This window comes from Streptomyces sp. NRRL F-5755 (assembly GCF_001279365.1).
Classification (GTDB): domain Bacteria; phylum Actinomycetota; class Actinomycetes; order Streptomycetales; family Streptomycetaceae; genus Streptomyces; species Streptomyces rimosus.
Genome location: NZ_LGCW01000301.1, coordinates 1 through 44187 on the forward strand (window position 1 = coordinate 1; position 44187 = coordinate 44187).

Sequence of the window (44187 nt, forward strand, 5' to 3'; positions counted from 1 at the left end):
CCCCCACCCCACCACCTGGTCCGAACCGCTCCCCGCGCCCGGTAGGCTGGTCACATGTCCGAACCGACCGGTGCCGCCCGCCGTCGCGGGCCCTTCAAGGTCGGGGACCAGGTCCAGCTCACCGACCCCAAGGGACGCCACTACACGTTCACGCTCGAAGAGGGCAAGAGCTTCCACACCCACAAGGGAGCCTTCCCCCACGACGAGCTGATCGGTGCTCCCGAGGGCAGTGTTGTCCGTACCACCGGGAACGTCGCCTACCTCGCGCTGCGCCCGCTGCTCCCCGACTACGTCCTGTCCATGCCCCGCGGTGCCGCCGTGGTCTACCCCAAGGACGCGGGGCAGATCCTGGCGATGGCCGACATCTTCCCCGGCGCGCGCGTCGTCGAGGCGGGGGTGGGGTCCGGGTCGCTCAGCAGCTTCCTGCTGCGCGCCATCGGCGACCAGGGCATGCTGCACAGCTACGAGCGGCGCGCCGATTTCGCCGAGATCGCGACGCAGAACGTCGAGCGGTACTTCGGCGGTCCGCACCCGGCGTGGACGCTCACCGTCGGTGATCTTCAGGACAACCTCTCGGACACGGACGTGGACCGGGTCATCCTGGACATGCTCGCCCCCTGGGAGTGCCTGGAGGCCGTCTCCAAGGCGCTCGTCCCCGGCGGCATCCTGTGCGCGTACGTGGCCACCACGACGCAGCTGGCCCGTACGGTCGAGGCCATCCGCGAGCACGGCACCTTCAACGAGCCGTCGGCCTGGGAGACCATGGTCCGCACCTGGCACGTCGAGGGTCTGGCCGTCCGCCCCGACCATCGCATGATCGGCCACACCGGCTTCCTGCTCACCGCCCGCCGTCTCGCGGACGGCGTCGAGCCGCCGCTGCGCCGGCGCCGCCCGGCGAAGGGCGCGTACGGCGAGGACTACACCGGCCCCGGCAGCTCCAGCGGGGGCGCGGAGCGCGGCTGACGCGCCCCGTACGCACCACCCGAACCATCCGGCGCCGCCGACGAGTTCCCGCCCCACGGGAACCGTCGGCGGCGCCGCGTCGTTCAGGGGGGCGGAAGCCCTGCCCGGGTGTTCCCCGGCGGCCCGCCCTGTGGAACGATGCTGGGCACTCCCACCGCCACAGCTCTTCACAGGAGTTACCCCGCGTGCAGCCCACGGCAGGCCAGGACCTCCCGCACACCCGCACCCGCGCCCTGCACTGGCTCGCCACCGCCGCCGCCCTCGCGGCGGCCGTCGCGACCGCTTCCTTCGTCCAGCCGCCCGACGCCACGGCCACCACCGACGCCGCCTCCGGCGCCCGCGCGGCCGCCGTCGGCCCGGCCCCCGATCCGCACGCCGCCAGGTACCCGGTCGACTGCGGCCCCAACCGCCTCGACGTGGTCGACAGCGCCACCGGCGACCTCGACGGCGACGGCAGCGCCGAGACCGTCGCCGTGGTCCGCTGCCACACCGAGACGGGCACCCCTCCCAGCGGCGTGTACGTCCTGGCCCGCCCCGCGACGGGCAAGGGCGCCCCGCGGGTCGCCGCGACCCTCCTCGCGCCCGCACAGCAGCGCAGCGTCGAGGGCTTCGCCGTACGCGGCGGTGAGGTCACCGCGACCCTGCTGGGCTACTCCACGACCGATGTGCCGCGCTGCTGCCCGGACGTCCGCGCGCGGACCAAGTGGCAATGGAAAGGCGGGAAGTTCGTCCAGAGCGAACTTCCCGCCCCCTCCGACACCGCCGGTGTGTGATCGGTCACACTGCGTCTACTCCGCGTCCGGCCCGTAGACCTCCACCCGGTCCGAGACGCGGCGTACGTGGATACAGTCGCCCGGGCACTCCTTCGCGGAGTCCCGTACGTCATTGAGCAGCGGCAGGGGTACGGGGGTGGTGGCCCCCTTCTCCTGGAGCAGCTCGTCGTCGGCGCTCTTCACATACGCCAGACCGTCGATGTCGAGTTCGAAGACCTCCGGCGCGTACTGCGCACAGATGCCGTCGCCGGTGCAGAGGTCCTGGTCGATCCAGACCTCCAGTGCTTCGTCCTGCGCCGTCATCTCGCCTGCCGTTCCTGCGTACGTGAATCAAATGGGGCCCACCCTGACGGGTGTTGACCGTCTCGACGATACAACCGTCCGCTTTCTGATGTTGTTGGGTGGGTATCCCCCTGAGGTGAGGACGTGCGCAAGGGTGAAGATCGGACACGCCCCGACAGTCTTTTCGATCTAGGGGTTTCAACCTGCACCGGCCCAGGTAGGGTCAGGAAGCGTCCAGCTCCCCTTGGAGGAGGTGAGGACCGTGGCAGCCCACGACGACGACATCAACCGCGGCATCCGGCCGGGGCGGGGGTCTGACGACCCTGCCGGCCAGGTTGCCTATCTCGAGCAGGAGATCGCCGTCCTGCGACGCAAGCTCGCCGACTCTCCGCGTCACACGAGGATTCTCGAAGAGCGGATCGTCGAGCTGCAGACCAACCTGGCCGGCGTTTCGGCACAGAACGAGCGACTCGCCAACACGCTGCGCGAGGCGCGCGACCAGATCGTCGCCCTCAAGGAGGAGGTCGACCGGCTGGCGCAGCCGCCGGCCGGCTTCGGCGTCTTCCTGCAGGCGAACGAGGACGGCACGGCCGACATCTTCACCGGAGGCCGAAAACTCCGCGTGAACGTCAGCCCGAGCGTAGACCTCGACGAGCTGCGGCGTGGCCAGGAGGTCATGCTCAACGAGGCGCTCAACGTGGTCGAGGCCATGGAGTACGAGAACGCCGGGGACATCGTCACCCTCAAGGAGATCCTGGAGGACGGCGAGCGCGCCCTGGTGATCGGGCACACCGACGAGGAGAGGGTGGTGAGGCTCGCCGAGCCGCTGCTGGACATCACCATCCGCCCCGGCGACGCCCTGCTCCTGGAACCGCGCTCCGGCTACGTCTACGAGGTCATCCCGAAGAGCGAGGTCGAGGAGCTCGTCCTCGAAGAGGTCCCGGACATCGACTACACGAAGATCGGCGGTCTGGGCGGCCAGATCGAGATGATCCGTGACGCGGTCGAGCTCCCGTACCTCTACCCGGACCTGTTCAAGGAGCATGAACTGCGCCCGCCCAAGGGCGTGTTGCTCTACGGGCCGCCCGGCTGCGGCAAGACGCTGATCGCCAAGGCGGTCGCGAACTCGCTCGCCAAGAAGGTCGCCGAGGTGACCGGCAAGCCCGCGGGGAAGAGCTTCTTCCTCAACATCAAGGGCCCCGAGCTGCTGAACAAGTACGTCGGCGAGACGGAGCGGCACATCCGCCTGGTCTTCCAGCGGGCCCGGGAGAAGGCGAGCGAGGGCACCCCCGTCATCGTCTTCTTCGACGAGATGGACTCCCTCTTCCGCACCCGCGGATCCGGGGTCAGCTCGGACGTGGAGAACACCATCGTCCCGCAGCTGCTCTCCGAGATCGACGGTGTGGAGGGCCTGGAGAACGTCATCGTCATCGGCGCCTCCAACCGCGAGGACATGATCGACCCGGCGATCCTGCGCCCCGGCCGCCTGGACGTCAAGATCAAGATCGAGCGTCCGGACGCCGAGGCCGCCAAGGACATCTTCTCGAAGTACCTCACCGAGCGCCTGCCGCTGCACGCCGACGACCTCGGCGAGCACGGCGGAGTCCGCTCGGCCGCGGTCAGCGCGATGATCCAGTCGGTCGTCGAGCAGATGTACGCGGAGTCCGAGGAGAACCGCTTCCTTGAGGTCACCTACGCCAACGGCGACAAGGAAGTTCTCTATTTCAAGGACTTCAACTCCGGTGCGATGATCGAAAACATCGTCGGCCGCGCGAAGAAGATGGCCATCAAGGCATTCCTCGAACACAACCAGAAGGGTCTGCGCGTCTCCCACCTGCTCCAGGCGTGCGTGGACGAGTTCAAGGAGAACGAGGACCTGCCCAACACCACCAACCCGGACGACTGGGCCCGCATCTCCGGCAAGAAGGGCGAGCGGATCGTCTACATCCGCACCCTGGTCACCGGCAAGCAGGGCGCGGACACCGGCCGCTCCATCGACACGGTGGCGAATACCGGCCAATACCTGTAACACCGCCGACCGGCTGCGGATGTCCTGCACGGGGCGTCCGCAGCCGGACGCATTTCCGGGGCCGCGGGGGTGATCCCCGGAAGGCGGCGACGGAGCAGGTGAAAACCGGACTGGAGCAATGACTGTAATGATCTCCCCACCGCCGCAAAGGCGTTCTAGGCTCTTCGGTACCGCCGCGTCGCGCACTGCGGAAGCGGGGGCCGCACACGGACCGGAAGCGCAGCGGTACTTGAGCGCCGACCCCATCCGGGGGCGCCGCCGGGCAAGGAGGGCCGCATGACCGTACGGCGAGTAATGGGAATCGAGACGGAGTACGGGATCTCCGTCCCCGGCCACCCGAACGCCAATGCCATGCTCACCTCGTCCCAGGTCGTCAACGCCTACGCGGCGGCGATGCACCGGGCGCGACGCGCCCGCTGGGACTTCGAGGAGGAGAACCCGCTGCGGGACGCCCGAGGCTTCGACCTCGCCCGCGAGAACGCCGACGCCAGCCAGCTCACCGACGAGGACATCGGGCTGGCCAACGTGATCCTGACCAACGGGGCACGTCTGTACGTCGACCACGCGCATCCGGAGTACAGCTCGCCGGAGGTCACCAACCCGCGCGACGCGGTGCTCTGGGACAAGGCCGGCGAGCGCATCATGGCCGAGGCCGCCGAGCGCGCGGCCCAGGTCCCCGGCGCCCAGCCCATCCACCTGTACAAGAACAACACCGACAACAAGGGCGCCTCCTATGGCACGCACGAGAACTACCTGATGAAGCGGGAGACGCCGTTCTCGGACATCGTGCGCCACCTGACGCCCTTCTTCGTCTCCCGCCAGGTCTTCACCGGCGCCGGCCGGGTCGGCATCGGCCAGGACGGCCACGAGCACGGCTTCCAGATCAGCCAGCGCGCCGACTACTTCGAGGTCGAGGTCGGCCTGGAGACCACGCTCAAGCGCCCCATCATCAACACCCGCGACGAGCCGCACTCGGACGCGGAGAAGTACCGCCGGCTGCACGTGATCATCGGGGACGCGAACCTCTCCGAGATCTCCACCTATCTCAAGCTGGGCACCACGGCGCTGGTCCTGTCCATGATCGAGGACGGCTTCATCGCCGTGGACCTCGCCGTCGACCAGCCCGTACGCACCCTCCACCAGGTCTCCCACGACCCGACGCTGCGCCACCTGATCACGCTGCGCAGCGGCCGCACGCTGACCGCCGTACAACTCCAGATGGAGTACTTCGAGCTGGCGCGCAAGTACGTGGAGGACCGGCTCGGCGCGGACGCCGACGAGCAGACCAAGGACGTCCTGGCCCGCTGGGAGGACGTGCTGGGGCGCCTGGAGCACGACCCGATGAGCCTGTCCGGCGAGCTGGACTGGGTGGCCAAGCGGGAGTTGATGGAGGGCTACCGGCGCCGGGACGGCGTGGAGTGGGACGCGCCCCGGCTGCACCTGGTGGACCTGCAGTACGCCGACGTACGGCCCGACAAGGGCCTGTACAACCGGCTGGCGGCCCGCGGCAAGATGAAGCGGCTGCTGACCGACGCCGAGGTCGCGCGGGCGGCACAGGCGCCCCCGGAGGACACCAGGGCGTACTTCCGCGGCCGCTGCCTGGAGCAGTACGCCGACGACGTGGCGGCGGCCTCCTGGGACTCGGTGATCTTCGATCTGCCCGGCCGTGACTCTCTGCAACGGGTACCGACGCTGGAACCGCTGCGCGGCACCCGTAATCACGTCAAGGAGCTGCTCGACCGGTGCCGTACCGCCGAGGACCTGGTGCGGGTCCTTTCCGGAGGGTGACCGGAGCCCCGATCGGGCACCCGATCCGGGGCTAAAGGTTGCCCTGGCGGGAATCATCGGGGTGACTCCCGGACGTTGCACGAAGACGACGAAGAGCAGGGCCGATGTCAGACCTTGCTTGTAGGGTCTGATCTTGACAGTCACATCGAGCGGGGCGAACCGAGCGGGGTGAGGGACATGGCGACCAAGGACACCGGCGGCGGACAGCAGAAGGCGACGCGCTCGACCGAAGAGGTCGAGGAGCAGTCGCAGGACGCGCAGGCCGCGGACGATCTCAAGGAACGGCAGGAAAAGCTGTCGGACGACGTCGACTCCGTCCTGGACGAGATCGACGACGTGCTGGAGGAGAACGCCGAGGACTTCGTGCGGAGCTTCGTGCAAAAGGGCGGACAGTAAGGCACGTGCCGGTTTCCGTCGGCGGCGGGTGCGGGACCCGCGGGCGCGGTGGCACACCGCCCGCGTACGCCCCGTACGACAACCGCTCCGACGGGCTCCGGCCCCGGCTCCGGGAGTGTGTGGCCGCGCAGGCTGCCGCGCGCTCCCGGCGCCGTTCGAGCGCGCTCGGTGGGCGCGTGTGCACAGTCCGCGCCGGGCGCGGGCCGCACGCGCGGGGGACCCGGGAGGCGAGGGCTGCCGCAGCCGTCGTCCCGTCCGTTCCCGCGTGCATGTGGATCACGGCCCCAGGACAGGTAAGGTCCGGGACGTACTGTGCTTCAGCTGCAACGCAGCGCTGGGCCAATTCAAGGATCGGCCGGACGTCTTGGGGCGGGCGGCCGATATATCCGGAAGGAAACGTGTGGAAGCCAACACTCGTAGCACCGGGCGTCTACCAGCGGCCTTCCTGACGCCCGGGTCCTCGTCGTTCATGGATTTCCTCGGGGAGCACTCGCCGGAGCTGCTGCCGGGCCGCCGCCAGCCGCTGCCCGTGCAGGGTGCCGTCGAGGCGCCGCACGGCACGACGATCGTGGCGGCGTCCTTCCCCGGCGGCGTGGTGCTCGCCGGTGACCGCCGCGCGACGATGGGCAACGTCATCGCGCAGCGCGACATCGAGAAGGTCTTCCCCGCCGACGAGTACTCGGCCGTCGGCATCGCCGGCACGGCCGGTCTCGCCGTCGAGATGGTCAAGCTCTTCCAGCTGGAACTGGAGCACTTCGAGAAGGTCGAGGGCGCCCAACTCTCCCTGGAGGGCAAGGCGAACCGCCTGTCGACGATGATCCGCAGCAACCTCGGCATGGCCATGCAGGGCCTGGCCGTGGTGCCGCTGTTCGCCGGCTGGGACATGGACCGCGCGAAGGGCCGCATCTTCTCGTACGACGTGACCGGCGGGCGCTCGGAGGAGCACGGCTTCGCGGCGACGGGCTCCGGCTCGCTCTTCGCGCGCGGCGCCCTGAAGAAGCTCTACCGCGACGACCTCACGGAGAACCAGGCCGCCACGGCCGTCGTGCAGGCGCTGTACGACGCCGCCGACGACGACTCGGCGACCGGCGGCCCCGACCTGGCGCGCCGGATCTACCCGATCGTCACGGTCATCACCGAGGAGGGGTTCAAGCGGTTCACCGAGGCCGAGGTGTCGGAGATCGCCCGCGCCGTCCACGAGCGCCGGATGGACGAGCCCGACGGCCCGCGCGCCGCGCTGCTCTGAGGACGGGAAGTCCGCCATGCATGCGCCACTGAGAGAGTCATTGACAGAAAGGGACGGATAGCCGGTGTCGACGCCGTTCTATGTCTCACCCCAGCAGGCCATGGCCGACCGCGCCGAGTACGCCCGCAAGGGCATCGCGCGCGGCCGCAGCGTCGTGGTGCTGCAGTATGCCGACGGCGTGGTCTTCGTCGCCGAGAACCCGTCCCGCGCCCTGCACAAGGTCAGCGAGATCTACGACCGGATCGCCTTCGCCGCGGTCGGCAAGTACAACGAGTTCGAGAACCTGCGCATCGGCGGCGTGCGCTATGCCGACCTGCGCGGCTATACCTACGACCGCGCGGACGTGACCGCGCGCGGCCTCGCCAATGTCTACGCCCAGACCCTCGGCACGATCTTCTCCAGCGCCGCCGAGAAGCCGTACGAGGTCGAGCTGATCGTCGCGGAGGTGGGCAACGCCCCCGAGGACGACCAGATCTACCGGCTGCCGCACGACGGATCGATCGTGGACGAGCACGGCTCGGTCGCGGTCGGTGGCAACGCCGATCAGATCAGCAGCTATCTCGATCAGCGGCACCGCGACGGCATGACGCTGGGCGAGGCGCTGAAGCTGGCCGTCGAGTCGCTCTCGCGCGACAACAACGGCGGTGAACGCACCCTGACCGCCGAGCAGTTGGAGGTCGCCACCCTCGACCGCACGCGTCCGCAGCAGCGCAAGTTCAAGCGCATCCTGGGCCGTCAGCTCTCCCGGCTGCTGGAGGAGAACGGTGCCGCGGTGTCCGGAGAGGGCTCCGAGGGGGCCGCGGACGAGGCGTCGGACTCCGAGGGCACGTCCGGTTCCGAGAGCTCGTAAGCGGACGGACACGGGCGAGTACGCGCCCCGGCGGGACGACCCGCCGGGGCGCGCCGCGTTGTGCGGGCCGAGACGTACCGGGGCGAAGCCGTACCGGCCCGTTTACGGCACCGGCCCGCTACGGCACCGGCCCCGTGGACCCCCGTACGACCAGCTCCACCGGCAGGCTGACCGGCGCGGGCGGGCGGCCCTCCAGCGCGGCCATCAGAGCGTGCATGCCGGCGGCGCCGACCTCTTCGGCGGGCAGCCGGACGGTGGTCAGTTCCGGTTCCACGGCCCTGGACAGGGCCAGGTCGTCGAGTCCGGTGACGGAGAGGTCCTCGGGCACCCGCAGGCCCAGCCGGCGCGCCGCCTTGCAGGCCCCGGCCGCCACGAGGTCGTCGTCGCACAGCAGGGCGGTCGGGCGCGGGCCGGGGCCGGTCAGCGCGGTGTGGGCGGCGCGCAGGCCGCCGTCGACGCTGAGCGCGGCGGGCTCCGTACGCACCTCCGCGTCCGGAACGCCCCGCAACGCCTCGGCGAGTGTCGCGGACCGTACGCGGAAGGTCCAGGAGTCGACGGCGGCGGCGAGGTGGGTGATGCGGCGATGGCCGAGCCCGAGCAGATGGGCCGCGAGGCGCCGGACGCCGTCGGCGATGTCGAGGTTGACGGTCGCGGTGGCGCCGGGGTCGTCCGGGTCGCTGTCGAGCATCACCAGCGGCAGTTCCTCGCCGCGCAGCGCGGCCAGCGCGTCGGTGGCCATGGCGGCGGCGATCACGCCGTCCAGTGAGGAGCGCGCCGAGGCGAAGGGGTCGCGCGCCGGGCCGATGCCTTCGGGGGAGGGGTAGAGGACGACGCCGAAGTCGTGGTCGGCGGCGACGCGGGCCGCCCCGGTGTACACGCGGGCGAAGTACTCGGTGGTCAGGGCGGGTACCACGAGGAGCGCGGTGCGGGTGCGGCCCATCCGGAGGCTGCGCGCCGCGAGATTGGGGCGGTAGCCGAGGTCGCGCGCGGCGGCGCGGACGGATTCGGCCTTGTGCGGCGAGACCCGGCCGCGCCATTTGTCGCCGAGGACGAGCGAGACGGCGGCCTGCGAGACCCCGGCGGCGCGGGCGACGTCCCGGCTGGTGACCCGGGGCCCGGCGGTGCGGGGGCGGGCGGATGTCGGCTGCTCGTGGGCGGTCACCGGGGTCGGGCTCCTCGCGTCGGGCGGCGTCGCGGTATGGACCCGCGAGACTAGGACATGATACGTATGACGCCGCACGTTATACGTATCACTAGCTGCCGGCTGCGCGCCGGACGGAAAGGGGCGGGCATGAGCGCCGGATACGCGCAGCTGCTCCGCACACGGCACGCGGCCCGGCTGCTGGCCGGGACGCTGGTCGGCAGGCTGCCGAACGCGACCGGGCCGCTGGCCGTGGTGCTCTTCACCCGTGCGGAGGGCGGTGGCTACGTCCTGGCGGGCGTGCTGTCCGCCGTGTACGGGGTGGGCAACGCGATCGGGCAGCCGCTGCTGGGGCGGGCGGTGGACGTGTACGGGCAGCCGCGCGTGATGCTGCCGGCGGCGGTGCTCTCCGCCCTGGCCATGGGGCTGCCGGCGGTCATCGGCCTGGAGCCGCTGCCTCTGGTGTACGCGGCCATGGCGGTCGCCGGGTTCTTCACGCCGCCCCTGGAGGGCGGGCTGCGTGCGCTGTGGCCGTCGGTGCTCAAGCGCGAGGACCGGGTGCACGCCGCGTACGCGCTGGACGCGGTGGCGCAGGAAGTGCTGTTCGCGGTCGGGCCGTTGCTGGTGACGACGTGCGTGGCGCTGTGGTCGGAGCGCTGGGCGCTGCTGGTCATCAACGCGATCGGGGTGCTCGGCGCGCTCTCCGTCGTGGTGTCGCCGCCCTCCCGGCAGTGGCGCAGTGCGCCGCGCGAGGCGCACTGGCTGGGGGCGCTGCGCTCGTCCGGGATGCTGGTGCTGATCGCCTCGTTCTTCTTCGTCGGGCTGGCGCTGGGGTCGATCGCGGTGGCGGCGGTCGCGTACGCCGACGAGCACGGCGGCGGCATGGTCTCCAGCTACCTGCTGTCCGCGCTCGGCGTCGGCGCCCTCCTGGGCGGCGTCGTGTACGGCGCGCGGCAGTGGTCCGGCCGTCCGGAGAACCGGCTGCGGCTGCTGGCGACCCTGCTGGCGCTCGGGTACGTACCGCTGGCGCTGACGCCGGGCGTGCCGGGGATGACGCTGCTGACGGGCCTGGCCGGGGTCTTCCTGGCACCCGCGCTGGCGTGCGCGTTCGTGGTGGTGGACCGGCACGCGCCGCGGGGGACGGTCACCGAGGCGTTCTCCTGGCTGGTGACGACGTTCGGGGTCGGTTCGGCGGTGGGGATGACGGTGGTCGGCCCGGCGGTGGAGCGGGGCGGCCCGCCCGCGGGGTTCGCCGTCGCCGGGGCGGGCGGAGTGGCCGCGCTGCTCGTACTTGTGTCGACAAAGCGCTTTCTTTCCCCCGTCGATGACACCGCTGTGCACGCGCCCGCGCAGGTCACGGCGGAAACTGATCGAAACGAGGCCGTCCAACCCGGTTTCAGAGCAGGCCATCAGGCGTAATGTTCAGTCATGGACCGCCGCATTTTCGGGCTGGAGAACGAGTACGGCGTCACATGCACGTTCAGGGGACAGCGCCGACTGTCTCCTGACGAAGTGGCGCGGTACCTCTTCCGCCGTGTCGTGTCATGGGGCCGCAGCAGCAATGTCTTCCTGCGGAACGGCGCCCGCCTGTACCTGGACGTGGGTTCGCACCCGGAATACGCAACCCCCGAGTGCGACAACGTGACCGAGCTGGTCACCCACGACAAGGCCGGTGAGCGCATTCTCGAAGGTCTGCTGGTCGACGCCGAGCGCCGCCTGCACGAGGAGGGAATCGCGGGCGACGTCTATCTCTTCAAGAACAACACCGATTCCGCCGGAAACTCCTATGGTTGCCACGAAAACTATCTCGTGGCCCGGCACGGAGAGTTCTCCCGGCTCGCGGACATTCTCATTCCGTTCCTGGTCACGCGCCAGCTGCTGTGCGGCGCCGGCAAGGTCCTGCAGACGCCGCGCGGGGCCGTCTACTGCGTGAGCCAGCGCGCCGAGCACATCTGGGAGGGCGTCTCCTCGGCGACCACCCGCTCCCGTCCGATCATCAACACCCGCGACGAACCGCACGCCGACGCCGAGCGCTACCGCCGGCTGCACGTCATCGTCGGCGACTCCAACATGTCGGAAACGACCATGCTGTTGAAGGTCGGCGCCACCGATCTCGTGCTGCGCATGATCGAGGCCGGCACGGTCATGCGCGACCTGACCCTGGAGAACCCCATCCGCGCCATCCGGGAGGTCAGCCACGACATAACCGGTCAGCGCAAGGTGCGGCTGGCCAGCGGGCGGGAGGCGTCCGCGCTGGAGGTCCAGCAGGAGTACTACGAAAAGGCGGTGGACTTCTGCGAGCGGCGCGGTATCCGCACGGGCATGGTCGAGCGGGTTCTTGAATTGTGGGGCCGTACGCTCGAAGCCGTACGGGAACAGGACCTCGACCGGATCGACACCGAGATCGACTGGGTGATGAAGTACAAGCTCATCGAGCGCTACCGCTCGAAGAACAACATCACCATGTCGCATCCGCGGGTGGCGCAGATAGATCTCGCGTACCACGACATCCACCGCCGGCGGGGGCTTTACTACCTGCTGGAGCGCAAGGGACAGGCCGCCCGCATCTGCAACGACTTGAAGATCTTCGAAGGCAAGTCGGTGCCGCCGCAGACCACCCGGGCCCGGCTGCGCGGCGACTTCATCCGCCGCGCCCAGGAACAGCGCCGTGATTTCACGGTCGACTGGGTGCATCTGAAGCTCAACGACCAGGCGCAGCGCACGGTGCTGTGCAAGGACCCGTTCCGTTCCGTGGACGACCGGGTGGAGAAGCTGATCGCCGGTATGTGAGTCCAGTGGGTCACCGGATTCGGTGACGGCCGGACGTGGCTGTGCCGGGAGCGCCCGCGCTCCCGGCACTTCGCCGTATTGCCCGGTTGTGTTGCGTAGGGAAATGCCCCCCGGGTGAGGTCGTAGAGTGACGGCCATTGCCCACCCGCCCCACGATCCGAGTTGGACTCCATGAACCTCACGAAGAACACCCGCCGCGCCGCCGCAGCGGCGCTGGCCGTGCCCGTCCTGCTGTTCACCGCCGCCTGTGGGTCCGATGACGGCAAGGGCTCGTCGGCCGCCACGGTCGCCGAGGTGGAGGGCAAGGCCGGGGAGCAGCCCAAGATCACCGTGCCGAAGGACGCCAAGGCGCCCGGGGAACGGGCCACAAAGACGCTGATCGAGGGCAAGGGGGCGACGGTCAACAAGGGCGACTTCGTCCGGCTGGACTATGCCGCGCAGGCCATGAAGACCGGCCAGAACCTCGGCAGCTCCTGGATGAAGCAGCCCGGTGCGGACGCGAAGGCGCCGCGCACGCAGGTGGTCGGCGAGGTCAGCGACCAGGCCCAGTCCCAGCTCCCCCCGAAGGTGATGGGGGCCATCGCGGGGCAGAAGGCCGGCAGCCGGGTCCAGATCGAGGGCACCGCGAAGGAACTGGTCGGCGAGAACCTGAACCCGCAGCTCGGCATCAAGCCGGAGGACGGCCTGGTGTGGGTCGTGGACATCGTCGCAGCCAAGAAGGTCGACAAGAAGGGCAAGGCGGAGGGCGAGCAGGCCAAGCCCGACGAGGGCATGCCCGAGGTGAAGGCGGAGGGCGACAAGGCCGCCACGATCACGATCCCCCAGGGGGAGAAGGCGCCCGCCGACCTCAAGGAGCAGGTGCTGGTCAAGGGCAAAGGCCCGAAGGTCAAGGCCGGTGACGGGCTGATCGCGCAGTACACGGGTGTGAAGTGGGAGGACGGCAAGAAGTTCGACTCCTCCTGGGACCACGGCGGGGCGACCGCCTTCCAGATCGGCACCGGTTCCGTCGTCAAGGGCTGGGACCAGGCCCTGGTCGGCAAGAACGTCGGTGACCGGGTGGAAATCGTGATCCCGCCGAAGCTGGGCTACGGGGGGAACCCGCAGAGCGGGCTGGACAAGAACACCCTCGTCTTCAGCGTGGACATCATCGGCACCGTCTGAACATGATCTGCCAGACTGTGCCCGTAGCTGTGCAGATTCTTTCGTAGGAGCACTTTCGTGAACATCGACAAGCCCGAGATCGACTTCCCCGAGGGCCCGGTCCCCACCGACCTGGAGATCGTGGACCTGTGGGAGGGGGACGGGCCGGTCGCCAAGGCGGGGGACTTCGTCAAGGTCCACTATGTCGGGGTCGCCTACAGCTCCGGCGAGGAGTTCGACGCGAGCTGGAACCGTGGCAAGCCGCTGGAGTTCCAGCTCGGCGCCGGCCAGGTCATCTCCGGCTGGGACCGCGGCGTACAGGGCATGAAGGTCGGCGGCCGCCGTCGGCTGACCATTCCCCCGCACCTGGCGTACGGCGACCGGGGCGCCGGTGGCGGCCGGATCGCACCGGGCGAGACGCTGATCTTCGTCTGCGACCTGATCTCCGTCTGAGAACGGCGGCACCCGGCCGCGGCACAGCGGCGGCCGGCCCACCGAGGGCCCGTACCGTCCGGTACGGGCCCTCGGCCGTCGCCGCCCACAGCTCTGTGGCCCCTCGGCTTTGCCGCAGGTCCCCGGAGCGGTACGGTCATCGGTCGGGAGTCCGACAAGAAGGGGCGTCGATGGCCATTGCCAAGGCCGAGCGGCTGATGAATCTGGCGCTGTGCCTTCTGGGTACCCGTCGCCCGCTGACCAAGCGTGAACTGCGCGCCTCCATCGAGGCGTACGTGGAGGCGTTCGGCACCGGGGACGGCGGCACCGGCAGCGACGACTCCTTCAACCGGATGTTCGAGCGCGACAAGGACGACCTGCGCGAACTGGGCCTGGTCATCGAGACCGTCGAGGGACTGGACGGCGAGACCGGCTACCTCGCGCGCCGGGACAGCAACCGCCTCCCCCCGATCACCCTGGACGCCGCCGAGGCCGCGGCCCTGGGCCTGGCCGCCAAGATCTGGCAGCAGGCCCGGCTGGCCGGCGCCGCCAGCGGCGCCCTGCAGAAGCTGCGCGCGGCCGGCATGCCCTTCGAGGACGACGGCTCCTTCGAGGCGCAGCAGCCGCACAGCGCCCTGGAGCCCCGTATCCCCGCCCACGAGGCCGCCTTCGAGCCCCTGATGCTCGCCTGCCGCGACCGCCGGCCCGTGGTCTTCGACTACCGCAAGTCCAACGCCGCCCGCCCCGAGCAGCGGCAGGTCGAGCCCTGGATACTGGAATGCTGGCGCGGCCACTGGTACCTGGCCGGCTGGGACCGCGGCCGGCAGGCCGAACGCGTCTTCCGGCTCTCCCGTATCACCGGCAAGGTCCGCTCCCGGCAGGGGAAGTTCACCGCCGAGGTGCCCGACCACGTCACCGTCCGCGAGACGGTGGAGAGCTGGGCGGGCGAGACCGCCACCGGCACCGCCCGCATCAGACTGCGCGCCGACCACGGCTACCCGCTGCGCGCCCGCGCGCTGACCGTCCGTGAGCTGGGCGGCGGCTGGGACGAGCTGGAAATCCCCTACGGGCACGGACTCGACGCCTGGCTCGTCGAGTTCGGCCCCGACGTGGTGGTGCTGGAACCCGCCGAACTGCGGGCCGACGTCGTGGACCGGCTGCGCGCCGTGGCCAAGGGCTGAGAGGGACGGGACGCACACTCCATGGCTACGAACGCGATCGACCAGACCCGGCGCATGCTGTCGCTGGTGACGTACCTGCGCGAGCGCCCCGGCGCCCGGGTCTCCGACGTCGCCCGCGCCTTCGGCATCACCGAGGACGAGCTGATCGCCGACCTCGACGTACTGCCGATGTGCGGTACGAGCTTCCGCGGCGGCGACCTGCTCGACATCGACACCGACGGCGACCGCATCTGGTGGCACAACCCCGACGACGTCGCCGAACCGCTGCGCCTGGCCGCCGACGAGGCCACCGCCCTGCTCGTGGCCGCCCGCGCGGTCGCCACCCTGCCCGGCCTGCGCGAGGGCGACCGGCAGGCGCTGCTGCGCGCCACCGCCAAGCTGGAGGCCGCGGCGGGCGAGGCGGCCGGCGCCAGCTCCCGCGTCTCGGTCACCTTCGAGTCCGAGGGCGGCGTCTTCGCCGACGTCGACCGGGCCATCGCCGAGCGGCGCCGGCTGTGGCTGCGCTACTACTCGCCCGCGCGCGACGAGCTGACCGAGCGCGAGGTGGACCCGATCCGGCTGTTCGCGGTGGGCCACACGTACGTAGAGGCGTGGTGCCGGCTCTCGGAGGCGCGCCGCACCTTCCGGCTCGACCGGGTCGCCGAGATCAAACTCCTGGACGCCCCCGCCGCCCCGCCGCCGGTCGAACTGCGCGACCTGTCCGAGGGGCTGGTGCAGCCGGCCGCCGAAGATCCCGAAGTCGTCGTCGAGGTGGGACCCGGCGGGCGCTGGGTGGCCGAGTACTACCCGCACGACAGCGCCGAGGAACTGCCCGACGGCGGCCTGCGCATCACCCTGCGCACCCCCGACCCCGCCTCGCTGCGGCGGCTCGCGCTGCGCCTGGGCCGGGACGGCCGTATCGTCGCGCCGCAGGCCCTCGCGGACAGCGCGCGGCAGGCGGCCCAGCAGGCCCTAGCGGCGTACGGCGAGTAGGCGCGGCGAAAGGGCGGGCGGCAACGATGACGACGACCACGGCGGGCGCGATGACCACGACCCTGACCGGCCCGGTGCTCTTCAAGGCGGCCTGCCCCGACTGCCGCGGCAGCTTCGAGCTCTCCTCGGACGCCCTCCGCCTCGCCATCGGCGCCACCCGCCGCACCACGTTCTACTCCTTCACCTGCCCGGACTGCGGCAGCCCCGTCCGTAAGCCGGCGGGGGAGCGGATCGTCGAACTGCTTGTGGGGGGCGGGGTGCGGACACTGCGACTGCACTCCGGCTGACGCGCCCCGCTGCCGCTTGCCCGCCTGCCCTGTCCGTCCCACCCGCCCCGATAGGCTCGTCCCATGCTCTGGCCCATGATCGCCATCGCCCTCGGCTTCCTCGGCCTCGCCGTGCTCGGTGTCCTCGCCGTCCGCGTCTTCGTGGAGGTACGGCGGCTGGCCCGCCAGGTGGGAGAGACCTCGCAGCGCATCCAGCGGGCCGCCCAGGACCTGGAGCGCGCGGCAACGCCGCTGGCCGCCCGGGGCGGGAGCGTAAAGGGATGACGCGCTCTGCTCAGTCGCACGCGCGACCGGTACGCTGCTGAAGCGGGCCGAAGAGCGAGGCACCGGCCCGCAACCGGGAGTATGCGCGGAGATTGTCCAGCGTTCGCCGCCGCGCGTTACGATCGCTGCTGGCGCGGCGGACGGACATATGTCCGATCTGTCGAGCAGCCCCAACCCCCAGCCGCCTCGGTGAGAAGGTACACAGTTATGTTCGGTGGAAAGATCGGCGTTCCCGAGATCCTCCTCATCCTCGTCGTCGTCCTGCTGCTGTTCGGCGCGAAGAAGCTCCCCGACATGGCTCGTTCGCTCGGCAAGTCCGCACGCATCCTCAAGAGCGAGGCCAAGGCGATGAAGTCGGAGGGCACGGACTCGCAGTCGGCGCCGTCCGACCCGCCGAACCCGAACGGCCAGCAGGAAGCCCCCCGGACGATCCAGGCCGCTCCCGGCGACGTGAACAGCGGACGGCCGGTCGCCCAGCCGTCCGACAGCACCAAGCGCTGACCGAGGGCCCGGACGGGGCAGGGGTGTCGGCCACTGCCTCTCGTACGAGATGAGGACGTGGGGTGCTCAAGTCTGCCCTTCAGAAGAACCGCAAAGAAAAGGACCCCGAGGGGCGTATGCCGCTCGTGGAACACCTGCGTGAGCTGCGCAACCGGCTCGCCAAGTCGGTCCTGGCCATTTTGATCGCCACGATCGTCTGTGCGTTCTTCTACGGCGAGATCATCAACTTCATCACCAAGCCGATCCTGCAGGCGGTCGGCTGTGATGCGCTGTTCACCGACCTCGCCAAGCAGCAGAAGGGCACCTGTGCCCGTATCGTCATGCTGGACCTGCTCGGGCCGTTCGCGCTGGCCCTGAAGGTCTCCCTGATGGGCGGCGTGATCCTGGCCAGCCCGGTCTGGCTGTACCAGTTGTGGGCCTTCCTCGCGCCCGGCCTGCACCGCAACGAGAAGAAGTACTCGCTCAGCTTCGTCGCCACCGGTTTCCCGCTCTTCCTCATCGGCGCGTACTTCGCGTACTCGGTGCTGCCGACCACCGCCAAGGTGCTGCTGGAGTTCACGCCGATCGGCGTGGACAACCTGCTGACGTTGGACAAGCTGCTCGACCTGGTCACCCGCATGTTCGTGATCTTCGGGTTGTCCTTCGAGCTGCCGCTGGTGCTGGTGATGCTCAACTTCGGTGGCGTCCTGAGCGCTGCCCGGATGCGCGGCTGGTGGCGCGGCATGGTGATGGCCATCACGGTCTTCTCGGCCATCGCCACTCCGAGTACCGACCCGCTGACGATGATCGCGCTGGCCGCGCCGATCTGCCTTCTGTACTTCGCGGCCGTCGGGATCGCCATGATGAACGACTCCCGCAGGCAGCGCCGGCTGGCCGAGGGCCCCGCCGACGACGAGGCGTCCGAGCTGGACCTGACGCCCGAGGACATCGGCGAGGTCGAGCCGGTCACCGGCCACCGGATGCTTCCGGAGCAGGCGGCCACCGACGTGCCGGGCGACCGGGCGCGGCGGCGCAACGGGTACGACGACGTGACGTGATGCCCGGGAGGGCAGACCTGGCGTGATGCCCGGGAGGGCAGCGGAAAGGGGCGGGGAGCCGGCTGGGCTCCCCGCCCCTTTCATGTGGGCCTGCCGCTGGCGGTAAGCGTCCGGCAGGCATCACATCAGCAGTACTTGATGCTGCGGATGGTGCCGGTGCCCTTGTAGTAGTGGCTCTTCTTCGGCTTGATCGTGATGCAGTCGCTGTCCCACCACCAGCGCTCGTCCACCTGCACCTTGATCGTGTTCTTGCAGCCGTTGTAGATGTTCACCGCGTTCTTGCTCGGGTACCACGTCGCCGTGACGCACTTGGCGACGGACGAGCTCGCGGCGGAGGCCGGTGCGGCCACGGCCATCGGGAGGCCCACCGCTACGACGGCGAGCGTCGCGGCCGTGGTCGCTGCCTTGATCTTCTTCATTCTTCCCCTCCGTCCGGGGCGCCGAGCGCCCCGTCTATCTGTGCGGTGGGCGACCGGTGCACCTGGTCAACGGTGCAGGCCGGGACGAAACGCCGTACCGCGGGATGATCACCAAGAGGATAACAGGGTGATTGTTCTGTTTTTGGGGCTGGAGTGCCTGGTGGGCCACTTCGGCGTGAAAGAGAGGGTTGACCGACGGGAGCCCCCCGGTAAAGCCCACCCATAATGATCGGCTCGTTGTCAGAGGTGGCCGGTAGGCTCGTAAGCACGATGACCGAGGACATGTCCCCTGCTGAGCGCTACGCCGCCGCCAAGCTGCGGGCGGCGGAGCAGGCCACCGCACTCGCCCCCTTCCGTGAGATGTACGACTTCGCGCTGGATCCGTTCCAGATCGATGCGTGCAAGGCTCTGGAGGCCGGGAAGGGAGTGCTGGTCGCGGCCCCGACCGGATCCGGCAAGACGATCGTGGGCGAGTTCGCCGTCCACCTGGCCCTGGAGCAGGGCCGCAAATGCTTTTACACGACGCCCATCAAGGCGCTCTCCAACCAGAAGTACCAGGACCTGGTGCGGCGCCACGGCGCGGACCGGGTCGGGCTGCTGACGGGTGACAACAGCGTCAACTCCGAGGCGCCGGTGGTCGTGATGACCACCGAGGTGCTGCGGAACATGCTGTACGCGGGCTCCCAGTCGCTGGCCGGCCTCGGCTATGTGGTCATGGACGAGGTGCACTATCTGTCCGACCGCTTCCGGGGCGCCGTCTGGGAAGAGGTGATCATTCACCTGCCCGAGTCGGTCACGCTGGTCTCGCTGTCCGCGACGGTCTCGAACGCCGAGGAGTTCGGTGCCTGGCTGGACACCGTACGCGGCGACACGGAAGTGATCGTCTCCGAGCACCGCCCGGTGCCGCTGTGGCAGCACGTGCTCGCCGGGCGCCGGATGTACGACCTCTTCGAGGAGCGCGAGGGCCAGGGGAAGGGCAAGGCCGGGCGCCGCGAGGTCAATCCGGATCTGGAGCGGCTGGCCCGGCTGGAGAACAGCCGCCCGACGTTCGGCCGCGACAAGCGCCGGGGCCGCAACCAGCGCGAGGCGGACCGGGAGCGCGAGCGGCGTCAGCGCAGCCGTATCTGGACCCCGGGCCGCGCCGAGGTGATCGACCGGCTGGACCAGGAGGGCCTGCTGCCGGCGATCACGTTCATCTTCAGCCGGGCCGGGTGCGAGTCCGCCGTGCAGCAGTGCCTGTATTCGGGGCTGCGGCTCAACGACCAGGAGGGCCGGGCCAGGGTCCGCGCCATCGTGGAGGAGCGGACGGCCGGCATCCCCGACGAGGACCTGCATGTTCTCGGCTATTACGAGTGGCTGGAGGGGCTGGAGCGGGGGATCGCCGCGCACCACGCGGGCATGCTGCCGACCTTCAAGGAGGTCGTCGAGGAGCTGTTCCTGAAGGGGCTGGTCAAGGCGGTCTTCGCGACGGAGACGCTGGCGCTGGGCATCAACATGCCCGCGCGTTCCGTGGTGCTGGAAAAGCTCGTCAAGTGGAACGGCGAGCAGCACGCCGACATCACCCCCGGCGAGTACACCCAGCTCACCGGCCGTGCCGGGCGCCGCGGTATCGACGTCGAGGGCCATGCGGTGGTGCTGTGGCAGCGCGGCATGGACCCGGGCGCGCTCGCGGGCCTCGCCGGTACGCGTACGTATCCGCTGCGCTCGTCCTTCAAGCCGTCGTACAACATGGCGGTCAACCTCGTCTCGCAGTTCGGGCGGCACCGCTCGCGCGAGCTGCTGGAGATGTCGTTCGCGCAGTTCCAGGCGGACAAGTCGGTGGTCGGGATCTCCCGGCAGGTGCAGCGCAACGAGGAGGGCCTGGACGGCTACAAGGAGTCCATGACCTGCCACCTCGGCGACTTCGAGGAGTATTCGCGGTTGCGCCGGCAGCTCAAGGACCGCGAGACGGAGCTGGCCAAGCAGGGCGCGGCGCAGCGCCGGGCCGCCGCCGCTGCCGCGCTGGAGAAGCTGCGGCCGGGCGATGTCATCCATGTACCGACGGGCAAGTACGCGGGCCTGGCGCTGGTGCTGGACCCGGGCATGCCGTCCGGACGGACCAACGGGCACCGCGGCTACGACGCGCACGACGGCCCCCGGCCGCTGGTGCTGACCGCCGAGCGGCAGGTCAAGCGGCTGGCGTCGATCGACTTCCCGGTGCCGGTGGCGCCGCTGGACCGGATGCGCATCCCCCGGACCTTCAATGCGCGCAGCCCGCAGTCGCGCCGCGACCTGGCGTCCGCGCTGCGCACGAAGGCCGGGCACATCGCGCCGGAGCGGCACCGCAAGCAGCGCTCGGCGGCAGCCGACGACCGCGAGATCGCGCGGCTGCGCACGGAGATCCGCGCGCATCCCTGCCACGGCTGTGACGAGCGCGAGGACCACGCGCGCTGGGCCGAGCGCTACCACCGGCTGCTGCGGGACACCCGGCAGCTGGAGCGCCGTATCGAAGGCCGTACGAACACCATCGCGCGCACCTTCGACCGGATCTGCGGTCTGCTGACCGAGCTCGGCTATCTGGAAGGCGACACGGTCACGGACGAGGGCCGACGGCTGGCGCGGCTCTACGGCGAACTGGACCTGCTGGCGAGCGAATGTCTGCGCGCCGGCGTCTGGAACGGGCTGGGCCCCGCCGAACTGGCCGCCTGCGCCTCGGCGTTGGTCTACGAGTCGCGCCAGGCGGACGACGCGGTCGCGCCGAAGCTGCCGTCGGGCAAGGCGCGGGACGCGCTCAGCGAGATGGTGCGCATCTGGGGCCGGCTGGACGCCCTGGAGGAGGACCACAAGATCAACCAGGCGGAGGGCGTCGGCCAGCGCGAGCCGGACCTCGGCTTCGCCTGGGCCGCGTACCGCTGGGCCTCCGGCTTCGGCCTGGACGAGGTGCTGCGCGAGGCGGAGATGCCGGCCGGTGACTTCGTGCGCTGGTGCAAGCAGCTGATCGACATCCTCGGCCAGCTCGCCGCCGCCGCACCGCCGGACGTGGCGCGCAACGCGCGCAAGGCCGTGGACGCGGTGCTGCGCGGCGTGGTGGCGTACTCGTCGGTGGGGTGAGGTGAAGGGGGCGCTGCCCCGGGGCGGGGAGCCGCTTTTCGCCATGGCCGCACGTCCGGCCGCGCGGTCCGACCGCACCTCGGGCCGCGCGGTCCGGCGTGCGGCGCCCCGCTCCTCACCCCGCCGGATTGACGGCCGTTCCCTTGAAGAACGTGTAGTGGAACGTGCCGCCCTCCTCCGCCGTACGCCGTAGATCGCGGATGCCCCGGTCCCATTCGGCCTCGGTCGTCAGCCCGGCGGCCAGGGCGTCGTCCCGTACGGACGCGACCATCGCGATGAACGTGTTGCGGGTGAACCCGTCGACCAGGCCGGGCCGGGTCGCGTCGGCGTAGACCGTGCGCGGCCGTACGGTGACGTCCGTGTACCCGGCGGCGGTCAGCAGGGGCTGCACCTCCCGGCCGAGCAGCGCGTTGCCGCCGGCCGCCGCCTGCAACCGGACCTGGTGGCCGATGGCCGCGCGGGCGTGGGCGCTGTCCGGATGGAAGAACGCCGACCCGTGGTCCCCTTCGATCACGGTGATGCTGCCGCCCGGCCGCAGCACGCGCCGCAGACCCGTCAGTGCCTGTGCGGGGTCGGGCAGGTGCTCCAGGACGAAGCAGACGAAGAGGTGGTCGAAGGAAGCGTCGGGGTACGGGAGGTCGGTCAGGTCGGCCTGCTGCCAGCGCACCGTCGCGGCGTGCGGCCGTGTGGCCAGGCGGTCGCGGGCCCGGGCCAGCGACGCGGCGGAGATGTCGACAGCGGTGATGTGTGCCCCGGGGCTGGACGCGGCAAGGTGCACCGTCTGGGCGCCGACGCCGCACCCGGCCTCCAGGACCCGGCTGCCCGCCGGGTATGCCGTGCCCGCGTGCAGGAGCGCCGCCAGGGTTTCCGCCTGGTCGGTGAGCCGCCGGGTCTCGTGCTCCGAATAGCCGTGTACGTAACGGGAGTTGTGGTCCGAACGGCCGTGCATGTAACCGGGGTCCTGGAGAGGAACCCGGTCATGGTCCCCGGGGGCGCCGGTGCCGCCCGTCGCCGTAGCTGCTGTACTCATGCCGTCACTCTGGCCGCACAATGGTCCGGTGCCCAGGTCCAAAGACGTGCCGTCCGACCGGTCCATACCGTCCGGGTCCGACTTCCTCCAGCTCAACGCGGCCGACGCGCCCGCGGGCGGGCTGTCCGACTGGCTGGCGCGTCGGCTGCGGCTGGCGATCGCCGACGGCCGCCTCGCGGTCGGCGACCGGCTGCCCGCCACCCGCACGCTGGCCGAGGAACTGCGGGTCTCCCGGGGCGTGGTGACCGAGGTATACCAGCGGCTGATCGAGGACGGGCACGCCGCCGGACGGGGCCGCGCCGGTACGGTCGTCGTCGCCGCGCCCGTCGCGGCACCGGCTCCCGCGCCCGCCCGTACGCGTACGGCCGCCGAGCCGCCGCCCGGCGCGGTGTTCACCGCCGAGCCCGGCGCGGATGTCTTCGACGCGGTACGGGCGGCACCGGCCCGTATCGACCTCAGCCCCGGCACGCCCGACCTGGCCTCCTTCCCGCGTACGGCGTGGCTGCGCGCGGAGCGGCGGGTGCTCGGCACGCTGGCCGCCACCGGCCTGGGGTACGGGGACCCGCGTGGCACACCGGAGTTGCGGCGCGCCGTCGCCAGGTGGCTGGCCCGCAACCGTGGCATCGCGGCCGGTCCGGACGAGGTGCTGATCGTCAACGGCACCGCGCAGACGCTCGGCCTGCTCGCCCAAGTCCTGCGTGGGCGAGGCGTTTTTGAGGTGGCGGTGGAGGACCCCGGGTCGCTCGGGGCCCGCCAGCACCTCCAGTACTGGGGGCTGCGCACGCCGCCGGTCCCGGTCGACGCGGACGGCATCCGGGTCGCCGGGCTGCGGGACTGCGGCGCACCCGCCGTCATGGTGACACCGGCGCACCAGTTCCCGACCGGGGTGGTGCTCGGCGGCGGGCGGCGCCGGGAGCTGATGCGCTGGGCCACCGCTACGGGCGGACTGATCGTCGAGGACGACTACGACGCGGAGCACCGCTACGACCGGCCGCCGGTGCCAGCCCTGCGCGCGATGCTGCCCGAGCACGTCTGCTACGCCGGAAGCGTCTCGAAACTGCTGGCGCCGACGCTGCGGACCGGGTGGGTCGTGGCGCCGCCGGAGCTGCACGGAGCGCTGGTCGACGCCAAGCGGTTCACCGACCTGGGCAGTGCCGCGCTGCCACAGCTGGCGCTCGCGGAGCTGATGGAGACGGGCGAGCTGGAGCGGCGGCTGCGGCAGGTGCGCCGGCGCCACCGGGCGCGTCGCGATGCGATGATCCGGGCGGTCGACACGCACCTTCCGGGCGCCGACGTTCAGGGGGCCGCGGCGGGACTGCACCTGACGGTCACCTTCGACGCGGGCTTCGCCGACACGGACCTGGCGGCCGCGGCACTCGCCCGGGGCGTCAAAGTGCATCCGCTGTCGTGGCATTGCCAGCGTCCCGGGCGGCCGGGGCTGGTGCTGGGCTACGCGGCCAGCACGGTGACCGAGATCGAGGAAGGGGTGGCGGTCATCGGGAAGGTGCTGGCGTAGGGCGGGTGCCGGGGAGCGGGCGGCGCGTCGGTTCCGTACGGCCGGTGTGCTGCTTCCGTACGGCGTGTCGCGCGCCGCGCATACGCCGGTCCGACACGCCGTGCGTGCCCTCGGCCACGTACTCCTGCGGTGCTGGAGTGCCGACCGGACCACCGGCACTTCTCCGCCATGCCACCGGACGGCCGCATTCCCCTGCCGGAGGAGGGCGTTCCGCCTTGCATTCCGTGGTCATGCGGAGCGGAGACCACCGCTCCGCAAGGAGACGCGCCGCCGCACCGTCATTCGAACCTTTCCGGCCACCTGGACGCGGTGCCGGTGCGCCGGGTGCGCGTCACGGGGCGCGCGGGAGTGTCGGCCCCGGAGCGCTGTGCGGGTTACGGCGTGTCGCACTGTGCCGTACGACAGGGCCGTACGGCGTGGCGTTCGGTCCGCGGACGGGTCGCGCCGGGCTCGGCGGATACTGGGCTACCGCCACTTGGCGTCAACGCCCAAGGACGGGCCCGCAGTTCACGTACCCGCCGTACGTCCGCCCAATCCCGCCCACGCTCCGGAGGGCGCCCGGTGACGGCGGGCGCCCTCCGGCAGGGAGCGTACGGGGGAGAGCCGGGACGGGTCAGGAGGTGGCGGGGACGGTCTTCTCCTGCTCGGCCTCGATCTGCTCGTTCCACACCTTCTTGGACGCCTGCCAGCCGTCCTCGTCGTGGCCGCGGCGCCAGTAACCGGAGATGGACAGGTCCTCGCGCGGAATCCCGCGCTCGACGCGCAGCAGCTTGCGCAGCTCCTTCACGAAGCCCGCCTCGCCGTGCACGAACGCCTGGAGCCGCCCCTCGGGGAAGTCCAGCGCACGGACAGCCTCGACCAGGAGCTCGCCCACCGGCGCGTCGCCGCGGTGCAGCCAGGTGATCTCGGCGCCCGCCGGGGCCTCCAGCTTCTGCTCCTCCTCGGGGCCCGCGACCTCGATGAACGCGTGCGCGGACGCGTCCTCGGGCATCCGGGCCAGGGACGCGGCGATGGCCGGCAGGGCGCTCTCGTCACCGGCGAGCAGGTGCCAGTCGGCCTCGGCGCCGGGGGCGTACGCGCCGCCGGGGCCCAGGAACAGCGCCTCGTCGCCCGGACGCGCCTGCATCGCCCACGGCCCGGCGAGGCCCGTGTCGCCGTGCACGACGAAGTCGACCGCCATCTCCCGCGCGTCCGGGTCCCAGCTGCGCACCGTGTACGTGCGGGTCTTCGGCCACTGGTCGCGCGGGAAGGTGGCGCGGATCTCCGCGATGTCCAGCGGCTTCGGGTAGTCCACGCCGGGGATCGGGAAGACCAGCTTGATGTAATGGTCGGTGTACTCGCCCGCCGAGAACTCCGCCAGGCCGTCACCGCCCAGCATCACCCGCACCATGTGCGGTGTGAGCTGTTCGGTGCGCAGTACCTGCGCGGAAATGAGCTTGGCCTTTTTGCGGGCCGGACGCTCTGCTGCCACGACGATCTCCCCTGCCACGATTTGTTAGGTATACCTAACCTAACAGTTCGTCGGGCGGTGCGTCGCGCCCTATAGGCCCGCCGGGCGCAGCGTCGCGAGGAGCCGCTGCAAGGAGCCGCCCAGCCCCCACTGCTCCGCGAGCGCCTCCAGCCGCTCAGGATCGGCCGGCTCGCCGGGCAGCGCGGCGTCGAAGTCCGGGAGCGGCACGTCGGCGGCGACGCGTACGACCTTCGGCGCCACCTCCACGTACGGGCGGGCCTCGGTCAGGCGCTTGCGCTGCGACGGGGTGAGCTTGGACGCGGGGTCGTCCACCGCGGCCATGATCCCGGCCAGATCGCCGTACGTCGCCAGCAGCTTGGCGGCGGTCTTCTCGCCGATGCCCGGCACGCCCGGCAGGCCGTCGCTGGGGTCGCCGCGCAGCAGCGCCAGGTCCGCGTAGCCGCGCCCGTCCACGCCGTACTTCTCGCGCAGCAGTGCCTCGTCGGTCGTCTGGAGCGTGCCGACGCCCTTGAGCGGATACAGGATGCGGACCCCGCGCCCGTCGTCGGCCAGCTGGAACAGGTCCCGGTCGCCGGTGACGATGTCCACCGGCCCGGCGGCGCGGGCGGTGAGGGTGCCGATGACGTCGTCCGCCTCGTACCCCGCGGCGCCGACCCGGGCGATGCCGATCGCGTCGAGCACCTCCTCGATCACCGGGACCTGCGGGGACAGGGTGTCCGGCACCTCCTCCGCGTCCGGTTCGGGGGAGCCGGCCGGGGCCTCCTCGGCGACCCGGTGCGCCTTGTACGAGGGGATGAGATCGACCCGCCACTGCGGGCGCCAGTCGAAGTCCATACAGGCCACCAGGTCGTCCGGCTGGTGGTCCTGGACGAGCCGGGCGATGAAGTCCAGCAGCCCCCGCACCGCGTTGACCGGGGTGCCGTCCGGGGCCCGTACCGATTCCGGGACGCCGAAATGGGCCCGGAAATAGAGCGAGGCGGTGTCGAGGAGCATCAGGCGTCGAGTCACACCCCGATGATGCCGTACCCCCGCTGACGTGCGCGGCCGGTGCCACGGGGCCGGGCGGGGCGGCGGATGTGAACTGGGTCACTGTTGTGTTTGTCATTTCGGAAAGGGGGCAGGCGCGCGGCCGGAGCGGAGCCGGTGGAAATTCAACTTTTCCACCGGTTAACGCGGGCCCGACCCGTACCGCACCACGACCTGTCCGCGGGGGAGGCGGGTCGTTCTCAGTCAATTCGAGAGGTGTATGTGGCCAGGCTGCAAGCCGAGCACGTGTACAAAGTGTTCGGGAGACGACCCGAGGACGCGGTACGACGGCTCAAGGATGGAGCGAGCCGCGATGAGCTGCGGGCCGACGGTACGACCGCCGCGGTGATCGATGCGTCCTTCTCCGTGGACGAGGGCCAGATCTTCGTCGTGATGGGTCTGTCCGGATCCGGCAAGTCCACGCTCCTGCGGACCCTCAACGGGCTGCTGGAGCCGACCGCCGGGAGCGTGCGGTTCGACGGCCAGGACCTGACCTCGCTCAGCGACAAGGAACTGCGCAAGGTCCGCTCGGAGAAGATCTCCATGGTCTTCCAGCACTTCGCGCTCTTCCCGCACCGCAGCGTGCTGGAGAACGCCGCGTACGGGCTGGAGGTGCAGGGCGTGCCGCGGGCCGAACGCGAGAAGCGCGCCACAAAAGCGCTGCACCTGGCGGGCCTCAAGGGCTGGGAGAAGTCCTGGCCCGACGAGCTGTCCGGCGGCATGCAGCAGCGGGTGGGCCTGGCCCGCGCGCTGGCCACCGACGCCGATCTGCTGCTGATGGACGAGTCCTTCAGCGCCCTGGACCCGCTGATCCGCCGCGACATGCAGGACCAGCTCCTGGAGCTCCAGAAAACACTGAAGAAGACCATCGTCTTCATCACCCACGACCTGAACGAGGCCATGCGCCTCGGCGACCGGATCGCCGTCATGCGCGACGGCCGCATCGTGCAGATCGGCAGCGCCGAGGACATCCTCCTGACCCCGGCCAACGACTACGTCGCGTCCTTCATCCAGGACGTCGACCGCTCCCGCGTGCTCACCGCCGGCGCCGTCATGGTCGACGCGGACGAGGTGCTGGGCGGCACGGCGCAGGACGGTACGGAGCTGCGTACGGCCGCCGACCTGCTGGCCGCCGCGCCCGCCACGGTCCACCGGGACACGCCGGTCGCGGAGCTGTTCGGGCCGTGCTCGGCCGGGTCCGTGCCGGTCGCGGTGGTCGGCGCGGACGGCGAACTGGTCGGCGCGGTGCCCGTACAGCGGCTGCTGTCGGTGCTCGGCGACGGCGGGCAGCCGGACGGGAATCAGAAGGAGACGTCGGCCTCGGCGGAAACGGCCGTCCGGGACTCCGGCGGTGCCGCCGCTGACGAGCCCGCGGGCGAAGCGGGCGGCACGCCCGAGGGCAAGGTGACCGCCGGTGCCTAGGATCAACGTCGGCTCCTGGGCCGATACCTGCGTCGAGTGGCTGCGCCACCACCTCACCTGGCTCTTCGACTTCGTCTCCCGTGTCCTGACGGACATGTACAACGGCATCGAGGCGGTGCTGACCGCCCCGCACCCGCTGCTGCTCATGGGCATCTTCGCGGTGCTCGCCTGGTGGCTGCGCGGTCTGCCGGCCGCCGTGCTGACCTTCGCCGGTTTCGCGCTGATCGACTCGATCCAGCAGTGGGAAGCCACCATGCAGTCCCTGGCGCTGGTGCTCGTGGCCTGCATCATCACCGTCGTCGTGGCGGTCCCGCTCGGCATCTGGGCGGCCCGCAGCCGCGCCGTCGGCGGCGCCCTGCGCCCGGTCCTGGACCTGATGCAGACGATGCCCGCGATGGTCTATCTGATCCCCGGCATCCTGTTCTTCGGCATCGGTGTGATGCCCGGCATGGTGGCGACGATCATCTTCTCGATGCCGCCCGCCGTGCGCATGACCGAGCTGGGCATCCGCCAGGTCGACGGTGAACTGGTCGAGGCGGCCGAGGCGTTCGGCACCCACCCGCGCCGCACCCTGTTCCGGGTGCAGCTGCCGCTGGCGCTGCCCACCATCATGGCCGGTATCAACCAGGTCATCATGCTGGCGCTGTCCATGGTCGTCATCGCCGGCATGGTCGGCGCCGAGGGCCTGGGCTCCTCGGTCTACAACGCGGTCAGCTCGGTGAACGTCGCCCTCGGCTTCGAGGCCGGTCTCGCCGTCGTCATCCTGGCCATGTACCTGGACCGGATGACCGGCGCCCTCAACGAGCGGGTCTCGCCGCTGGGCCGCCGCGCGCTGGCCAAGGCGCAGGCCGCGCTGGGCGGCCTGAAGTTCCTGTACTGGAAGCCCGCCACGTCCGTCGCGATGGCCGGTGTGGTCGTGCTGGCGCTGGTCGCGGGCGGTCTGAACGTCTTCGGCAAGGACGGCGCGAAGACCGACGGCGGCGGCCGGCCGATCACGCTCGGGTACGTCAACTGGGACGAGGGCAAGGCCACCACGTACCTGTGGAAGGAGATCCTCGAACAGCGCGGCTTCAAGCCGAAGGCGCAGGCGCTGGAGGCCGGGGCGCTGTTCACCGGGCAGGCCCGCGGCGACGTGGACGTGCAGACCAACGCCTGGCTGCCCACCACGCACGCCGAGTACTACAAGAAGTACAAGGACAAGCTCGAAGACCTGGGCGCCTGGTACGACAAGACCTCGCTGGAGATCGCGGTCCCGTCGTACATGAAGGACATCAAGACCCTCGACGACCTCAAGGGCAGGGCGGGCGAGTTCGGCGGCAAGATCACCGGCATCGAGCCGGGCGCCGGCGAGATGAAGATCCTCAAGGGCAAGGTCCTCGGGGACTACGGCCTGGACGGCGAGTACAAGGTCGCCGAGTCCAGCACCGCGTCCATGCTCACCGAGCTGGACCGGGCGTACGCGGCGAAGAAGCCGATCGCCGTGACGCTGTGGTCGCCGCACTGGGCGTACGACAAGTACGGCCTCACCAAGCTGGAGGACCCCAAGGGCTCCTTCGGCTCGGGCGACAGCCTGCACCTGCTCGGCCGCAAGGGCTTCTCGAAGGACGAGCCGCAGGTCGCCAAGTGGATGAAGAACTTCCACCTGGACGAGAAGCAGCTCACCAGCCTGGAGAACGCCGTCAAGAGCGCGGGCGAGGGCCACGAGCAGGACGGCGTGCGCACCTGGCTGAAGAAGAACCCGGGCCTGGTCGACAAGTTCGCCCCGTCGGCGAACGTCTCGTACGCCAAGGGCAAGGACGCCGGCGCCGCGCCGAACATCGGCTACCCGGCGTGGGACGAGGGCATCGCCACCACATACCTGTGGAAGAACGTCCTGGAGAAGCGCGGCTACAAGCCCACCATCCGCAACCTGGACGTCGGCCCGATGTGGACCGGCCTGTCCAGCGGGCAGATCGACGTCGAGTTCGACGGCTGGCTGCCGGTCGCGCAGAAGCAGTACTGGGACCAGTACAAGGACGACCTCGTGGACGTGGGCGCCTGGTACGACAAGACGTCGCTGGAGATCGCGGTCCCGTCCTACGTCAAGGGCGTCAAGACGCTGGACGATCTGCGCGAGCACCAGGACGAGTTCAAGGGCAAGATCATCGGAATCGAGCCGGGCACCGGTGAGATGAAGCGCCTGAAGAGCATCGTCGCGCCCGCGTACGGCCTGGAGGACTTCCAGGTCACCGAGGCCGGCACCAGCTCCATGCTGGCCGAGCTGGACCGCGCCTACGCCAAGAAGGAGCCGATCGCGGTCGTGCTCTGGTCGCCGCACTGGGCGTACAGCAAGTACGACCTGACCAAGCTCGCCGACCCGAAGCACACCTGGGGCGACAACAACCAGATCAAGACGCTCGGCCACAAGAGCTTCCCGGAGAAGTTCCCGGAGTTCAATGGCTGGCTGAAGAACTGGAAGATGACGCCCGACGAGCTGGGCAGCCTGGAGAAGGACATCCAGGACGCCGGCAAGGGCCACGAGAACGACGGCGTCGAGAAGTGGATCGCCGACCACCCGGGCATCGTGGACAAGATGGCGCCGGTGAAGTGACGCGCTGAACCCTGCGCATGGGCTCCGCCCCTGGCTGTACGGCCGGGGCGGGGCCTTCGCACGTGCGGGGGCGCACCGGCCGCGTACCGTGGGGTGATGACGACCGGTCACCGCAGTGCTCCCCGGGTGGTCTCCCTCGTGCCCTCGCTCACCGAGGCCGTGGCCGCCACCGCGCCCGACCTGCTCATCGGCGCCACCGACTGGTGCAGCCACCCCGCCGGTCTGGACGTGGCGCGCGTCGGCGGCACCAAGAACCCGGACACCGCCCGCATCGCCGCCCTCGCGCCCGACCTCGTGCTGGCCAACGAGGAGGAGAACCGGGCGCCGGACCTCGGGGCGCTGCGGGCCGCCGGGCTGGACGTGCTGGTCACCGAGATCTGCGACCTGGACCAGGCACTGCGCGAACTGGAACGCGTGCTGGTGCGCGGCTGCCGGCTGCCCCGGCCCGGCTGGCTGGACGACGCGGCGGACGCCTGGCGGGACGTACGGGCCGGGGCGGCGGAGCAGCGCGGCGCGGTGGTGCCGATCTGGCGGCGGCCCTGGATGGTGCTGGGCCGGGACACCTTCGCGGGCGACCTGCTCGCCCGGCTGGGCGTGCGGAACCTGTACGCGGACCACGCCGACCGGTACCCGCGCGTCCCGGTCGAGGAGCTGAACGCACGCGGCGCCGATCTGGTGGTGCTGCCGGACGAGCCGTACCGCTTCACGGCCGACGACGGCCCCGAGGCGTTCGCGGGACTGCCCGCCGCGCTGGTCAGCGGGCGTCATCTGACCTGGTACGGGCCGTCGTTGGCGGAGGCCCCGGCGGTGCTCAGGGCCGCGCTGGACGCGGCTCGGTGACCGCAACGGCCGCGGGTGCGGGGACCAGCAGCCGGCCGCCCGCCAGCCCCCGCGCCGTCCGCACCCCCGCCACCAGCCAGGCCGTCACCAGCACGCCGAACAGCCCCACCGCGAGCCAGGTGAAGGCCGCGAGGCCGGTGTGCCGGGCCAGCCCGGCCGCGCCCGTCACACACGTACCGACCGGGAAGGTGAACGCCCACCAGGTCATCGAGAACGTCATCCCGGCGCGGAAGGCCCGTACGACCAGTGCCGCCGCCAGCGCCAGCCACAGCAGCGCGAAGCCCATGACCGGCACGCCGTACAGCAGCGCGAAGCCGCTCATCGCCCGCGCGTATCCGGCGCCGACCGCGCCGGGCGCGGCGTCGGCGAGGTTGCCGACCGCGGTCGTGGACTGGCCCAGCGGGCCGAGGACGAGGAAGAGCGTCGGGGTCAGCGCGAGCGGCAGCGGGCCGTGGTGGATCAGCCGGGTCACGACCAGCGGCAGCATCAGCAGCGTGGCCAGCAGCGACATGCCGAACAGCGCGTAGCAGGCGAGGAGCATCGCCTCCTGCCACTGCCCGGCGGGCAGGTGCGGCACCAGGCCGGGGCCGAGCGCCGCCGAGACCATCGGCGCGACCAGCGGCAGCAGCCACACGGGGGAGGCGGTGCCGGGCTCGATCCGGTGCCGGGTCACCATCAGGTACGGGACCGCCGCTGCCGCCGCGAGCCCGACCGCCGTACCGGCGCACCACAGCACGGCGTCCACCGCGACCGCGGCCCCCTCGCCGAGCACATCGGTGCCGACGGCGAGCGTCCCGCCGCCGACCGCCAGCAGTGCCATCGACAGACAGCCGTAGAACGGTGCCACTGCCGGGTCGAGCAGATGGCGGCGCGCCTGGTCGGCGTGGTGGAGCCAGTGGGCGGTACGGGCGGCCAGCAGGATCACCAGCAGGGCGGCGGACAACGCCCAGACCGCGACGTACGCGCCGCGCAGGAGCGGGGTGTGCGGCAGGGCGGCGCCGGCGTTGGCGACGATGGCGGTGCCCATGACGGCGGCGTACCAGTTGGGGCCGAGGTGACGCAGGGCCGCCGGGGGCGCGGCGGGGGAGCGGGTGGTGATGCGGGGGCCGGTGCGGGCGGGGGACTGCGTCGGAGATGCCATGGTCCCAGCCTCACCGCCGGCCCCGCCGCCCACCAGGGACCTCGTTTCTATGAGGACATAAGCTGGAGTTATGAGCAGCGTGAAGGAAGAGCGCCCCGGGGCGGGCCCCGTCACCCCGCTCGCGCACCGTGTGCCGGACCTCGGCGCGCTGGAGCTGCTGCTCGCCGTCGCCCGGCTCGGCAGCCTCGGGCGGGCCGCCCGCGAGCGGGGCATCAGCCAGCCCGCCGCCAGCAGCCGCATCCGCTCGATGGAACAGCAGCTGGGCGTGTCCCTCGTCGAGCGCTCGCCGCGCGGCTCGCGCCTGACGGACGCCGGGGCGCTGGTCACGGACTGGGCGCGGCGGGTGGTGGAGGCCGCCGAAGCCTTCGACGCGGGCGCGCAGGCGCTGCGGGCGCGGCGGGACTCGCGGCTGCGGGTGGCCGCCAGCATGACCATCGCCGAATACCTGCTGCCCGGCTGGCTCATCGCGCTGCGCGCGCAGCGCCCGGACACCGCGGTGTCGCTGCTGGCCGGGAACTCCGCCGCGGTCGCCGAACGCCTCCTCGCGGGCGAGGCCGACCTCGGTTTCGTGGAGGGGCTGGACGTACCCGCCGGGCTGGACGGCGCGGTCATCGGCCACGACCGGCTGGTGGTCGTCGCCGCGCCCACCCACCCGTGGGCCCGGCGCCGTACGGACCTGACGGTGGCCGAACTGGCCGCCACCCCGCTGATCCTGCGCGAACACGGCTCCGGCACCCGCCAGGTCCTGGACGCGGCCCTGGCCGGACACGGCGGCCTGGCCGCCCCCCTGCTGGAACTGGCCTCCACCACGGCGGTCAAGGCGGCGGCGGTGAGCGGGGCGGGCCCTTCCGTACTGAGCGAACTGGCCGTGGGGGAGGAGCTGGCCGCCCGGCGGCTGGTCGAGGTCCCCGTCCACGGCACCCGCTTCGGCCGCGACCTGCGGGCGGTCTGGCCCTCCGGCCAGCGCCCGGCGGGGCCTGCGCGCCAGCTGCTGGGGCTGACGCGGGCGGTGCCGTGAGCGCCTGCCTCATCGGTCGGCCTGGTACGCCGCGGCCGCTGCGGTGGCCGTCCTGCCGTCGGGGGCGGTGTAGGTGAGCGTACGGTCCCCTCTGATCTGGAAGACATTGGTGGGCCGTTGCCGGTTGCGGGGGTTGCAGATGGAGACCGGGACGGTGAAGACGGTCTGGTACCGCCCGCCGTCGGAGGTGGTCACCCGCGTCATGAAGGTGACCACGCCCTTCTTGGCGGTGTTGCCGCCGTTCGGCGGCTCGTGGAACCAGAAGCCGTCCGCCGTCGACGAGGAGTTCGTCGGCACGACCGTGATCGAGTTGTCGGCGTTGAACTGCACGGTCCGTACTTTGGTGCCGTCCTGGGTGTACGGCTTGGACAGCTCGAACGACGCTCTCGCACCCTCCTGCGGTGCCTCGACGTAGTCGTTGGCGCTGCCCCCGCACTGGCCGGGGGCGGCCACGGCGGCGGAGCCGTCGAGGAAGCCGAGGGCCAGCGCGGAGCACAGCCCCACGGCGGCGGCGGACGTGAGGTGGTGTCGGAACGTCATGGCATGACCTACTTCCGTCGGCAAAGCTGCACGAGGCCGGGCAGTGCTGCACCAGGCCCATGGCACACGGCGTTGACGCAGGTCAGCGCCGATGCAGCGAGCGTAGCCAGCCCCGCCGCGTGGTGTGCATCGCCAGATCGGATGGGTTTGCCGCCGCGAATACACGGCCATACAGGAGCGTCGGTGCCGCCCGGTTGCGAACCGTCAGGCACCGCCTGCCGCGGACACCAGCGCCTCCATCACCCGTGTGTCGTCCCCCGCCTCCGGATGCCACTGCACCGACAGCACGAAGTGCTCAGCGCCCGGGAGTTCCAGGGCTTCGATCGTGCCGTCCGCCGCGTAGGCGGAGGGGAGCAGGCCGTGGCCGAGGCGGTCGACGGACTGGTGGTGGTAGGTCGGGACGGAGACCGCCTCGGGCAGGATGCCGCCGAGCAGGGTGCCGGGCTCCGGTTTGACCTCGTGGCGGGCGAAGAGGCCCGCGGGGCCCGCGTGGCCGTCGATGTGCTGGACGAGGGTGCCGCCCAGGGCGACGTTCAGCAGTTGCATGCCCCGGCAGATGCCGAGCAGCGGCAGACGCGCCTGTAGGGCGGCGTCGATCAGGGCCAGTTCCCAGGTGTCCCGGTCACGGGCCGGGGGGCCGGTGCGCGGGTCGGGGTCGGCTCCGTACCGTACGGGTTCGACGTCCGGGCCGCCCGCGATCACCAGGCCGTCCAGCCGGGAGACCACCTCCGCCGCGGTGCCGGGGTCGCCGGGCGGCAGCAGGGCGGCGAGGCCGCCGGAGCGCTGGACGAGGCGGTGGTAGCCGGCCGGGAGCAGTGCGGCGGGCAGGGCCCAGACGCCCCAGCGGGCGTCGTCGGCGAGGTAGGTGGTGACGCCGATGAGGGGGTGTGCGGACACGGGTCCTCCGGAGGGTGGGGCTGCCCCAGCAGGTGGGTGATCAGTTGCGTTCCAGTTCGGCTTCGGCCTCCGCGAGCGCCGCGAACTCCTCCTCGGGGGCGGCCGCGACCAGCCGGTGCCGGGAGTAGAGCGCGAAGTACGCGAGGGCCACGCCGTAGACGACGAGGGCGATGAAGGCGGCCTGCTTGTCGACGAGGAACGTCGCCACCAGCGCGGAGCAGGCCAGGACGAAGGCGGTGGAGGAGGTCAGGACGCCGCCGGGGGTGCGGTACGGGCGGGGCAGCCGCGGCTCGCGGCGGCGCAGCACGATGTGCGACAGCGACATCAGGGCGTAGGAGATGGTGGCGCCGAAGACGGCAATGTTGAGCATACGGGCGCCGTCGCCGGTCGCTGCGGCCAGCGCGAAGCCGAGCGCGCCGGGCACCAGCAGCGCCAGGTAGGGGGCCTTGCGGCGGCTGGTGAGGGAGAGGAAGCGGGGCAGGTACCCGGCCCGGGAGAGCGCGAACAGCTGACGGGAGCCGGCGAAGATGAGGGAGAAGAAGGACGCCACCAGGCCCGCGAGACCCGCGTAGTTGACGATGCGGGAGACGGTGGTGGGTTTGCCGTGCGGTTGCAGTGCCTGCACCAGCGGGTCGCCGACGGACTGGATGGCGGCGGAGCCCCGGGCGCCGGTCGCGGCGACAAAGGTGACCAGCGCGAGCAGCAGCAGGATGCCCATCGCGGCGGCCATCGCCTTCGGCAGCGTACGGGCCGGGTCTCTGGTCTCCTCGGCGGCCAGCGGTACGCCCTCGACGCCGAGGAAGAACCACATGCCGAAGGGGAAGGCGGCCCAGATGCCGAGGACGCCGAAGGGCAGCCAGGAGCTGGAGCCGAAGGCGCTCGCGTCGGCGGGGATGTCGTTCAGGGCGCTGACGTGGAAGTCGCTGAGCGCCCCGAACGCGAAGACGACGACCGCGGCGACCGCGACGGCGGTGACCGCCAGGCTGAAGCGCAGCGCCTCGCCCACGCCCCACAGGTGGATGCCGATGAAGACGACGAAGCAGGCGAGGTACACGGGCCAGCTGGAGGTCAGGCCGAACAGGCCGAGGGATTCCACGTAGTCGCCGATGAAGATGGAGATCGCGGCGGGTGCGAGCACGTACTCGATGAGGATGGCCGTGCCGGTCAGGAAGCCGCCCCAGGTGCCCAGCGCGCGCCGCGCGAAGCCGTAGCCACCGCCCGCCGTCGGCAGGACCGAGGCCAGTTCGGCCAGCGCGAAGACCAGGCAGGTGTACATCATGCCCATCAGGAGTGCGGCGATGGCCAGACCGCCGAAGCCGCCCTGCGCGAGGCCGTTGTTCCAGCCGGAGAAGTCACCGGAGACGACGTAGGCGACGCCCAGGCCGGTGAGCAGGAGCGGGCCGGCGCTGCCCCGCCGCAGGGTGCGTTTTTGCAGGTAGGCGTCTTGGGGCGGGGAGTCGCCTGCTGCGGAGTCGAAGGGCGGTGCGGTGCGGGATTCGGTGCTGTCGGCCATGAGCCGCTCCTGCTCGCCGGGGGGTGAGTGAGGGGGAAGTGCAGCGGTAAAGGTTTAGCCGCATACCTTTGCCTCGTGAGGCGGCCGAGCGCAAGCCCCCTGCGTAAAAGACTGGTTACGGCGGCGGAGTCGTCAAGAACCCGCGCAGCAGCGCCGCCGTACCCGCGCAGTGCTCGCGCATCACTTCCCGCGCCCCGTCGGCGTCCCCTTCCAGCACCGCCTCGACCAGGGCGGTGTGCTGCGCCTGCGAGTGCTCCAGGTTGCGTACCAGCAGCGGGATGCAGTCCAGCAGCTCGTTCACGCCCGCCCGCACCGCGGCGTACTGTGCGGCCAGCGACGGGGAACCGGCCAGCTCGGCCAGCGTCAGGTGCAGCAGCGTGTCCCGCCGCCGGTAGTCCGCCAGCGGCGCGTCGTGGGTCGCCGCCAGCGCCTCCCGCAGCCGCCGCGCCTGCGCGTCGTCCAGGCCGTGCGCGGCGCACAGTCCCGCGGCGCCCACCTCCAGCACCTCGCGGAACCGCAGCGTGTCCTCGACATCGACCTTGTCGATGCGCCGCCGCAGTTCGTCCTCGTCCGCGCTCTGCCGGCGCGGCCGCACGAACGTGCCGCCGTAGCGCCCGCGCCGGCTCTCCACCAGGCCCTCGTCCTGAAGGACCTTGAGCACCTCGCGCAGCGTCACCCGGCTGATGTGCAGCCGCTCCGCCAACTCGCGCTCCGCGGGGAGCCGTTCGCCGCCCGGCACCAGGCCCAGCCGGACGACCTGGAGTATCTGCTCCAGCGCCTCCTCGAAGCCGTTGCCCGCCCGTACGGGCCGCAGTACGGGCGCAAGCCGGTCGGCGGGGCGCTCCCCCCGGCCGTCCGCCACGCCACCTCTAGCACCGTCCACCGGAACCCCTTCCCAACCAATGGTTCGCCGCCCTACCTTATGACCTCCGGACGCAGCGACAGGAGGCACCACCGTGGCAGACCGCACGCCCCCGCTCTCCGTCGAGGGGCTGAGACGGCTCGTCGACGCCGGGGAGATCGACACTGTCGTCCTGGCCTTCACCGATATGCAGGGCAGGCTCACCGGCAAGCGGTTCGCCGCCCGGCACTTCCTCGACGAGGTGCTGGAGCACGGCACCGAGGGCTGCAACTACCTCCTCGCCGTGGACGTGGACGTCAACACCGTCCAGGGCTACGCGATGTCCTCCTGGGAGCGCGGCTACGGCGACTTCGCCCTGCACGGCGACGCGGCCACCCTGCGCCGCACCCCCTGGAACCCCGGCACCGCCCTGCTCACCGCCGACCTCGCCTGGCACGACGGCTCACCGGTCGCCGCCTCCCCGCGGCAGATCCTGCGCCGCCAGCTCGACCGGCTCGCCGAGCGCGGCTGGAGCGCGTACGCGGGCACCGAGCTCGAATTCATCGTCTTCCGCGACACCTACGAGGACGCCTGGAACCGCGGCTACCGGGACCTGACCCCGGCCAACCAGTACAACACCGACTACTCCGTCCTCGGCACCGGCCGCGTCGAGCCGCTGCTGCGCCGCATCCGCAACGAGATGGGCGCCGCCGGGATGACCGTGGAGTCCGCCAAGGGCGAGTGCAACCTCGGCCAGCACGAGATCGCCTTCCGCTACGACGAGGCGCTGACCACCTGCGACCAGCACTCCGTCTACAAGACCGGCGCCAAGGAGATCGCCGCCCAGGAGGGCATGGCGCTGACCTTCATGGCCAAGTACAACGAGCGCGAGGGCAACTCCTGCCACATCCACCTCTCGCTGCGCGACGACGCCGGGCAGCCCGTCCTCGCGGACGACTCGGGACCGTACGGCATGTCGCAGGTCATGCGGCACTTCCTGGCCGGACAGCTCGCCGCGCTGCGCGACTTCACGCTCTTCTACGCCCCGAACATCAACTCCTACAAGCGCTTCCGGCCCGGCTCGTTCGCGCCCACCGCCGTCGCCTGGGGCCCGGACAACCGCACCTGCGCCCTGCGCGTCATCGGCCACGGCCCCGGCCACCGGCTGGAGAACCGGCTGCCCGGCGGCGACGTCAACCCGTACCTCGCGGTCGCCGCCATGGTCGCCGCGGGCCTGTACGGCATAGAGCACGAGTTCGAACTCCCCGAGGCGTGTACGGGCAACGCCTACGCCGGCGACGCCGAGCACGTGCCCGCCACCCTGCGCGAGGCCGCCGCGCTCTGGGAGGCCAGCCCCATCGCCCGTGAGGCGTTCGGCGACGAGGTCGTCGAGCACTACCTGCACATGGCCCGCGTCGAACAGGACGCGTACGACGCCGCCGTCACGGACTGGGAGCGCTTCCGCTCCTTCGAGCGCATGTAAGGAAGACCGCCACGTGTTGCAAGAACTGCGCATCATCAACCCGGCGACCGAGGAACCGGTGGCCGTCGTCCCCGTCACCACCCCCGCCGAGGTGGACGAGGCGGTCCGGCGGGCCGCCGCCGCACAGGCGAAGTGGGCCGCGCTGCCGCCCGGCGACCGGGCCCGCCTGCTGCGGCGGTTCGCCGAGGTCGTACGGGACAACGTCCCCTCGCTCGCCCGGCTCGAACTGACGGAGGCCGGGCACCCCCTGGGCAACGCCGAGTGGGAGGCGAACAACGTCGTCGACCTGCTGCACTACGCCGCCGGGGGAGTGGAGCGGCTGACCGGCCGGCAGATCCCGGTCGCCGGTGGGCTCGACATCACCGTCCAGGAGCCGCTGGGCGTGGTCGCCGTCATCGCGCCGTGGAACTTCCCGATGCCGATCGCCGCCTGGGGCGCCGCCCCCGCGCTGGCGGCCGGCAACGCCGTCCTCCTCAAGCCCGCCGAGACCACCCCGCTCACCGCGCTCCGGCTCGCCGAGTACGCGCTGGAAGCGGGCCTGCCCGAGAACCTGTTCCAGGTGCTGCCGGGCGAGGGCGCCGTCACCGGCAACGCCCTGGTCGAACACCCCGGCGTCGCCAAGGTCGTCTTCACCGGCTCCACCGCCACCGGCCGGCACATCGCCGCCAAGTGCGCCGCACAGACCAAACGGCTCACCCTCGAACTCGGCGGCAAGAGCCCCAACATCGTCTTCGCCGACGCCGACATCGAGCGCGCCGCGGCAGCGGCCCCCGGCTCCTTCCTGGACAACACCGGCCAGGACTGCTGCGCCCGCAGCCGCATCCTTGTCCAGCGCTCGGTCTACGACCGCTTCATGGAACTGCTGGAGCCCGCCGTGAAGTCCTTCGTCGCGGGCGACCCGGCCGACCCCGCCACGCAGATGGGCCCGCTGATCTCCGCCGCCCAGCGCGAGCGCGTACGGTCCTACGTCCCCGAGGACGCACCCGCCGCCATCCGCGGCGAGGCCCCCAAGGGCAAGGGCTTCTGGTACCCGGCGACCGTCCTGGAGGGCCGCCCGGACGACCGTACCGCCGTCGAGGAGATCTTCGGACCGGTCGCCGTCGTGATCCCCTTCGAGGACGAGGCCGACGCGATCCGCCTCGCCAACGCCACCGACTACGGCCTGTCCGGCTCCCTCTGGACCCGCGACGTGGGCCGTGCCCTGCGCGTGTCGGGCGCGGTCGCCGCCGGGAACCTCTCCGTCAACTCCCACAGCAGCGTCCGCTACTGGACCCCGTTCGGCGGCTACAAGCAGTCCGGCCTGGGCCGCGAACTGGGCCCGGACGCGCTCGCCGCCTTCACCGAGACCAAGAACATCTTCATCAGCACCGAGGAGAGCTAAGTGAGCGACCAGACCCCCGCGGCCACCGGCGCCGACGAGACCCCCGTGTGCCGCCGCCTCGTCGGCCGCACCGCCGTCATCACCGGCGCCGGCAGCGGCATCGGCCTGGCCACCGCCCGCCGCCTGGCCTCCGAGGGCGCCAACGTGGTGTGCGCCGACATCGACGAGAAGGCGGGCAAGGCCGCCGCCGAAGCGGTCGGCGGCACCTTCGTCCAGGTGGACGTGACCGACTCCGACCAGGTCGAGGCGCTGTTCAAGGCGGCGTACGACACATACGGCTCGGTGGACGTGGCGTTCAACAACGCCGGCATCTCGCCCGCCGACGACGACTCGATCCTCACCACCGGGCTGGACGCCTGGAAGCGCGTCCAGGAGGTCAACCTCACCTCCGTCTACCTGTGCTGCAAGCACGCACTGCCCTACATGCAGCGCCAGGGCAAGGGCTCCATCATCAACACCGCGTCCTTCGTGGCCGTGATGGGCGCCGCCACCTCGCAGATCAGCTACACCGCCTCCAAGGGCGGCGTGCTGTCGATGTCCCGCGAGCTGGGCGTGCAGTTCGCGCGCGAGGGCATCCGGGTGAACGCGCTGTGCCCGGGGCCGGTGAACACACCGCTGCTGAAGGAGCTGTTCGCCAAGGACCCGGAGCGCGCCGCGCGCCGCCTGGTGCACGTGCCCGTCGGCCGGTTCGCCGAGCCCGAGGAGATCGCCGCCGCGGTCGCCTTCCTCGCCAGCGACGACTCCTCCTTCGTCAACGCCGCGGAGTTCCTGGTGGACGGCGGTATCGCAGGGGCGTACGTCACACCCGTGTAGGCCACAGCCTTCCGCACGGATACAGTCCGAAGATCACCAACGGGTCCGGTGCCCCGGCGCGCCGGTCCCGCTGATCCACTGCCCGCAGGAACGTCAAAGCCGACGTCCGCCCCTACCACCGGAGAACCATGCGCACCAGACACGCCCTCGCCCTGGGGCTCGCCACCGCCGCGACCGTCTCGACCCTGGCGGCCACCGGCCCCGCCGTCGCCGCGAGTCCCGCGCACCCCGCGAAGGCCCCGGAGCGTACGAGCTGTCCGCAGCTCTCCAAGAGCATCAAGTGGTACGGCGACAACCGCGCCAGGATCCAGCGCATGATCGACGAGCGCGGCATCTGCTCCCACCCGAAGCCGGGCCCCGAGGGCCGCCCCGTCGCCGCCTTCGACTGGGACAACACCGTCGTCAAGAACGACATCTCCGACGCCACGCTCGCCTGGTCGCTCAAGCACGACAAGATCCTGCGCCCCAAGAGCTGGAAGTCCACCAGCCCCTGGATGACCACCGCCGCCGACCGCGCCCTGACCAAGGCGTGCGGCACCTCCGTACCCGCCGGCCGCCCGCTGCGCACCTCGAAGAACGCCGCCTGCGCCGACGAGATCATGGAGATCCGCGGCAAGGCCCGCACCATGGCCGGCAAGGCCGCCTTCGCGGGCGAGTGGAACCACCGCCGCACCAAGCCCGAGTACGCCTGGATCCCGCAGCTGTTCGCCGGCCTGACCCCGGCCCAGGTCACCTCGTACGCCGAGCAGGCCCGCGCGGAGAACCTCGCCGCCCCGATCGGCGCGAAGCAGACCGTCGGCACCCACCAGCTGGCCGGCTACATCCGCTACTACGACCAGCAGAAGGACCTGATCCGCACCCTCAAGGCGGCCGGCTTCCAGGTCTACATCGTCTCCGCGTCCTCCGAGACCATCGCCGAGGCGTGGTCCGGCGGCGTCGGCGTCGACCGCGCCCACACCATCGGCGTCCGCAGCCTGATGAAGAACGGCCGGTTCACCACCGGCATCCGCGGCTGCGGCGACGTCAAGGACGGCCACGGCGAGGTGCTGCCGTACATGGACGGCAAGCGCTGCCTGATCAACCAGGAGATCTTCAAGCTCAAGGGCGCCGAGGCATGGCGCTTCCAGGACCCCGCGCACCGCATCGCGCTCGGCGGCGGCGACGCCAACACCGACGTCACCTTCGTCAACGACGCCACCGGCGTACACCTGGCCATCAACCGCAACCAGCCGGAACTGATGTGCCGCGGCTACGACAACGCCGACGGCCGCTGGGTGGTCAACCCCATGTTCATCGAGCCGCTGCCGCAGAAGTCCGGTACGTACCCCTGCGCCACGACGGGTTACACCAACACCGATGGCGGCCTCGGCCCGGTCCGTCGCCCCGACGGCACGGTCGTGCCGGACCAGCGGGACCGCATCCACGCCTGATGCGCCCGGAGGGCCGTGCTTTCTTGTCAGCTACAGGAAGGTGCGGCCCTCGCCGCGGTAGGTCGGGACCGTTGCCACTATCCGGTCGGCCTGGACCAGGTGCAGTGCCGCGAACCGCTCGCACAGCTCACCGGCCTTCGCGTGCCGGAACCACACCTTGTCGCCGAGCCGCAGCCCGTCGGCGGCGGGCCCCAGCAGCGGGGTCTGTACCTCGCCCGCCTCCTCCTGCGGGTCGTACCGCAGTCCCTCCGGCAGATACGGCACCGGCGAACGGTCCCGCCCCGCGACCCCGGACGCCGGATACCCGCCGCCCAGCACGGTCACGACGCCGTCCCCCGGCCGTCGCACCACCGGCTGTGCGAACAGCGCCGCCGGACGGCCCGTGAAAGAGCGGTAGTTGTCGAACAGCCGCGGCACATACAGACCCGACCCGGCCGCGATCTCGGTCACCGCGGCCTCCGCCGCCGTGTGCTGCACGCTGCCCGTGCCACCGCCGTTGACGAACTCCAGGTCCGGCGCCTCGGCCCGCACCGCGCGTACAACCTCCCAGCGCCGCCGCGCCAGGTCCCGGCGCGCCGCCGCCTGCATCGCCTGTACGGCACGGGAGCGCAGCGGATGCCCGGCGACCGCGTCGCCCACCCCCGCCACATGCCCCTCGTACGCCATCAGCCCGGCCACCCGGAAACCCGGACGGCGCGTCACCGCGCGGGCCAGCGCGGCCACCTGCTCCGGCCGGTTCATCGGCGACCGGCGCGCGCCGATCCGCACCCGCCCGCCCAGCGGCCGGAACGCGGTGTCCCACTCCAGGCACACCCGGATCTCCTCGCCGCCCCCGGCAGGGCGAGCGGCGTCGACCAGATCCAGCTGCGCCACATCGTCGACCGTCACCGTCACCGCCGCCGCCAGCTTCGGATCGGCGGCCAGCTCCGCGAAGCCCTCCCGGTCCGCCGACGGATACGCCAGCAGCACGTCCTCGATCCCGGACCGCGCCAGCCACAGCGACTCGGCCAGCGTGTAGCTCATGACACCCGCGAAACCGTCCCGGGCCAGCGCCCGTTCCAGCAGCGCCCGGCAGCGCACCGACTTGCTCGCCACCCGCAGCGGCTTGCCCTGCGCGCGCCGCACCAGATCCGCGGCGTTCGCGTCGAAGGCGTCGAGGTCCACGAGCGCCAGCGGCGCGTCGAGATGTGCGGTGGCCCGGTCGTAACGGGCCCGGTCGGCAGCCGTGTCGCACGCATACGGGGACATGGCCGCAGCCTGCCAGAAGGTCCTACGGGTGGGTAGGGGGTAGGAACGCGACAGACCGGACGCCGGACGCCGGGGGAGAGCGGACGAGTTGGAGCACCGGCCGCGGCAGCCCGTAGAGTGAGCGGACGCCGCAACCAGCAGGTCAGCGGTGTGATGTCCGGATACGAACCACCCTGCCCCGATTGCCGGCCGGGCGCGGGACCAGGGGCGCGAGGGGGAGCGCGGGTGAGCACCGAAGCCGATTTCGCCGACGCGCATCGCCTTCCCCGCATCCCGCCCCCGCAGGCACCGGCACCGCCCGCCGAGGACCCGCAGAGGGCGGTGCTGCGCCCCGTCCCGCCGGAGCGCCCCGCGAAGCCCCCCCCCGGCCGGATGCCGGCCGGACCCGCCGCGGCAGCAGGTGGCC

At 71.4% G+C, this 44187-nt stretch carries 39 protein-coding genes and 2 pseudogenes; 29 read left to right on the top strand and 12 right to left on the bottom strand.

All coding sequences use genetic code 11. The annotated features are described in order from the left end of the window. The first annotated feature begins 54 nt into the window (after positions 1-54). Positions 55-963, top strand: coding sequence for a tRNA (adenine-N1)-methyltransferase (locus ADK86_RS33695; protein ID WP_030595480.1), 909 nt, complete (start codon positions 55-57; stop codon positions 961-963). A gap of 185 nt (positions 964-1148) precedes the next feature. Next, the gene (locus tag ADK86_RS33700; RefSeq protein ID WP_053700034.1) at positions 1149-1736 is read left to right on the top strand and encodes a hypothetical protein; all 588 of its coding nucleotides are present in this window, start codon (positions 1149-1151) and stop codon (positions 1734-1736) included. Between the two features lie 15 nt (positions 1737-1751). Here ADK86_RS33700 and ADK86_RS33705 read toward each other — a convergent pair whose 3' ends face one another. Next, positions 1752-2039, bottom strand: coding sequence for a ferredoxin (locus ADK86_RS33705; protein ID WP_030376102.1), 288 nt, complete (start codon positions 2037-2039; stop codon positions 1752-1754). A 241-nt stretch (positions 2040-2280) separates the two neighbouring features. On the opposite strand from ADK86_RS33705, the gene arc reads away from it, so the two are divergent. From arc to prcA, 6 genes and pseudogenes are all read left to right on the top strand, one after another. Beyond that, positions 2281-4047, top strand: a complete 1767-nt coding sequence (gene arc / locus ADK86_RS33710) for a proteasome ATPase (protein WP_053700063.1) — start codon at positions 2281-2283, stop codon at positions 4045-4047. Between the two features lie 276 nt (positions 4048-4323). Continuing rightward, the gene (dop, locus tag ADK86_RS33715; protein ID WP_078952438.1) at positions 4324-5835 is read left to right on the top strand and encodes a depupylase/deamidase Dop; all 1512 of its coding nucleotides are present in this window, start codon (positions 4324-4326) and stop codon (positions 5833-5835) included. Between the two features lie 177 nt (positions 5836-6012). Beyond that, complete coding sequence (locus ADK86_RS33720) at positions 6013-6231, top strand: ubiquitin-like protein Pup (protein ID WP_003981605.1); 219 nt, start codon at positions 6013-6015, stop codon at positions 6229-6231. A 271-nt stretch (positions 6232-6502) separates the two neighbouring features. Further along, positions 6503-6553, top strand: a pseudogene (locus ADK86_RS45820) (hypothetical protein); the annotation flags it as partial. A gap of 78 nt (positions 6554-6631) precedes the next feature. Then, positions 6632-7477, top strand: coding sequence for a proteasome subunit beta (gene prcB, locus ADK86_RS33725; protein ID WP_053700036.1), 846 nt, complete (start codon positions 6632-6634; stop codon positions 7475-7477). A gap of 64 nt (positions 7478-7541) precedes the next feature. Next, complete coding sequence (gene prcA, locus ADK86_RS33730) at positions 7542-8327, top strand: proteasome subunit alpha (RefSeq protein WP_053700037.1); 786 nt, start codon at positions 7542-7544, stop codon at positions 8325-8327. A 118-nt stretch (positions 8328-8445) separates the two neighbouring features. Here the strand turns inward: prcA and ADK86_RS33735 are convergent, their stop codons facing one another. Continuing rightward, a complete protein-coding gene (locus ADK86_RS33735; protein WP_053700038.1) occupies positions 8446-9489 on the bottom strand; it encodes a LacI family DNA-binding transcriptional regulator in 1044 nt (347 codons plus the stop codon). A gap of 129 nt (positions 9490-9618) precedes the next feature. On the opposite strand from ADK86_RS33735, the gene ADK86_RS33740 reads away from it, so the two are divergent. From ADK86_RS33740 to tatC, 10 genes are all read left to right on the top strand, one after another. Then, positions 9619-10887: an MFS transporter gene (locus ADK86_RS33740; RefSeq protein ID WP_053700039.1), complete on the top strand. Its 1269-nt coding sequence runs from the start codon at positions 9619-9621 to the stop codon at positions 10885-10887. 9 nt (positions 10888-10896) lie between these two features. Beyond that, on the top strand, positions 10897-12258 hold the full coding sequence (gene pafA / locus ADK86_RS33745) for a Pup--protein ligase (protein ID WP_030595448.1): 1362 nt from the start codon (positions 10897-10899) through the stop codon (positions 12256-12258). A 171-nt stretch (positions 12259-12429) separates the two neighbouring features. Next, positions 12430-13419 carry an FKBP-type peptidyl-prolyl cis-trans isomerase gene (locus ADK86_RS33750; RefSeq protein WP_053700064.1) on the top strand — a complete coding sequence of 330 codons (990 nt, stop codon included), beginning with the start codon at positions 12430-12432 and terminating at the stop codon, positions 13417-13419. Between the two features lie 57 nt (positions 13420-13476). Beyond that, positions 13477-13851, top strand: a complete 375-nt coding sequence (locus ADK86_RS33755) for an FKBP-type peptidyl-prolyl cis-trans isomerase (protein WP_053700040.1) — start codon at positions 13477-13479, stop codon at positions 13849-13851. A 170-nt stretch (positions 13852-14021) separates the two neighbouring features. After that, on the top strand, positions 14022-15011 hold the full coding sequence (locus tag ADK86_RS33760; RefSeq protein ID WP_053700041.1) for a helix-turn-helix transcriptional regulator: 990 nt from the start codon (positions 14022-14024) through the stop codon (positions 15009-15011). Between the two features lie 21 nt (positions 15012-15032). Continuing rightward, entirely contained in the window at positions 15033-15983 is a 951-nt protein-coding gene (locus ADK86_RS33765) for a helix-turn-helix transcriptional regulator (protein ID WP_053700042.1), read from the top strand. Between the two features lie 26 nt (positions 15984-16009). Beyond that, complete coding sequence (locus tag ADK86_RS33770; RefSeq protein ID WP_053700043.1) at positions 16010-16270, top strand: hypothetical protein; 261 nt, start codon at positions 16010-16012, stop codon at positions 16268-16270. 63 nt (positions 16271-16333) lie between these two features. Next, positions 16334-16534, top strand: coding sequence for a hypothetical protein (locus ADK86_RS33775; RefSeq protein WP_053700044.1), 201 nt, complete (start codon positions 16334-16336; stop codon positions 16532-16534). Between the two features lie 207 nt (positions 16535-16741). Next, a complete protein-coding gene (gene tatA, locus ADK86_RS33780; protein ID WP_030595431.1) occupies positions 16742-17035 on the top strand; it encodes a Sec-independent protein translocase subunit TatA in 294 nt (97 codons plus the stop codon). A 62-nt stretch (positions 17036-17097) separates the two neighbouring features. Then, the gene (gene tatC, locus ADK86_RS33785; protein ID WP_030595428.1) at positions 17098-18072 is read left to right on the top strand and encodes a twin-arginine translocase subunit TatC; all 975 of its coding nucleotides are present in this window, start codon (positions 17098-17100) and stop codon (positions 18070-18072) included. Positions 18073-18197: 125 nt separating this feature from the next. Here tatC and ADK86_RS33790 read toward each other — a convergent pair whose 3' ends face one another. Then, on the bottom strand, positions 18198-18491 hold the full coding sequence (locus ADK86_RS33790) for a hypothetical protein (protein ID WP_053700045.1): 294 nt from the start codon (positions 18489-18491) through the stop codon (positions 18198-18200). 270 nt (positions 18492-18761) lie between these two features. Between ADK86_RS33790 and ADK86_RS33795 the strand changes: the two genes are divergently transcribed. Next, complete coding sequence (locus ADK86_RS33795) at positions 18762-21581, top strand: DEAD/DEAH box helicase (protein ID WP_053700046.1); 2820 nt, start codon at positions 18762-18764, stop codon at positions 21579-21581. A 115-nt stretch (positions 21582-21696) separates the two neighbouring features. Here the strand turns inward: ADK86_RS33795 and ADK86_RS33800 are convergent, their stop codons facing one another. Beyond that, a complete protein-coding gene (locus ADK86_RS33800; RefSeq protein ID WP_107088631.1) occupies positions 21697-22611 on the bottom strand; it encodes a methyltransferase domain-containing protein in 915 nt (304 codons plus the stop codon). Between ADK86_RS33800 and ADK86_RS33805 the strand changes: the two genes are divergently transcribed. Further along, the gene (locus ADK86_RS33805; RefSeq protein WP_107088632.1) at positions 22610-24127 is read left to right on the top strand and encodes a PLP-dependent aminotransferase family protein; all 1518 of its coding nucleotides are present in this window, start codon (positions 22610-22612) and stop codon (positions 24125-24127) included. The genes ADK86_RS33800 and ADK86_RS33805 overlap by 2 nt on opposite strands. A 613-nt stretch (positions 24128-24740) precedes the next feature. Here ADK86_RS33805 and ADK86_RS33810 read toward each other — a convergent pair. After that, entirely contained in the window at positions 24741-25598 is an 858-nt protein-coding gene (locus tag ADK86_RS33810; protein ID WP_053700065.1) for a siderophore-interacting protein, read from the bottom strand. Between the two features lie 69 nt (positions 25599-25667). After that, a complete protein-coding gene (locus ADK86_RS33815; protein WP_053700049.1) occupies positions 25668-26591 on the bottom strand; it encodes a 5'-3' exonuclease in 924 nt (307 codons plus the stop codon). A 255-nt stretch (positions 26592-26846) separates the two neighbouring features. Between ADK86_RS33815 and ADK86_RS33820 the strand changes: the two genes are divergently transcribed. The 3 genes from ADK86_RS33820 to ADK86_RS33830 all read left to right on the top strand — a co-directional run bounded on the left by ADK86_RS33820 (position 26847) and on the right by ADK86_RS33830 (position 31476). After that, positions 26847-28046, top strand: a complete 1200-nt coding sequence (locus ADK86_RS33820) for a quaternary amine ABC transporter ATP-binding protein (protein WP_053700066.1) — start codon at positions 26847-26849, stop codon at positions 28044-28046. Next, the gene (locus ADK86_RS33825; RefSeq protein WP_053700050.1) at positions 28039-30636 is read left to right on the top strand and encodes an ABC transporter permease/substrate binding protein; all 2598 of its coding nucleotides are present in this window, start codon (positions 28039-28041) and stop codon (positions 30634-30636) included. The genes ADK86_RS33820 and ADK86_RS33825 overlap by 8 nt, the downstream gene beginning before the upstream one ends. A gap of 96 nt (positions 30637-30732) precedes the next feature. Then, complete coding sequence (locus ADK86_RS33830; RefSeq protein WP_053700051.1) at positions 30733-31476, top strand: helical backbone metal receptor; 744 nt, start codon at positions 30733-30735, stop codon at positions 31474-31476. Here the strand turns inward: ADK86_RS33830 and ADK86_RS33835 are convergent. Then, positions 31448-32617, bottom strand: a complete 1170-nt coding sequence (locus tag ADK86_RS33835) for a TDT family transporter (protein WP_053700052.1) — start codon at positions 32615-32617, stop codon at positions 31448-31450. The two genes, ADK86_RS33830 and ADK86_RS33835, sit on opposite strands and share 29 nt — an antisense overlap. Positions 32618-32687: 70 nt before the next feature. Here ADK86_RS33835 and ADK86_RS33840 point away from each other — a divergent pair, with 70 nt between their 5' ends. Then, entirely contained in the window at positions 32688-33635 is a 948-nt protein-coding gene (locus ADK86_RS33840; RefSeq protein WP_053700053.1) for a LysR family transcriptional regulator, read from the top strand. Positions 33636-33644: 9 nt separating this feature from the next. Here the strand turns inward: ADK86_RS33840 and ADK86_RS33845 are convergent, their stop codons facing one another. From ADK86_RS33845 to ADK86_RS33860, 4 genes are all read right to left on the bottom strand, one after another. Then, positions 33645-34175 carry a hypothetical protein gene (locus ADK86_RS33845; protein ID WP_053700054.1) on the bottom strand — a complete coding sequence of 177 codons (531 nt, stop codon included), beginning with the start codon at positions 34173-34175 and terminating at the stop codon, positions 33645-33647. 204 nt (positions 34176-34379) lie between these two features. Then, positions 34380-35072 carry a gamma-glutamyl-gamma-aminobutyrate hydrolase family protein gene (locus tag ADK86_RS33850; RefSeq protein WP_053700055.1) on the bottom strand — a complete coding sequence of 231 codons (693 nt, stop codon included), beginning with the start codon at positions 35070-35072 and terminating at the stop codon, positions 34380-34382. A 40-nt stretch (positions 35073-35112) separates the two neighbouring features. Next, complete coding sequence (gene eat, locus ADK86_RS33855; RefSeq protein ID WP_053700056.1) at positions 35113-36585, bottom strand: ethanolamine permease; 1473 nt, start codon at positions 36583-36585, stop codon at positions 35113-35115. Between the two features lie 115 nt (positions 36586-36700). Further along, entirely contained in the window at positions 36701-37468 is a 768-nt protein-coding gene (locus ADK86_RS33860; protein WP_420718898.1) for a FadR/GntR family transcriptional regulator, read from the bottom strand. A gap of 73 nt (positions 37469-37541) precedes the next feature. Between ADK86_RS33860 and ADK86_RS33865 the strand changes: the two genes are divergently transcribed. The 4 genes from ADK86_RS33865 to ADK86_RS33880 all read left to right on the top strand — a co-directional run bounded on the left by ADK86_RS33865 (position 37542) and on the right by ADK86_RS33880 (position 42533). Further along, entirely contained in the window at positions 37542-38909 is a 1368-nt protein-coding gene (locus ADK86_RS33865; protein WP_053700058.1) for a glutamine synthetase family protein, read from the top strand. 13 nt (positions 38910-38922) lie between these two features. Further along, a complete protein-coding gene (locus tag ADK86_RS33870; protein WP_053700059.1) occupies positions 38923-40290 on the top strand; it encodes an aldehyde dehydrogenase family protein in 1368 nt (455 codons plus the stop codon). Next, positions 40291-41103 (top strand): 3-oxoacyl-ACP reductase, encoded by an 813-nt coding sequence (locus ADK86_RS33875; protein ID WP_053700060.1) that lies wholly within the window; start codon positions 40291-40293, stop codon positions 41101-41103. 128 nt (positions 41104-41231) lie between these two features. After that, on the top strand, positions 41232-42533 hold the full coding sequence (locus ADK86_RS33880) for a haloacid dehalogenase-like hydrolase (RefSeq protein ID WP_053700061.1): 1302 nt from the start codon (positions 41232-41234) through the stop codon (positions 42531-42533). A gap of 30 nt (positions 42534-42563) precedes the next feature. Here the strand turns inward: ADK86_RS33880 and ADK86_RS33885 are convergent, their stop codons facing one another. Next, positions 42564-43781: an amino acid deaminase/aldolase gene (locus ADK86_RS33885; RefSeq protein WP_053700062.1), complete on the bottom strand. Its 1218-nt coding sequence runs from the start codon at positions 43779-43781 to the stop codon at positions 42564-42566. Positions 43782-44006: 225 nt separating this feature from the next. On the opposite strand from ADK86_RS33885, the pseudogene ADK86_RS44995 reads away from it, so the two are divergent. After that, a pseudogene (locus ADK86_RS44995) lies at positions 44007-44187 on the top strand (hypothetical protein); the annotation flags it as partial.

What these genes read in the sequence shown, in the direction of transcription:
- tatA (WP_030595431.1), top strand. Translation starts at nt 16,742, where the DNA reads ATGTTCGGTGGAAAGATCGGCGTTCCCGAGATCCTCCTCATCCTCGTC.
- ADK86_RS33790 (WP_053700045.1), bottom strand. Translation starts at nt 18,491, where the DNA reads ATGAAGAAGATCAAGGCAGCGACCACGGCCGCGACGCTCGCCGTCGTA.
- ADK86_RS33765 (WP_053700042.1), top strand. Translation starts at nt 15,033, where the DNA reads ATGGCTACGAACGCGATCGACCAGACCCGGCGCATGCTGTCGCTGGTG.
- ADK86_RS33760 (WP_053700041.1), top strand. Translation starts at nt 14,022, where the DNA reads ATGGCCATTGCCAAGGCCGAGCGGCTGATGAATCTGGCGCTGTGCCTT.
- ADK86_RS33845 (WP_053700054.1), bottom strand. Translation starts at nt 34,175, where the DNA reads ATGACGTTCCGACACCACCTCACGTCCGCCGCCGCCGTGGGGCTGTGC.
- ADK86_RS33830 (WP_053700051.1), top strand. Translation starts at nt 30,733, where the DNA reads ATGACGACCGGTCACCGCAGTGCTCCCCGGGTGGTCTCCCTCGTGCCC.
- ADK86_RS33805 (WP_107088632.1), top strand. Translation starts at nt 22,610, where the DNA reads ATGCCGTCACTCTGGCCGCACAATGGTCCGGTGCCCAGGTCCAAAGAC.
- ADK86_RS33720 (WP_003981605.1), top strand. Translation starts at nt 6,013, where the DNA reads ATGGCGACCAAGGACACCGGCGGCGGACAGCAGAAGGCGACGCGCTCG.
- ADK86_RS33775 (WP_053700044.1), top strand. Translation starts at nt 16,334, where the DNA reads ATGCTCTGGCCCATGATCGCCATCGCCCTCGGCTTCCTCGGCCTCGCC.
- ADK86_RS33740 (WP_053700039.1), top strand. Translation starts at nt 9,619, where the DNA reads ATGAGCGCCGGATACGCGCAGCTGCTCCGCACACGGCACGCGGCCCGG.
- ADK86_RS33885 (WP_053700062.1), bottom strand. Translation starts at nt 43,781, where the DNA reads ATGTCCCCGTATGCGTGCGACACGGCTGCCGACCGGGCCCGTTACGAC.
- eat (WP_053700056.1), bottom strand. Translation starts at nt 36,585, where the DNA reads ATGGCCGACAGCACCGAATCCCGCACCGCACCGCCCTTCGACTCCGCA.
- pafA (WP_030595448.1), top strand. Translation starts at nt 10,897, where the DNA reads ATGGACCGCCGCATTTTCGGGCTGGAGAACGAGTACGGCGTCACATGC.
- ADK86_RS33770 (WP_053700043.1), top strand. Translation starts at nt 16,010, where the DNA reads ATGACGACGACCACGGCGGGCGCGATGACCACGACCCTGACCGGCCCG.
- ADK86_RS33800 (WP_107088631.1), bottom strand. Translation starts at nt 22,611, where the DNA reads ATGAGTACAGCAGCTACGGCGACGGGCGGCACCGGCGCCCCCGGGGAC.
- ADK86_RS33815 (WP_053700049.1), bottom strand. Translation starts at nt 26,591, where the DNA reads ATGCTCCTCGACACCGCCTCGCTCTATTTCCGGGCCCATTTCGGCGTC.
- ADK86_RS33795 (WP_053700046.1), top strand. Translation starts at nt 18,762, where the DNA reads ATGACCGAGGACATGTCCCCTGCTGAGCGCTACGCCGCCGCCAAGCTG.
- ADK86_RS33695 (WP_030595480.1), top strand. Translation starts at nt 55, where the DNA reads ATGTCCGAACCGACCGGTGCCGCCCGCCGTCGCGGGCCCTTCAAGGTC.
- dop (WP_078952438.1), top strand. Translation starts at nt 4,324, where the DNA reads ATGACCGTACGGCGAGTAATGGGAATCGAGACGGAGTACGGGATCTCC.
- ADK86_RS33835 (WP_053700052.1), bottom strand. Translation starts at nt 32,617, where the DNA reads ATGGCATCTCCGACGCAGTCCCCCGCCCGCACCGGCCCCCGCATCACC.
- ADK86_RS33750 (WP_053700064.1), top strand. Translation starts at nt 12,430, where the DNA reads ATGAACCTCACGAAGAACACCCGCCGCGCCGCCGCAGCGGCGCTGGCC.
- ADK86_RS33880 (WP_053700061.1), top strand. Translation starts at nt 41,232, where the DNA reads ATGCGCACCAGACACGCCCTCGCCCTGGGGCTCGCCACCGCCGCGACC.
- ADK86_RS33705 (WP_030376102.1), bottom strand. Translation starts at nt 2,039, where the DNA reads ATGACGGCGCAGGACGAAGCACTGGAGGTCTGGATCGACCAGGACCTC.
- ADK86_RS33840 (WP_053700053.1), top strand. Translation starts at nt 32,688, where the DNA reads ATGAGCAGCGTGAAGGAAGAGCGCCCCGGGGCGGGCCCCGTCACCCCG.